Source organism: Aminobacterium mobile DSM 12262 (genome assembly GCF_000526395.1).
Taxonomy (GTDB): domain Bacteria; phylum Synergistota; class Synergistia; order Synergistales; family Aminobacteriaceae; genus Aminobacterium; species Aminobacterium mobile.
Genome location: NZ_JAFZ01000001.1, coordinates 1 through 57,671, shown reverse-complemented (window position 1 = coordinate 57,671; position 57,671 = coordinate 1). Strand labels below are relative to the sequence as shown.

55 protein-coding genes and 1 CRISPR repeat array (1 of these 56 running past the window's edge) are annotated in these 57,671 nt (G+C 44.3%); of the genes, 37 read left to right on the top strand and 18 right to left on the bottom strand.

Annotated features, from left to right (window positions below):
- Positions 1-692: the 5' portion of an ABC transporter substrate-binding protein/permease gene (locus K360_RS0100285; RefSeq protein ID WP_024821187.1), read on the bottom strand. 868 nt of this gene lie to the left of the window's left edge; 692 of the gene's 1,560 nt are visible here — the first part of the coding sequence; it begins with the start codon at positions 690-692; its stop codon lies beyond the left edge, outside the window.
- Complete coding sequence (locus tag K360_RS0100280) at positions 693-1,478, bottom strand: amino acid ABC transporter ATP-binding protein (protein ID WP_024821186.1); 786 nt, start codon at positions 1,476-1,478, stop codon at positions 693-695. It abuts the gene before it with no gap.
- Positions 1,479-1,671: 193 nt separating this feature from the next.
- On the opposite strand from K360_RS0100280, the gene thrC reads away from it, so the two are divergent.
- The 3 genes from thrC to K360_RS0100265 all read left to right on the top strand — a co-directional run bounded on the left by thrC (position 1,672) and on the right by K360_RS0100265 (position 5,313).
- Positions 1,672-2,877: a threonine synthase gene (thrC, locus tag K360_RS0100275; RefSeq protein ID WP_024821185.1), complete on the top strand. Its 1,206-nt coding sequence runs from the start codon at positions 1,672-1,674 to the stop codon at positions 2,875-2,877.
- A gap of 19 nt (positions 2,878-2,896) precedes the next feature.
- Positions 2,897-4,039 (top strand): threonine synthase, encoded by a 1,143-nt coding sequence (locus K360_RS0100270; RefSeq protein WP_024821184.1) that lies wholly within the window; start codon positions 2,897-2,899, stop codon positions 4,037-4,039.
- 86 nt (positions 4,040-4,125) lie between these two features.
- Positions 4,126-5,313 carry an aminotransferase-like domain-containing protein gene (locus K360_RS0100265; RefSeq protein WP_024821183.1) on the top strand — a complete coding sequence of 396 codons (1,188 nt, stop codon included), beginning with the start codon at positions 4,126-4,128 and terminating at the stop codon, positions 5,311-5,313.
- A gap of 129 nt (positions 5,314-5,442) precedes the next feature.
- On the opposite strand, the gene K360_RS0100260 is transcribed toward K360_RS0100265, so the two are convergent.
- The gene (locus K360_RS0100260) at positions 5,443-6,804 is read right to left on the bottom strand and encodes a 4Fe-4S binding protein (RefSeq protein WP_024821182.1); all 1,362 of its coding nucleotides are present in this window, start codon (positions 6,802-6,804) and stop codon (positions 5,443-5,445) included.
- A gap of 131 nt (positions 6,805-6,935) precedes the next feature.
- Entirely contained in the window at positions 6,936-7,037 is a 102-nt protein-coding gene (locus K360_RS11265) for an LPXTG cell wall anchor domain-containing protein (RefSeq protein WP_156923291.1), read from the bottom strand.
- A 251-nt stretch (positions 7,038-7,288) separates the two neighbouring features.
- Between K360_RS11265 and K360_RS0100250 the strand changes: the two genes are divergently transcribed.
- The 7 genes from K360_RS0100250 to K360_RS0100220 all read left to right on the top strand — a co-directional run bounded on the left by K360_RS0100250 (position 7,289) and on the right by K360_RS0100220 (position 12,758).
- Positions 7,289-7,879, top strand: coding sequence for a nucleoside deaminase (locus tag K360_RS0100250; RefSeq protein ID WP_024821181.1), 591 nt, complete (start codon positions 7,289-7,291; stop codon positions 7,877-7,879).
- Positions 7,870-8,556: an L-serine ammonia-lyase, iron-sulfur-dependent subunit beta gene (gene sdaAB, locus K360_RS0100245; protein ID WP_024821180.1), complete on the top strand. Its 687-nt coding sequence runs from the start codon at positions 7,870-7,872 to the stop codon at positions 8,554-8,556. Before K360_RS0100250 ends, sdaAB begins: the two co-directional genes overlap by 10 nt.
- Positions 8,553-9,428, top strand: a complete 876-nt coding sequence (sdaAA, locus tag K360_RS0100240; protein ID WP_024821179.1) for an L-serine ammonia-lyase, iron-sulfur-dependent, subunit alpha — start codon at positions 8,553-8,555, stop codon at positions 9,426-9,428. The genes sdaAB and sdaAA overlap by 4 nt, the downstream gene beginning before the upstream one ends.
- Before the next feature lie 6 nt (positions 9,429-9,434).
- On the top strand, positions 9,435-9,614 hold the full coding sequence (locus K360_RS0100235; protein WP_024821178.1) for a hypothetical protein: 180 nt from the start codon (positions 9,435-9,437) through the stop codon (positions 9,612-9,614).
- 85 nt (positions 9,615-9,699) lie between these two features.
- A complete protein-coding gene (locus K360_RS0100230; RefSeq protein WP_024821177.1) occupies positions 9,700-11,235 on the top strand; it encodes a YbaK/EbsC family protein in 1,536 nt (511 codons plus the stop codon).
- Between the two features lie 48 nt (positions 11,236-11,283).
- A complete protein-coding gene (locus tag K360_RS0100225; RefSeq protein WP_024821176.1) occupies positions 11,284-12,159 on the top strand; it encodes a peptidylprolyl isomerase in 876 nt (291 codons plus the stop codon).
- A gap of 80 nt (positions 12,160-12,239) precedes the next feature.
- Positions 12,240-12,758, top strand: coding sequence for a DUF2179 domain-containing protein (locus K360_RS0100220; RefSeq protein ID WP_024821175.1), 519 nt, complete (start codon positions 12,240-12,242; stop codon positions 12,756-12,758).
- Positions 12,759-12,810: 52 nt separating this feature from the next.
- On the opposite strand, the gene K360_RS0100215 is transcribed toward K360_RS0100220, so the two are convergent.
- From K360_RS0100215 to K360_RS0100205, 3 genes are all read right to left on the bottom strand, one after another.
- Complete coding sequence (locus K360_RS0100215) at positions 12,811-13,596, bottom strand: IclR family transcriptional regulator (RefSeq protein ID WP_024821174.1); 786 nt, start codon at positions 13,594-13,596, stop codon at positions 12,811-12,813.
- 71 nt (positions 13,597-13,667) lie between these two features.
- Positions 13,668-14,549 (bottom strand): DMT family transporter, encoded by an 882-nt coding sequence (locus K360_RS0100210; RefSeq protein ID WP_024821173.1) that lies wholly within the window; start codon positions 14,547-14,549, stop codon positions 13,668-13,670.
- Positions 14,550-14,625: 76 nt separating this feature from the next.
- The gene (locus K360_RS0100205; protein WP_024821172.1) at positions 14,626-16,068 is read right to left on the bottom strand and encodes a sodium:solute symporter family protein; all 1,443 of its coding nucleotides are present in this window, start codon (positions 16,066-16,068) and stop codon (positions 14,626-14,628) included.
- A 672-nt stretch (positions 16,069-16,740) separates the two neighbouring features.
- Here K360_RS0100205 and K360_RS0100195 point away from each other — a divergent pair.
- The 7 genes from K360_RS0100195 to K360_RS0100165 all read left to right on the top strand — a co-directional run bounded on the left by K360_RS0100195 (position 16,741) and on the right by K360_RS0100165 (position 24,232).
- Complete coding sequence (locus K360_RS0100195; RefSeq protein ID WP_024821170.1) at positions 16,741-17,979, top strand: M20 family metallopeptidase; 1,239 nt, start codon at positions 16,741-16,743, stop codon at positions 17,977-17,979.
- A gap of 76 nt (positions 17,980-18,055) precedes the next feature.
- Entirely contained in the window at positions 18,056-18,886 is an 831-nt protein-coding gene (gene panB / locus K360_RS0100190) for a 3-methyl-2-oxobutanoate hydroxymethyltransferase (protein ID WP_024821169.1), read from the top strand.
- Between the two features lie 18 nt (positions 18,887-18,904).
- Positions 18,905-19,831, top strand: coding sequence for a ketopantoate reductase family protein (locus K360_RS0100185; protein ID WP_024821168.1), 927 nt, complete (start codon positions 18,905-18,907; stop codon positions 19,829-19,831).
- Between the two features lie 13 nt (positions 19,832-19,844).
- Positions 19,845-20,849 (top strand): TRAP transporter substrate-binding protein, encoded by a 1,005-nt coding sequence (locus tag K360_RS0100180; RefSeq protein ID WP_024821167.1) that lies wholly within the window; start codon positions 19,845-19,847, stop codon positions 20,847-20,849.
- 84 nt (positions 20,850-20,933) lie between these two features.
- Entirely contained in the window at positions 20,934-21,413 is a 480-nt protein-coding gene (locus K360_RS0100175; protein WP_024821166.1) for a TRAP transporter small permease, read from the top strand.
- On the top strand, positions 21,410-22,690 hold the full coding sequence (locus tag K360_RS0100170; RefSeq protein WP_024821165.1) for a TRAP transporter large permease: 1,281 nt from the start codon (positions 21,410-21,412) through the stop codon (positions 22,688-22,690). The genes K360_RS0100175 and K360_RS0100170 overlap by 4 nt, the downstream gene beginning before the upstream one ends.
- 156 nt (positions 22,691-22,846) lie before the next feature.
- Complete coding sequence (locus K360_RS0100165; RefSeq protein ID WP_024821164.1) at positions 22,847-24,232, top strand: NAD(P)/FAD-dependent oxidoreductase; 1,386 nt, start codon at positions 22,847-22,849, stop codon at positions 24,230-24,232.
- A gap of 43 nt (positions 24,233-24,275) precedes the next feature.
- On the opposite strand, the gene K360_RS0100160 is transcribed toward K360_RS0100165, so the two are convergent.
- Positions 24,276-24,845 (bottom strand): nitroreductase family protein, encoded by a 570-nt coding sequence (locus K360_RS0100160; protein WP_024821163.1) that lies wholly within the window; start codon positions 24,843-24,845, stop codon positions 24,276-24,278.
- 145 nt (positions 24,846-24,990) lie between these two features.
- Here K360_RS0100160 and K360_RS11260 point away from each other — a divergent pair, with 145 nt between their 5' ends.
- Positions 24,991-25,128 (top strand): hypothetical protein, encoded by a 138-nt coding sequence (locus tag K360_RS11260; RefSeq protein ID WP_156923289.1) that lies wholly within the window; start codon positions 24,991-24,993, stop codon positions 25,126-25,128.
- Between the two features lie 125 nt (positions 25,129-25,253).
- On the opposite strand, the gene cysK is transcribed toward K360_RS11260, so the two are convergent.
- From cysK to K360_RS10895, 4 genes are all read right to left on the bottom strand, one after another.
- The gene (gene cysK / locus K360_RS0100150) at positions 25,254-26,192 is read right to left on the bottom strand and encodes a cysteine synthase A (RefSeq protein WP_024821162.1); all 939 of its coding nucleotides are present in this window, start codon (positions 26,190-26,192) and stop codon (positions 25,254-25,256) included.
- 2 nt (positions 26,193-26,194) lie between these two features.
- Entirely contained in the window at positions 26,195-26,854 is a 660-nt protein-coding gene (gene cysE, locus K360_RS0100145; RefSeq protein ID WP_024821161.1) for a serine O-acetyltransferase, read from the bottom strand.
- Positions 26,855-27,333: 479 nt separating this feature from the next.
- Positions 27,334-28,524 carry a class I SAM-dependent rRNA methyltransferase gene (locus K360_RS0100140; protein WP_024821160.1) on the bottom strand — a complete coding sequence of 397 codons (1,191 nt, stop codon included), beginning with the start codon at positions 28,522-28,524 and terminating at the stop codon, positions 27,334-27,336.
- Positions 28,525-28,616: 92 nt separating this feature from the next.
- Positions 28,617-29,339 carry a transglycosylase SLT domain-containing protein gene (locus tag K360_RS10895; RefSeq protein ID WP_024821159.1) on the bottom strand — a complete coding sequence of 241 codons (723 nt, stop codon included), beginning with the start codon at positions 29,337-29,339 and terminating at the stop codon, positions 28,617-28,619.
- A gap of 376 nt (positions 29,340-29,715) precedes the next feature.
- Between K360_RS10895 and rsxC the strand changes: the two genes are divergently transcribed.
- From rsxC to ftcD, 9 genes are all read left to right on the top strand, one after another.
- Positions 29,716-31,038, top strand: a complete 1,323-nt coding sequence (gene rsxC / locus K360_RS0100125) for an electron transport complex subunit RsxC (RefSeq protein ID WP_024821158.1) — start codon at positions 29,716-29,718, stop codon at positions 31,036-31,038.
- 8 nt (positions 31,039-31,046) lie between these two features.
- Complete coding sequence (locus tag K360_RS0100120; RefSeq protein ID WP_024821157.1) at positions 31,047-31,982, top strand: RnfABCDGE type electron transport complex subunit D; 936 nt, start codon at positions 31,047-31,049, stop codon at positions 31,980-31,982.
- Positions 31,983-32,552 (top strand): RnfABCDGE type electron transport complex subunit G, encoded by a 570-nt coding sequence (locus tag K360_RS0100115; protein WP_024821156.1) that lies wholly within the window; start codon positions 31,983-31,985, stop codon positions 32,550-32,552. It begins immediately after the preceding gene.
- Entirely contained in the window at positions 32,552-33,184 is a 633-nt protein-coding gene (gene rsxE, locus K360_RS0100110; RefSeq protein ID WP_034326136.1) for an electron transport complex subunit RsxE, read from the top strand. Before K360_RS0100115 ends, rsxE begins: the two co-directional genes overlap by 1 nt.
- Positions 33,185-33,207: 23 nt before the next feature.
- The gene (locus tag K360_RS0100105) at positions 33,208-33,783 is read left to right on the top strand and encodes an electron transport complex protein RnfA (RefSeq protein WP_024821154.1); all 576 of its coding nucleotides are present in this window, start codon (positions 33,208-33,210) and stop codon (positions 33,781-33,783) included.
- Between the two features lie 13 nt (positions 33,784-33,796).
- Positions 33,797-34,621, top strand: coding sequence for an RnfABCDGE type electron transport complex subunit B (locus K360_RS0100100; RefSeq protein WP_034326133.1), 825 nt, complete (start codon positions 33,797-33,799; stop codon positions 34,619-34,621).
- Between the two features lie 307 nt (positions 34,622-34,928).
- Entirely contained in the window at positions 34,929-36,230 is a 1,302-nt protein-coding gene (locus K360_RS0100095; RefSeq protein WP_024821152.1) for an amidohydrolase family protein, read from the top strand.
- Between the two features lie 99 nt (positions 36,231-36,329).
- Complete coding sequence (gltS, locus tag K360_RS0100090; RefSeq protein WP_034326130.1) at positions 36,330-37,568, top strand: sodium/glutamate symporter; 1,239 nt, start codon at positions 36,330-36,332, stop codon at positions 37,566-37,568.
- 88 nt (positions 37,569-37,656) lie between these two features.
- Positions 37,657-38,553: a glutamate formimidoyltransferase gene (gene ftcD, locus K360_RS0100085; protein ID WP_024821150.1), complete on the top strand. Its 897-nt coding sequence runs from the start codon at positions 37,657-37,659 to the stop codon at positions 38,551-38,553.
- A gap of 115 nt (positions 38,554-38,668) precedes the next feature.
- Here the strand turns inward: ftcD and K360_RS0100080 are convergent, their stop codons facing one another.
- Genes K360_RS0100080 through K360_RS0100070 form a run of 3 tightly spaced genes read right to left on the bottom strand, consistent with a single transcriptional unit; the run spans position 38,669 to position 40,621 of the window.
- The gene (locus K360_RS0100080; protein WP_024821149.1) at positions 38,669-39,184 is read right to left on the bottom strand and encodes a Gx transporter family protein; all 516 of its coding nucleotides are present in this window, start codon (positions 39,182-39,184) and stop codon (positions 38,669-38,671) included.
- A 20-nt stretch (positions 39,185-39,204) separates the two neighbouring features.
- The gene (locus tag K360_RS0100075; RefSeq protein ID WP_024821148.1) at positions 39,205-39,594 is read right to left on the bottom strand and encodes a NusG domain II-containing protein; all 390 of its coding nucleotides are present in this window, start codon (positions 39,592-39,594) and stop codon (positions 39,205-39,207) included.
- Positions 39,578-40,621: an FAD:protein FMN transferase gene (locus tag K360_RS0100070; protein ID WP_024821147.1), complete on the bottom strand. Its 1,044-nt coding sequence runs from the start codon at positions 40,619-40,621 to the stop codon at positions 39,578-39,580. The genes K360_RS0100075 and K360_RS0100070 overlap by 17 nt, the downstream gene beginning before the upstream one ends.
- Before the next feature lie 173 nt (positions 40,622-40,794).
- Between K360_RS0100070 and K360_RS0100065 the strand changes: the two genes are divergently transcribed.
- From K360_RS0100065 to K360_RS0100050, 4 genes are all read left to right on the top strand, one after another.
- Positions 40,795-42,105, top strand: a complete 1,311-nt coding sequence (locus tag K360_RS0100065; RefSeq protein WP_024821146.1) for an amidohydrolase — start codon at positions 40,795-40,797, stop codon at positions 42,103-42,105.
- Between the two features lie 15 nt (positions 42,106-42,120).
- Positions 42,121-42,936, top strand: coding sequence for a DUF3100 domain-containing protein (locus K360_RS0100060; RefSeq protein WP_034326127.1), 816 nt, complete (start codon positions 42,121-42,123; stop codon positions 42,934-42,936).
- 3 nt (positions 42,937-42,939) lie between these two features.
- A complete protein-coding gene (locus tag K360_RS0100055; protein WP_024821144.1) occupies positions 42,940-43,386 on the top strand; it encodes a hypothetical protein in 447 nt (148 codons plus the stop codon).
- A gap of 215 nt (positions 43,387-43,601) precedes the next feature.
- Positions 43,602-44,975 (top strand): alanine/glycine:cation symporter family protein, encoded by a 1,374-nt coding sequence (locus K360_RS0100050; protein WP_024821143.1) that lies wholly within the window; start codon positions 43,602-43,604, stop codon positions 44,973-44,975.
- Positions 44,976-45,185: 210 nt separating this feature from the next.
- Here the strand turns inward: K360_RS0100050 and K360_RS0100045 are convergent, their stop codons facing one another.
- Positions 45,186-47,906: a UPF0182 family membrane protein gene (locus K360_RS0100045; protein WP_245587063.1), complete on the bottom strand. Its 2,721-nt coding sequence runs from the start codon at positions 47,904-47,906 to the stop codon at positions 45,186-45,188.
- 208 nt (positions 47,907-48,114) lie between these two features.
- On the opposite strand from K360_RS0100045, the gene tsaA reads away from it, so the two are divergent.
- From tsaA to K360_RS0100020, 5 genes are all read left to right on the top strand, one after another.
- On the top strand, positions 48,115-48,606 hold the full coding sequence (gene tsaA, locus K360_RS0100040; protein ID WP_034326124.1) for a tRNA (N6-threonylcarbamoyladenosine(37)-N6)-methyltransferase TrmO: 492 nt from the start codon (positions 48,115-48,117) through the stop codon (positions 48,604-48,606).
- A 25-nt stretch (positions 48,607-48,631) separates the two neighbouring features.
- On the top strand, positions 48,632-49,012 hold the full coding sequence (locus K360_RS0100035; RefSeq protein WP_024821140.1) for a RidA family protein: 381 nt from the start codon (positions 48,632-48,634) through the stop codon (positions 49,010-49,012).
- A 73-nt stretch (positions 49,013-49,085) separates the two neighbouring features.
- Positions 49,086-50,477: a class II fumarate hydratase gene (fumC, locus tag K360_RS0100030; protein ID WP_024821139.1), complete on the top strand. Its 1,392-nt coding sequence runs from the start codon at positions 49,086-49,088 to the stop codon at positions 50,475-50,477.
- A 101-nt stretch (positions 50,478-50,578) separates the two neighbouring features.
- On the top strand, positions 50,579-51,910 hold the full coding sequence (locus K360_RS0100025) for an L-cysteine desulfidase family protein (protein WP_024821138.1): 1,332 nt from the start codon (positions 50,579-50,581) through the stop codon (positions 51,908-51,910).
- Positions 51,897-52,481, top strand: coding sequence for a DUF1847 domain-containing protein (locus tag K360_RS0100020; protein WP_024821137.1), 585 nt, complete (start codon positions 51,897-51,899; stop codon positions 52,479-52,481). Before K360_RS0100025 ends, K360_RS0100020 begins: the two co-directional genes overlap by 14 nt.
- A 68-nt stretch (positions 52,482-52,549) precedes the next feature.
- Here K360_RS0100020 and K360_RS0100015 read toward each other — a convergent pair whose 3' ends face one another.
- Complete coding sequence (locus K360_RS0100015; protein WP_024821136.1) at positions 52,550-53,731, bottom strand: MalY/PatB family protein; 1,182 nt, start codon at positions 53,729-53,731, stop codon at positions 52,550-52,552.
- A gap of 221 nt (positions 53,732-53,952) precedes the next feature.
- Here K360_RS0100015 and K360_RS0100010 point away from each other — a divergent pair, with 221 nt between their 5' ends.
- Positions 53,953-56,547: an adenosylcobalamin-dependent ribonucleoside-diphosphate reductase gene (locus K360_RS0100010; protein WP_024821135.1), complete on the top strand. Its 2,595-nt coding sequence runs from the start codon at positions 53,953-53,955 to the stop codon at positions 56,545-56,547.
- A gap of 184 nt (positions 56,548-56,731) precedes the next feature.
- On the opposite strand, the gene K360_RS0100005 is transcribed toward K360_RS0100010, so the two are convergent.
- Entirely contained in the window at positions 56,732-57,085 is a 354-nt protein-coding gene (locus tag K360_RS0100005) for a MuF-C-terminal domain-containing protein (protein ID WP_024821134.1), read from the bottom strand.
- 24 nt (positions 57,086-57,109) lie between these two features.
- A CRISPR array of direct repeats spans positions 57,110-57,669; the repeat unit is 30 nt; unit sequence GTTTCCATCCCTTATAGGAAGCATAAAAAG.
- Between the last annotated feature and the right edge of the window lie 2 nt (positions 57,670-57,671).

Sequence of the window (57,671 nt, the reverse complement as noted above, 5' to 3'; positions counted from 1 at the left end):
ATAGCTTCATTAATTTTTGAAAGTAGCTCCTTATCCTCTTTCCGAATAGCAATTCCGTATTCCATCCGCCCGATAGGAGGACCTACAAACATGATTTCAGGGTTGAATCCTGCATAGTAAACAGCAACAGGATCATCGAAGAGAGTTGCGTCTAAGCGTTCATTTTGTAAGTCGTTGAATGCGTTTATCTCGTCTTCGTACGTCCGAATGTCTTGAATGCCGGCTTCTACTAAGAGGAAGTACGCATAAGATTGCTTCAGGGTTCCCACTATTTTCCCTTTGCAGTCGTCAAGGGTTGTAATGCCTTTTGTCCCCTTACGTACCGCCAGCTGAAGGAAAGTGGAGTAGTAAGGAATAGAGAAATTAACTACATTCTTGTGTTCCGGCGTAATTTCCAGACCATCGATAGCTACATCATATAAGTGCCTCTCGAGCCCTGGAATGAGATTATCCCATCCATTTTGGACAAATTCTGTTTCCATTCCCAGATAGTCTGCAATGGCATCCATAATTTCTACTTCAAAACCGATAAGCTGATTCATATCGAAGGGGTCGTAAAACATGTAAGGAACTCCCCCCTCTGTGTCCCCACCCCATCGCAATATGGGCTTCTCTTTCGCCATAGCTGAGGACGAAGCAACAGCAAGGAAGAGAACAGAAAGCGCAAAGAATAAAGATATGAACCGTTTCATTTACGCTACATCCTCTGTAAGGTGTCGAAGGAACTCTTTTGTCCTTTTATTTTGAGGAAATTCGAAGAGTACATCGCCGTCAGCCACCTCGACGATCTCTCCTCCATCCATAAAGACAATGTAGTCTGAGGCATTTCGGGCAAAACGCATCTGATGGGTTACGATGATCTGAGTCATACCTTCCTCATCAAGATCTTTCATAACCTGCAACACTTCTCCAACCAGTTCCGGATCTAAGGCTGATGTGGGTTCGTCGTAAAGCATGACCTTGGGATTCATGGCCAAGGCGCGAGCAATGGCTGCACGCTGAGTCTGCCCGCCAGATAAGGTAGCGGGATACTTATGGATGTGTTCGGAAAGCCCTACTTTTGCAAGGAGTTGCATGGCTGTTTCACGAGCTTCGGCTTCCCCAATCTTTTTTACGACTATAGGGGCTAGCATAACATTTTCGAGAACGGTTTTATGAGGGAAAAGATTGAAGCTCTGGAAAACCATTCCTACCTCTTGTCTCATGAGATGACAGGATGTGAGAAAGCGTTTGCCCAGCTCCTTTTCATTGCCGGTGCGGCTTACCGTAACGCCAGCTATGGTAATAGTACCGGAGTCCATGTACTCGAGACAATTGAGACACCGCAAGAACGTTGATTTCCCACATCCTGACGGTCCGATAATAGAGACCAAATCCCCTTCGTAAATATCAATGGAGATGCCGTTCAAAACGTCTCCATCCTCAAAGCTCTTGTACAGATTTTCAACGTGAATCAAAGGTTTAGCCGCACGTGTCAATCTGCCTCAACCTCCTTACAATTGTTTTTTTGTGTGATTTCACTCTCCCCGATTTGGTTTTGAGTTTATTGTTATCATAAGCAGGGATAGTATGACAGAAAAAAATTTAGATGCAAGGATAAAAAGGGAAAAACAACTCTTTTTCTACGTTATAATTCCTCATAGGAAAAGAACCTGAAGGAGGGATTCTGTTTTGTCAGAAAAAGCCCTTATCTGTACTGTCTGCGAATCTCGTTACCCATTTCGTACCTCATTTTCTCGCTGTCCAAAATGTAATGAACCTCTCGAGTTGGAGGAGATAGGAACAGGTTCCATTAAAGCAGAAGCGTACTTTAATATTTTTAGAAGATACGGCGAATTTTTCCCCTTTAGGGAGCCCTATGACGAACTTGATCTTGGGGAGGGGATGACCCCTCTTGTATGGACACCTGCTCTGGCAAAGAAATATGGAATAGGCGCTGTGGCTTTTAAAAATGAAACGGCAAATCCCACATGGTCTTTTAAAGATAGGGGAACAGCTACAGCTCTTCGCCACGCTAAAATATTGGGGTTTTCTCGGATCGGCACAGTCTCAACAGGTAATATGGCTGCTTCAGTAGCTGCTTTTGGAGCGAAAACTGGGGTTGAAACTACAATATTAGTGAGTAGCGATATTCCCTCAGAAAAATTGAATCCTATCGCTATCTACCATCCTCGACTTATACGAGTTCATGGAGATTACTCCCGTCTTTATTCTGAAAGTTTGCGTCTAGGAGAGGAACTCGGGATTTATTTTATGAACTCTGATGTCCCTTTTCGCGTAGAAGGTTCTAAAACTATTGCATTTGAAATTTGTGAACAGACATCTTTTCGCGTCCCCGATTTTGTAATTGTCCCTACAAGTGCGGGAGGCAATATTCGTGGAATTGAGAAAGGGTTTCGTGAGTTTTATAAAGTAGGACTTATCGCTCGTATCCCTACCATTGTATGTGTTCAGGCGGAAGGATGTTCCCCTATAGTGAAAGCTTTTGAAAAAAAATCATTAGTAGTGGAACGATTCTCAAATCCTCACACTATCGCCCATGCCATAGAAAATCCTTTCCCCCCAAGTGGTAATCAGGTTTTGAGGGTGTTGAATAAAAATAGCGGTGTAGCTCTTGCCGTATCAGATGAAGAGATCCTTGCAGCGCAAAAAGAGCTTGCGGAAACAGGACTTTTTGTACAACCTGCCTCCGCATCATCTTTGGCTGCCTTGAAACGCCTCGTTCATGATGGTGCTCTTAAAAGTAATCATTGCGTAGTTTGTGTGCTTACTGGTAGTGGTTTGAAATATACCTCTGTTTTTCAGCACTATCATCTTGCGGTGGAAGAGTGTGATATTTCTCAATTGAAGCCCTGCCTTTCCCATTCTATTTCGTAACATATGGAGGTGGATTTTTATGTTGCGATGTTCCGTGTGTCATGAAACGTACGAAGAGATTTTGCGCCTTTGGAGATGCCCTTGCGGAGGGGCTCTCTCGTTGGAGATAGATGAAACATTTTTCCCGGGACCGGAAGAGCTAAAACGCCGTTCCCTGTCGATCTGGAGATACAAAGAAGCTCTACCTCTTAAGATAGGGACGGAACCTGTATCTTTAGGGGAAGGTCGAACCCCTCTTGTTCCTGCCCTATGGAAGGATCATAAGATTTTTTTCAAATTGGATTTTCTCTTGCCTACAGGATCTTACAAAGATCGCGGCATTGCCTACCAAATGACGAAACTCAAGGAACATGGGCTCCAGACGATCATAGAGGATTCTTCAGGGAATGCCGGGGCCTCAATGGCAGCGTACGCTGCCCGGGCGGGCATTCGTTGTCGAGTTTTTGTCCCTGCGTATACGTCGGCTGGAAAATGTGTGCAGATTGAGAGCTATGGGGCAGAACTCGTAAAAGTCCCTGGATCTCGTGAAGAAACCACACTGGTTACAGAGCAAGCATCTCAGGAATTTTACTATGCGAGCCATAATTGGAGCCCTTATTTTATCCATGGAGTTAAAACCTATGCTTTCGAGTTGTGGGAGCAGCTGGGATATGCAGTCCCCGACTATGTGATTGTCCCCGCGGGGCAGGGAAGCCTCGTATTAGGGTGTTATCTTGCTTTTCGCCATCTTCTCGCAGCGGGGAAAATATCTCGCCTTCCAAAGATCGTTGCAGTACAGGCCAGGGGGTGCGCTCCGCTCTATGAAGGATTTGTGAGAGGAGATATGGATCCTTTCCCGATTGAGAAGCGAGAAACAATAGCCGAGGGAATTAGTTCAGCTCATCCGGTACGAGGTCGTCAGGTTCTTGGAGCGGTGCGAGCTACGGAAGGAATGTGTATCGCTGTTGAGGATGGCGAGACGTGGGAAGCTTTTGATATGTTGGCGTGTAAAGGTTTTTATGTAGAGCCTACAAGTGCCGTAGTCGGAGCAGCCCTCTCCAAACTTATAGCTGATGATGTGATCTCTCGCGACCAGACTGTAGTGGCTTTTCTTTCTGGTTCGGGTCTGAAAGCCACAGATAAAATTCTTCATAGAAAAGAAGTAAAAGGAATAGAGCCTTAGTTGTATTAAATAGAGAAAGTTCTTTCCCAAAATGACGATTTCCTGTTATAATGCCCCTCAATTATTTTATGACAGGAGGGCTTTTTATGGACAAGAATGTTTTTGCTCGGCGAATGAAAAACTTTCAGGCATCGGATATAGCTGCTATTCTCAAAGTTACGGCGGACCCTGATATTATCTCTTTTGCTGGCGGCCTTCCGGCTCCGGAGCTTTTCCCTATTGAAGAAATGAAGGTCGTAACAGCTCATGTTTTAGAGAAATATGGGGCAAAAGCTCTCCAATACTCTACTACAGAGGGTTACGCTCCGTTACGTGGGAAAATAGCGAATCGCATGAACGAAAAGTACAAAACTCGTCTTACGACAGAGAATATTATGATAACCACAGGATCCCAGCAGTCCCTTGATCTTCTCGGCAAAATGCTTCTTGACGAAGGAGATGTGGTGCTCTGCGAAAGTCCTACCTATCTAGGGGCTCTCAGTGCTTTCAATGGATATAGCCCTAGATACGTAGAGATTGCTACTGATGACGAGGGTATGGTTCCTGACTCTCTCGAAGAAGCTTTAAAAAAGGAAAAACGGGTAAAGGCAATTTACGTTATTCCCGATTTTCAGAATCCTACTGGGAAAACCTGGTCTATCCAACGCCGGAAATCTTTTATAGAAATTATTTCGCGCTATTCCGTAGTGGTAATTGAAGATAATCCTTACGGTGAGCTCCGTTTTCAAGGGGAGATGCTTCCTTCTTTAAAGTCTCTTGATAAGACAGGAAATGTTGTTTTATTGGGTACATTCTCTAAAATATTTTGCCCTGGAATGCGCATCGCTTGGTTATGTGCTGAAGGGGAGCTGTATGAACGATTCGCTTATTTGAAACAGGCTGCAGATTTGCACTCTCCCACATTGAGCCAGTATGAAATTGATAGCTATATGGAAATGTACAATCTTGATGCCCATGTAGCGAAACTTATAGAGCTTTACAAGAAGCGACGAGATATTATGATGGAGGCTATTCAGGCTTCTTTCCCTTCCGATGTTTCCTATACCAAGCCTGAGGGGGGCCTATTTTCTTGGATCACCCTTCCAGAAGGTGTGAATGGGCGAGACCTTCTTATAACAGCAATTGCCAAGAAAGTTGCTTTTGTTCCCGGAGGAGCTTTCTTCCCTCGCGGCGGTCATGAAAATACCTTGCGACTTAACTATTCCAATATGCCACCAGAAAAAATTCGACGGGGGATTCATCTTTTGAGTGAAGCTATGGATCAGTATCTGTAGGGATGGAGCCGTGTCGTTGAAGTTCATAAGATGAAGAGGGGGACTTTGTTCAGCGCTCCAAAAGTTGGGCAGAAAATCCAACGTTTAGAGGCGTATTTTGCCTTCAAAAGCTCCCTCTTTTATATTAAACTAATTTCCTAGAAGTTTTTTTATGGCTTCTCGTATCACGCTTACCTCAGAATTATAGAGTACAGCTAGTTCCTTCAGCGCTTTGTCTCTTGGTGCATCAAGAGGCCAGCCTGCTTCTTCAAGAATCTTTTCAGCAGGGATATTGTAAGTCTGGGATATGGTTTGTAATGTTATAGACCCCTTGATCTCATCTGGGTTAGGAAGATTCTTTGACGGCGTTTCCCCCGTTGTTGCCGCCGGAATTCCCTTTTGTTTAAAGTAAAGCGACAGGGCTCCTCTCACTTCTTCATCGTCCACTCCTTCAATCTTTTTCAACGATACGTCTCGAGGAATGTCTGAAGGAAGGGAGGCAATGGCGATAATCTCCTCCTCAGATAAACCCACGGTTTCAGATATTTGGCTGACAGTCATCCATCCATAAACTTTATCTGCAGGGTTAGCTTGAGAAATCTCTTTAGGAGCTGGCGCAAAGGTAAGCCACGTTCCGCTGAGTCGCCCGAAAGCGTAAACTCCCCCAAATAGAGCTAACCCCATAAGGCCTATGGCAAGAGGAGAGAAAACTTTTTCTCGCCACCTAAAGAAGAGCGTTTTCTCCACAGGGCATCGGTCGGTACATCTTCCGCAAGCAAGACATTCGCCACTTTTCTCCACTTCTTTTGATTCAGGGTCGAGATTGACAGGGCATGCTATATGGCATTGATGGCAATGGACGCAGGAGGAGGGCTGGCGATTTACTTTTATAAAGCTCAGCTTTTGCCCCAAAGCAAGGACAGCCCCTAATGGGCACAAATAGCGGCACCAAAATCGTTCAATCCATAAACTTGCAACTATAACGATACCAAAAAGGATTACGAAAGCCCAAGGTTTACCTGCGATTTCCCCCCAACCAGCGCTTAAATGCATCCATGCGACCCAGGGATCATAATCTCTCCATACCAAAGTTCCGAGCTTCCATGTAAGAAATATAATCAGAAAGAGAATTCCATATTTTAAATATCGTGCAGGACGATCTATATAGTTGGGGAGTTCCCGAGGAGCTATGCCAAGTTTCCTTGCTCCTTTTGCTGAAAGTTCCCCTAAAGTACCTAGAGGGCAAATCCAGCTGCAAAAAACTCGGCCTACTACTACAGTCATAAGAAAAACACCAATGAAGAGAACAAAGGAACTTGGAGCGATGCGTCTCAGCCACGTCCCAGTAGCTATATAGCTGTAGAGGCTTTCAAATCCCCCAAAGGGACAAAGGGCATCTACTGGTGGAACCCCTTGGGGGCCACCTCCCACTCTTTGATGTTGAAAACCGACCCAAGAGAGAAATACGAGGAATAGTAACTGTATAGCGAGGCGTATCTTTTGTGACTTCATTTCATCTCCTCCCCCTTTTTATTTTTTATTATCTTCTCGGGGAAAGGATTTTGCTATCAGCAAAAATGCGTACTCTAGAGGGGTATTAGAGTGGGCGCAAAACTCTTTTACGCCCACTGCAGTGAGGAGTTTTAGTCATTTGTTCCTTCATTGCTTCGCTTCTTCTTCATAAAAAGGACGCCTCCGACAATAAGAAGCCCGAGAGCAAGCCACACAACTGTTAGGGCATTCATACAACTCACCTCCTCGTGTAGTGCCGGGGTTAGGTTTAGTTGAGACAGTTACGAAGGTCCTTTTAAAGCGACGCGCACGAGGCGTCATGATCAAGAAACAAAATCGGCTGAAAATGCCAACTATTCTTATCAATTTGAAAATAGCACAAATAACAACTATATTCAACTATTAATTTTTTTAATTTTCATTATTGAAGAGTATGCAGGAGAAGGAAACTTCAGGATATAATACTTTCAAAGGAGGGGTGTTTATGGACCAGGAAGTGATATTTTGGAGGATGTTGGATGTTATTGAAGATCATATTCTTCCCCAAACTCGAGTTGCCGTTCTTGGCGGCCATAACATTTTTGGGGCAGCAATATTGTTTCGGTCTGACCTTTCTCTAATAACGGCAGGAACTAATCATGAAGGGTGGAATCCTCTTTGGCACGGGGAGGTTTATACTATAAAGAAGTTCTTTGAACTTGATCCTCACCCAGATCCCAAAGAATGTCTATTGCTCTCTACTCATGAGCCATGTTCCATGTGTCTTTCTGCCGTAGCGTGGTCTGGGTTCCCAGAAATCTACTTCCTTTTCAACTACGAAGAGACGCGGGACGCTTTTCACACCCCGAATGATATACAAATCTTAAGGGATGTTTTTTACTGTTCCTCGCCGAGTCGCGATAATCAATTTTTTAAAAATATACCCCTTACAGATTTAATCTCTCATTTGGAAGAACCGGAGCTTGGGGAGGCCCGTATTGAAAAACTTAAGAGGACCTATGAGGAGCTGTCGGCAATTTACCAAAAGGGAGAGAAGGATAATTTTAACGTAGAGGAGGAGAAGCTATGTCCTTAACAGAGATTATTGGGCCGGTAATGATTGGACCGTCTTCAAGTCACACCGCTGGAGCCGCTCGCCTTGGTCGTTTGGCGTTAGCGTGCTGGGGAGAAGATCCACTGGAGAGCGTGGAGATATTTTTACGAGGTAGTTTCGCTTATACGAGTTACGGTCATGGAACAGATCGGGCTCTTGTGGCGGGTCTATTAGGTATGGCTCCCGATGATATTCGTCTTCGAAATGCTCTTTCTATTGCGAAAGAACTGCAATTTAATTATCGTTTCGATGTGGAAGAAGTAGACGGAGCTCATCCCAACTCTGCCCGTTTTGTTTTTACAGGAAAAGACAATCGGACTCTCGAAGTTATTGGCGCTTCTATTGGAGGAGGGGCTGTAGAACTGCAGGAGATTGATGGTTTTAAGGTGAGCGTTTCTGGGGAACTCCCTTCTCTTATCACTATCCATCGCGATACCCATGGGGTTGTAGCGGCTATAACGAAGCTTTTTGCTGAAATGGAGATTAACATTGCTACTTTAAGTCTGTATCGTAAGTCAAAGGGGGGCATGGCGTCTCTTGTTATTGAGCTTGATCTGCCTTCGCCTCCTGACGACAGTGTAAAGCAGGCCATGGAACGTGCCCATCCATCTATTATCCGAGTATTACCCCTTTATGCTCAAGGAGGAACTTCGAGATGAGATCGTTAGGAGATTTGGTAGCTTTAAGTAATAATTCAGGGTGTTCCTTTGTTGAAAGTGTGTATCAGACAGAGGAGCAAGAGACAGGGCGTTCTGTGGAGATGATTCGAAAAGATATGGAAAGCCGTTTTGATGACATGGCTCTTTCTGTTCAAGAAGCTCTTTCTGGAAACTGGAGTGGCAAGATTATCAAGCCAGAGGCGGAGAAAATAGGAACCTACATTGCATCTCAAAATTCGGAGGCTTTTACGAGTCCCTATGTTCTAAGAGCTTCTCAGATAGCTATAGCTGTGGCTACTTATAATGCAGCCATGGGACGTATTGTGGCAGCGCCTACAGCAGGAAGTTGCGGTATATTGCCTGGCCTTCTCTTTTCGTATCGAGATCATTTTGCTTCCGAAAAAAGTGAACTTGTAGATGCTTTGATTGTAGCCGGTGCTGTGGGTGCTGTTGTAGCTTCAAGAGCGACTCTCGCTGGAGCTGAAGGCGGTTGTCAGGCTGAATGTGGTGCTGCGGCAGCTATGGGCGCAGCCGCTCTTGTAGCCCTTCGTAAGGGAGCGCCTGATACTATTGCCCATAGTGTGTCTCTTACCTTTAAATCAGTGCTTGGCCTCGTATGTGACCCAATAGGCGGGCTAGTGGAATCTCCTTGCATCAAGAGGAATGGTTTACTTGTTTCTGTAGCCGCGTTGGCTGCTGACATGGCCCTTGCCGGCATCAAATCTATTCTTCCGGCAGATGAAGTAATTGATGCTATGGGGCAAGTAGGGAGGGCAATGCCCGAAACACTGCGAGAAACAGCTCGGGGGGGGCTGGCTGTTACCCCTACAGCCCGACGTTTGGCTTCAGAGGTTCTCCACGGAAGGTGGTAGAATATCATGACCTTTTTCGCTACGGTTCTTGCTCCTATTATTATTGTATTGTGTGGTCTTGTTCTTGCTTTTGCAGGAATTCGGCGGATGCAAAAAGGTCAAATGGGACGTGCTGTTCTTGATATTGTGTGGGCTTTTATGCTTTTCCTTATGGCGTATATACAGTATAGAGCTACTCGACCATAGCTAGAGGTTGACAGTATCAGTATTTGTGCTTGTTGACGCATGGTACTTGACTATAGCTTCGATAAAATAGGGGAGGACACCTTTAATGCGAATGACATCTCTACTTGCTCCAACTATGAAACACCCCCCAGAAGGGTGGAAAGATCCTGGCGCCGTGAGATTAATGCGAGGGGGATACGCTCTCAGCTGGGGGAATGGGGAGTGGAATCTGCTTCCTCTCGGCGCTATTATGCGAGACAATATATGTTGGTTTTTCCTGGAACGTTTCCTTGGGGATAACGTGCAGCAGCTTGATTCTCTTTTAGCAACCCCTCATGGCCTTGAAAACTTGCTTCGAAGGAGCGTACAAAGTTATCGGGATCTTCCGTTACGAACAGTGGAGAGTTGCGGAGGATCGCTTTTATTGGGGGGTATTGAAGAAGAAGGAATGTCTCTGAAAGATATTTCCCACTCTATTTTCAGTTCTATTAAGGAATGCTTGTCCTCCTTGAACCTCGACTGTGAAGAGGTGCAGGATCTGTGTGAGAGAGGAGCGAGATCCCGCCTCGTTTTTCTTGAAGAATCTCATCATGCTTTTGCTCAGGAAGGTGTAATATGCCCTCGTTGCGGGTGGCATGGTACGACAACTTCAGAGAGTGGACGGGATCAAGGTTTCCAGGGGGCTGATTCCCCTGTAATGAAGGAAGTTTATACCCCTGATACATGTTCCATTGAGGCTCTTTGTGCATTTCTTAATATCCCGTCGGCCCAAACGATCAAAACCATGTTCTATATGGTGGAGAAAGGGAATGAGTGGCAGATGGTCGCAGTTCTTCTTCGAGGAGACCTCTATATAAGTGACGTGAAACTAGCAGTCTCTTTAGGAGCCACTTCAGTAAGAATTGCTACAGAAGAAGAGTTGGTGAGGGCTATAGGACAGAAGCCTGGCTTCCTTGGTCCGGTTGGACTTCCTCCTTCTATATGCCTGGTGGCTGATAGAAGTGTAGTTGGGTGTCGTGATGTAGTAATTGGAGCTAATCGGCCTGATTATCACCTCACAGGAATAGTGTGGGGACGAGATTTTTCAAGTGAACGGGTGGCAGATATTGTAACGTTGGAAGCGGGCATGGATTGCCCTGCCTGTGGAGAAAAACTTCAAAAAAGCTGGTGGAGCGATGTCGCAGACCTTTGGCTAGATCAAGTACCTGACGAGCCATTTTTCTATCAAGATAAAGAGGGGACATCTCGAAAATGCCGTCTCTGGAGAGGTCGCCTCTCTCTTGACGTTATAATGACCACATTATCCAGAAAAAATACTTTCTCTGCAGGAATAGCGCCTTTCGATGTTGAAATTATTGTTCCTGCCATGAAAGATCTTGAGGCGGCACACCTTGCTACAGATCTTTATTGTGAGACAGTTCAGGCTGGTATGGCTGTTTTGTTTGATGACCGTGACGAACGTGCAGGAGCAAAATTTGCCGATGCCGATCTTTTCGGGATACCAGCGAGGGTGGTAGTAGGGCGTAAAGCGGCCGAGGGCATTGTAGAGGTTCATTTTGAGGAAGATACGAGAGAAATGCAGGCAGAGGACGTGCCCCTTTTTCTTGCATCTCTATTCGATGACGACGAAGCAGAGCTGTGATACACTGGTCTCGTTTGTTATCGTGCGATGGTATGGAGGGGATTTTAAATGTTTAGAGGTTCAAAGATATTGTGTGTATCGGGCCTGATTGCTGTTTTGGCCTGGGGCGGGGTGGCTTTTGCTACAGAGGCAGCTCCGAAAGCTGATAATGGACAGACAGTTCTTGCCCGTATCGGAACAGTAGAGATTAAGCAGCAGAATGTGGATGAAGTGATCAACGCTCTCGATCCACAACAGAAGGTGTACTATGATAACGAGCAGGGAAGAAAAGCAGTTCTCGATGAACTGATTAATCTTGAGGTTTTTGCTCGTTATGCAGAGGATAAGGACTTTGATGAAGACCCAGTGTTTGTAGAGAGATTAACTCGAGTAAAGAAAGAGCTTATGCGGCAGCTGGCAGTGGAGAAACTGCTGGAGAGAGTGACAATAGATGAAAAAGAAACTAAATTATATTACATGGATCATTTGAAAGAGTTTGAAGTTCCAGCTCAAATTCGGGCAAGTCACATTCTTTTGAAGGAAGAAGACGAGGCTAAAAAAGTTCTTCAAGAAATCAAGTCTGGTGCTATAACTTTTGAAGAGGCTGCCAAGAAGTACTCTACGTGCCCATCGAAAGAGCAGAATGGTGATCTTGGCTATTTCCAGACCAACCAGGTAGTACCTGAATTTGGGGAAGCTGCGTCTAAACTTAAAAAAAGCGAGATCAGTTCACCAGTTCAGAGCCAATTTGGTTGGCATATCATTAGACTTGAAGATACAAAACCAGGGAAAATTCGTTCTTTTGAAGAAGTGAAATCTCAGGTCGAGAGCAACCTCCTTCGTGATAAACGTGCTCAGGTTTATTCTGAAGAAACAGAGAAACTTCGCAAAGAGTATGGAGTGGTTTTGGTAGAAAAAGAGCCGGCTTCTGATAAAAAACAGTAAATATATTTCAGGGCGGACAGCTCTATTCTGTCCGCCTCTTTTTGCCATAACAATACGCATGAACAGGAGAATGATTTTATATGGACTGGCTGGGACTCCTCCTTATATTTAGTGCACGTATTGCAGATGTTAGTTTGGGGACCGTCAGGATTCTCTTTCTCGTCAGAGGAAGGCGCCGTCTGGCAGCATGTATAGGTTTCCTGGAAGTAATGATCTATATGTCAGTGTTAGGTTACATCCTCGGTGGAGGAGGAACATTAACCTTCCCTCAACTTATTGCATACGCAGCAGGATATGGCTCGGGAAATTTTATAGGATCTCTATTGGAGGAAAAACTCCTTAATGCTTTTGTGACTCTTGATATTATCTTGGAGAGAAATCAGGAGACCATGACACTTATAGATCGAATCAGAGCGGAAGGTTTTGGCGCTACAGTTCTGATTGGTCATGGAAAAGATGGGTTACGCCTGGTAGCGAAAGTAATTTGTCATCGTTCCGATATCGCACCTATTTCAAAAATTATCGGTGACCAGGGATTTGTCTGTATTTCAGATGTTAAAGGGTGCTGGGGTGGCTATTTCAAAGTTAAAGGGAAATAAAAAGCAAATATTAGACGAGGCGTTGTTTGCCCCGTCTCTTCAAAAGAACTCCCTAAAAGGCTTCATACCCAAGACTTATAGAAAATCGTTGGGCTACATCGATAAGCATATCTCGTATAGATGCTATCTCTTCGTCGCTTTTCGAATAAAGAAATTTAGGCAAGGCAACGCTTAATGCGGCGACTACTGTTTTTGCGTGCCCCCACACTGGGGCAGCTATGCAGAAAAGGCCATCTACATACTCCTCATCATCCACAGCGTAACCTTGCTCTCGAATCTGAGCAAGATGTTGACACAGCTTGTCTATGTTGGTAATTGTCCTGTTCGTGTATCGAATGAGTGATTCATCTTTGAAGAATTCCCTGACAGCAGCTTCAGGCATATAGGCTAATAGAACTTTCCCCAGTCCTGTACAATAGGCTGGCATCCTTTTCCCCACAGAGAGATCAACCTTAATAGTGGCAGGGCTTTCAATTTTATCGATATAGATAACATATTTCCCATCCATAACGGCTAAATTTACGGCCTCGTTAGATTTTGCAGAGAGCTCTCGCATGAAGGGCATAGCCTGTTTCCTAAAGCCTAAAGATTGTACAACGTTATTGCCAATCTCAAAAAATTTGAAGCTGTTGGAATACTTATGATTTGCAGGATTTTGGTTAATATATCCTAATCCTCGCAGTGTAGAAAGAATGCGATGTACCGTACTTCGCTCCAGGTCGAGTTTTTCTCCAATTTCAGAAACTCCGAGCTCCCCATGTTTATCGAGAGTTTCAATAATGGCCATAGCCCTCTGAATTGACTGTACATATCCAGAACCTTTTTTGCTATTTTTCAAGCGACGCTCTCCCCTTTTGTATAATGCATCAACGTACATGTGAAAGATTGTATCATGATCTTATTTACGAGTTACTTTTGTTCTCTTGATAAAAGTAAAAGACCTAACAATATGAGAATTATGCCAAATCCTGAGTGCAAAGAAAGCCGCTCTCCTAATAATAAAATTCCAAGGAGACATGCTGTAAGAGGTTCGCTCAAGGAAAGAGTATATACTTTTGCTACGGGCACCAGAGTTAACCCAAGAGCAAAAAGTATATAGGGCAAAGCTGTGGCTATGGAGCCGAGATGAATAGCAACGAGAAGTCCTTGTATCTCCATGAGCCATGAAATATTATGAAACATCAATATGGGTGAAAGAATCAGTGCTCCGCAACAAAGAGTCATGGCTACTGTTTCCATAGCTCCGTGATAGCGTTGAATCTCCTTAATACCTATGCCGCAGAGGGCAAAGGCAAAGGAAGCGACGAGAGCCAATAAAACTCCAAAAGAGTTTGCTTTAACCCCTCCGTTTTTCCAAGATAGAAGTATACATCCGATGATAGCGAGAAAAGTTGAAAGGTACCAATATGGGCTGGGTCTTTCTTTGAAAAAAATCATGCCAAGAAGGCCGGCAAAAGCTGGAGAACCACCAACCGCCACCATTGTGCCCACAGCGACTCCAGTTATTCTGATAGCGGCAAAAAAGAAAGCCTGAAACCCCGCCATTCCAAGGGCTGCATAAAAGAGGCTGTGTAATGGCCATTTCCCTCTGAACCCCTGAAAACCTCGTGTGGCAAGAATATAAAGTAATAAAAAAATACCACCAAAAGAGATGCGAATCGCTCCAATAGAGAGAGGGGAAGCTTGTGAGGGCGCAAAAGTCTGAACTGTTCCCGATGTCCCCCAGAAAAGCCCGGCGAGAAGAACCAGCAGACTCCCTTGCTTTTCTGTAGATAGTAAATTATACCTCATAGATTAAATCCCCTCCGAAAAAACAATAAGAGGGTCTCATGGCTAGAGTGGTTCGACACGAGATCCTCTCCTTCTTTTAAATTTCAATAGGACTATCGTCCAATGGGGGTTCCGTAGATGGGAAGACAAAGAGGCTCATAAACATGAGTACGAAAGAGAAAAGAATCCCCGTGGACGTGGCATTTAGAATCCAGATGCCTTTGCCGCTATTTCCGAACTGCAAAAAGAGGGTAAGAAGAACCCCGCCAGCGGCGGAGAGGACGGCTCCTTTTTGAGATGCCTTATCGCAAAAAAGCCCTAAGAGTAACGGTGCCGCAAGAGAAACACTCATAAGTGAGTAAAAAATTTGTAAAGCTGTGAGTATATTGGGAATCACAATTGCAAGAGCGACACCTACGACTCCACATATTAGTGTAACTCTTCTGCTGAATTTTAAAAGGTCTTGCTCCGAGAGATCGGGGTGGAAAAAAGTCTGGTAAATATCTTTGGAAATAGACGTGGTTAGCATATAAAGTACTGCGTCAGCAGTACTTACTTCTGCGGCAAAGATAGCGGCTAATGCCAGAGTCGATATAGCAAATGGCATCATTTCTTTCATAGCAGTAGGCAAAGCTAATTCTCTGTTGGTAAGATCGGGAAATGCGGCGAAAGCACACATGCCGATCAACACTGGTAAGAAAGCAAAAATGAGCTGTACTACGCCGTTTAATGCTGTTCCTATCCGAATTGCCTGTTCGTTTTTAGCCCCGTATACCTTTCCGATAAGACCTGGAGAAATACAGAAAGAAGGAATAAGCATAAAAAGATATCCAATGATTGTCGTTGCACCAATTCCTTTCCAGGAAAAGAACTGTGCCGCAGCTTCCGACCCTAGTTTGGATGTAATAGCTGTCGTCAGGCCATTACATCCTCCGACATACGAAAGGGCGTAGGGAGCAGCTAATGAGAAACCGAGAAGAATAACTATAAGCTCTACAATATTGACGATAGCGGCAGAAAGAAGCCCCCCGGCGGCAAAATAGAGAGTTGTAACGCATGCACCAATAAGGATACCCCATATTTTGTCAATAGCAGCTACCACATTGAGGATCCACGCTATTCCAATGAGCTGCCCTGAAAACAAGGCGAGAGTTCCGATAGCCATCATTCCTGATATAAGTCCGCGAAAAAATTTGCTGTAGCGGAGATCGAGATAGTCTCCCAATGTATAAAGATTGTAGCGACAGGAAATACGCCAGATCTTAGGCCCTACTATATAGGCAAGAATCATAGACCCTATACCGGCGCTGCCAATCCACCACCAGCTGGAAACGCCAAATTTGTATCCTATACCAGCTACTCCCACTGTTGATCCAGCTCCCAAGTTTGCTGCAATGAGGGTCGTGAAGAGCAATCCCATAGATAATTGTCTCCCTGCAACAAAAAAACCGCCAGCGCCTTTAACTCGTTTGCCGATACACCATCCGATTGCAATGAGCAATAAAGCATAAAGGACAATTGCTACTAAGTATCCATTCATGCCGTACCCTCCTCTTTTTTGTATGTGGTCTACGTGCATCTCAAGAGGTATCACGCAAAAGACCGTATTGTTTCAGAGAAGCCTTCAAAGGCGATGAAAGATGCCTTATCAATAGCAGTAGAAGTTATTAAGGTTACTTGTTTCTTGCAAACTTGTCTAGAAGTATGAAGTCCCTTTTTGAGAGTGGATATTATTTCATAATATGGAATAGAATATTTTTATATGGAACATGTGTCTATGATTATATGTATGTATATATGCCTGTCAATAACGATTTATTTCCCATTCAGACTCAAAAAAATGTAAAATCTTGTAACTACACGTGAAAAATGATTCTAGCAATTACCACGATAATATAGATTGACAGAAATATATGTGCAAATATAATAGAGAGGTATTCCACCTAGAAGTAAGCGGTTTTGCATTATGGAATTCAAGAGAATCTTCGGCCCTAATCGTACCATGATTGCCATGAACGACTGAGGAGAAGAAATGTGAGAATAAATAATGTAAGCCACACTCTTTTATTATGTTCATATTTTACGTTTGCTCCTTTAAAAGTTCAGGGGGCAGCGTGCCCTTTCCGGTATTTGTTGATGAGTCTGCTTTATCTTGAGTCTCTTTTTGCCTTCGAACATATTTCCTCAAATGCTGTTAAGAGGAGGGGAGAAGATGTATAAAGATGTACTACGTTTCTTTGACGAAGAAGGCCTTATCAAGTGTACCCAGGATTTAGTTCGTATTAATAGCGTTTTTGACCCAGATGTAGAAGGTGCAAATGAGTCTCGAGTAACGGAGTATCTGGAAAAGCTGCTTCATAAGGAAGGGTTTGAAGTCCATGTAGATGAAGTGGTTCCAGGTCGCTCTAATGTCATAGCTTTTCTTCGAGGCAAAGAACCTGGCAAGACGCTTCTCTTCGAAGGACACCAGGATGTAGTTTCTATTGGAGACCCTCAGAAGTGGAAATATGATCCCTTTGGCGGAGAGATTGTCGAGGTAGATGGTAAAAAAAGAATGTATGGCCGCGGTACGAATGATACGAAAGGGAATACAGCTGCTGCCTTTTTTGCAGCGAAAACCATTAAAGACTCTGGAATTCCCTTTAAAGGCAATATACTTCTCTGCTTCCCCGTAGATGAAGAAGGCTCCATGATTGGCATCAAGGATTTTATAGAAAAGGGTTGGGCTGATGATGTGGATGGAGCTATTATTTGCGAACCTGAAGAGAAAAATCTATGTATTTTTCAAAAAGGGGCAATGCGAATCAAAGTTACCTTTCAAGGAGCGCAAGCCCATGGATGTATGCCTCTTTCTGGTGTAAATCCTAACTGGGCTCTCATGCGCTTTATCAATGAAATTAAACATCTCGAAAATTTTGAAAAGGACAGAATGATGCGACACGACTATCTTGGATGGCCGAGCATTACTCCTACCCTGATTAAAGCTCCCCTCGAAGGGGTAGCACAGATCAATGTCATTCCCGATGATTGTTATGTAACCCTTGATATTCGTACCGTTCCCAACCAGGATCACGAAGCTTTGGTACGACAAATTCAGGGCATTATTGATCGCCTTAGCCATCAATATCCCGATGATTATGATCGCTTTGCAGCTTCCATAGAGATTATTGATGATAGGCCGTGGACAGAAGTTCCCAGAGAAGAACCAGTTGTAAAGGCCGTAGATCTTGCTTTTCGCGAAGTGATGGGCTCTGAACCTAAATATAACGGGGTTCCAGGCGCTACAGATGGCACGTTCCTGCAGATTCGGAAGGGCATCCCTGTAATTGTTACAGGGGCTGGCGATAGGGAAGTGCCCCATCATGTAGATGAATGGGTTGAGCTTAACGATCTGATTGAAGCAGGGAAGATCTATACGCTGGCAGCCCTCTACTATTTAAACGAACAATAAATATATATACATTATTAATACTAAGAATGAACTTTATTTTTGTGTAGAATACGAATATGAATAGGGGGAATTCACGATGGCAAAAGTAACAATTCAGAAATTGAAAGAAATGAAGGATAAGGGCGAAAAAATATCTATGGTTACAGCTTATGACTATGCTCAGGCTGTTTTGGTAGAGAAGGCGGGGATCGAAATTATTCTCGTAGGCGATTCCCTGTCCATGACTATATTGGGCAATGAAGGAACAGTCCCTCTTACTACAGATGAAATGGTGTCTCACATCAAACCGGTAGTAAAGGGAGCTCCCACTCCTATGATCGTAGGCGATATGGTTTTTGGCTCTTACAACGAAAGCATCTCTCAGGCTATTCATAGCGCCAATCGCCTTATGAAAGAAGGCGGGTGCGACGTAATCAAGCTTGAAGGCGGTCGCCCGGAAGTAGTTTCTGCCATTGTGGAAGCCGGTATTCCTGTTCAGGGTCATATTGGTCTTACCCCCCAGACTGCTTCTATGCTTGGCGGATTTAAGGTGCAGGGAAAGAGCCTTGAAGCGGCTCAAAAGATTGTTGATGATGCTAAGGCTCTCGAGGATGCCGGTGCTTTTTCCATTGTTGTAGAGTGTGTTCCCGAAGAACTTGGTCGAGCTATTACTGAAGCCGTTTCAGTGCCAGTTATCGGCATTGGCGCTGGTCGTTACACAGATGGCCAGGTCCTTGTTTTCCACGATATGCTGGGACTTTTCGACAAATTTTTGCCTAAATTTGTAAAACAGTACGCTCAAATTGGTGATGAGATTGTTAAAGCTCTTGGGGAGTATAAAAATGACGTTCGCAGTGGTGGCTTCCCCAGCGACGAGTTTGTTTTTGGCGGTTTAACTCGGGAAGATTTGAAGGATCTGCGTAAATAACTGAAGAGGTGAAAAGTAATGAAAATAGCAGTACTTGGCTCAGGAGCCATGGGGTGTCTCTATGGCGGGAAGTTGGCCGAAGCAGGTCTTAATGTCACCCTCATTGATGTTTGGAAAGAACATGTTGATGCTATTAATGCCCATGGCCTTTCTGTGGAAGGTATTGGTGGCGATAGAGTAATAAAAAATATTAAAGCAGTAACAACACCTGAAGAGGTTAAAGAGTGCGATCTGCTTATTGTTTTTGTGAAAGCTACCCTTACCTCTCAAGCTATGGAAAGTGCTCGATGTATTATAGGGCCTCATACGAGTGTTTTAACCCTCCAGAATGGCTTGGGAAATGTTGAAAAAATTAGCGCTGTAGTGGGCAAAGAAAAAGTTATTGCTGGCGTAACAGGTCATGGATCTACACTTCTTGGACCGGGTAAAATTCGCCATGCGGGGCAGGGGAATACTGTCATTGGCGAGTTGGATGGTAAGATTGACGAAAGGTTAGAGGCGGTGGGTTCCGTTTTAGAAAAGGGAGGTTTTTCCGTAACCCTTTCCAATAATGTTATGGGGCTTATTTGGGGAAAACTCATTGTTAATATTGGCATTAATGCCCTCACAGCTGTTACTGGCCTGAAGAATGGGCGTCTTGTAGACTTTTCTGAAACGGAAGAGCTCCTTTGTGGCGCTGTAGAGGAAGCCATGGCTGTTGCTAAAGCAAAAGGAATCTCATTAGAAATAGGCGATCCGGTGGAACATACCAAAAAGGTAGCGCGTCTTACAGCAGAAAACCGGTCTTCCATGCTTCAGGATGTTTCCAATAAACGAAAAACAGAGATAAGTGTTATTAATGGGGCAGTGGTGGAAGAAGGGGTTCAATACGGAGTTCCAACGCCGATAAACAAGGTGTTGTATAACCTTGTTTCGGTGAAGGAAAAAACATATAACGAAGTCTAAAGGGGGATCTACTTTGAAACAGTGGCGTTTTGAAAGCAGATTTTTTGTTGTTGGGCTTTTATTGTGCACTCTGGCGATGTTTATGAGTGAACCGGCGATGGCGGCCAAGTATTCCTTCAAATTAGGACATTCCGTAAGCGATCAGCATCCATATCACCTCGGCGCTGTTCGTTTTAAAGAAATAGTGGAGAAAGAAACGAATGGAGATATAGAGATCAATCTCTTCCCTAACAACCAGCTTGGAACTGGAGAGAGAGATCTTGTAGAGGGGATGCAGATTGGCACTGTCGATATGGTAGTGTCTTCCACAGGCCCTATGAGCGGTTTTGAGAAAAAATTCATGATCTTCGATTTCCCATTCCTCTTCAAAGACAAAAACCATGCTTACGCCACTCTTGATGGAGAGATTGGGCAGTATATTATGGGGCTTCTTGAGAAGCAGGGTCTTAAAGGTTTAGCATGGTATGAAAATGGGTTCCGCCACCTTACTAACTCGAAGCGACCTGTAAATACTCCAGAAGATGCCAAAGGGCTTAAGCTGAGAACTATGGAAAATAAGGTTCAGATGGCGATCTGGAAGGCTCTTGGCGCTGATCCTACTCCTATGGCGTGGGGAGAAGTCTTTACAGCCCTGCAACAAGGGACAGTAGATGGACAGGAAAATCCCATTCCTATCCTCTTCACCCAGAAGATCTATGAAGTGCAGAAATATGCTTCTCTGACAGGCCATGTTTTCTCTCCGTCTATGCTTCTTATGAGCAAATCTCGCTTTGACAAGCTGTCGAAAGAATATCAGGACGTTATATTGAAGGCAGCTCAGGAATCTGCCGTATACGAACGAGAACAAATCACGAAGATGGAAGACGAACAGATCACAAAGCTAAAGGAGCTCGGAATGGAAATTAATGAGCCGGATAAAGCTGCTTTCCGCGAAGCGACAAAATCTGTTTACGATGAGTTCCGCGGAGAACTTGGTGACGACGCGAAACTTCTTGATCAGATTCTAGCTGCTAATTAAAGCTATTCACTACTGCCCTGGGGAGGGGCAATTGTGCCCCTCCCCTTTTTCCTTTTGGCCTTGTAGAAAGGGTGTTGTGGTGCTATGAAAAAGTTATTAGACGGAGTGAACCGAGCCGTTGAATATGTAGTAAGTATCATGCTTCTCGTAATGGTTATCGTTGTATTTCTTCAAGTCATCTTCCGGTTTGTTCTTCACTCATCTCTGCCATGGTCTGAAGAGCTGTCCCGATATATTCTCGTATGGATCTCTTTTTTGGGAGCCAGTATTGGAGTCAGGCGTGGAGCTCATATTGGAGTGGAAGCCGTTACAAACTTGCTTCCTTATGGCTTGAAAAAAGGAGTCTCCTTTCTCGCCACTCTTTGTGCGACAGTATTTTTTGTCCTTATGGTTGTTTATGGATATAAGATTCTTCCTATAGTAAGGGGGCAATTGTCCCCTGCTATGGAGATATCCATGGCTATTCCCTACTCTTCCGTACTTGTCGGTGGAGCCCTTATGTTCCTCTATTCCATTGATGAGGCTATTACTATTGTGATAGGAAGAAAGGATGTATCCCAATGACTACTATCCTTTTTGCCAGTATGCTTCTCTTTTTTATGATGAACGTTCCCATTGCTATTGCTATAGGCCTGTCATCTGTTGCGGCTATCTTTTTTTCAGGATCAGTGCCTCTCATAGTGCTTGTGCAGAAAATGTTTACTGCTACAGATTCTTTCCCTCTCATGGCCGTTCCATTTTTTATTCTTGCCGGTTCTCTTATGGAGTTTGGCGGCATATCCAGGAGGCTTGTAGATTTTGCTAACTCTATAGTAGGACGTTTTTCAGGAGGGCTTGCCTTTGTGGCTATTATTGCCAGTATGTTTTTCGGAGCTATCTCCGGTGCTGCGGTGGCTACAGTGGCAGCTATTGGAACCATCCTTATCCCGGCTATGGTAAGACGAGGGTACGATAAACCTTTTGCTACAGCTGTACAGGCTACGGCTGGGACTTTGGGGGTCATGATTCCTCCCAGTATCCCCATGATTATTTACGGTGTCCTTACAGGAGTCTCTATAGGAGCACTCTTTATGGGCGGAATTCTTCCTGGCATTCTTGTGGGTTTTTCTCTTATGTTTGTGGCATGGCTTATCTCCAGGAAGAAGGGGTATAGGGGAGACGAAAAAGCTTCCTTAGGTAAAATTTTCGGGACGTTTAAAGAAGCTATTTTGGCTCTTTTAATGCCTGTCATTATTTTAGGGGGTATCTACGGTGGCGTCTTTACCCCTACAGAAGCGGCAGTGGTAGCTGTAGTCTACGGTTTTATTGTGGGCTTCTTCGTTTATAAAGAATTGAATATAAAACAGTTGAAGGATATTTTTGTTACCACTGTTATTGGTACGGCTATGATTATGTTCATTATCGCTACTTCCTCTGTCTTTAGCTGGATTCTTACCGCCCAGCAAGTGCCTCAGGCGGTGGCATCGGCAATTCTTTCCATATCAAAGAGCCCTGTTATCATTCTGTTGCTTATCAACTTGTTGCTTCTTTTCATAGGGACATTTATGGAAACAGTAGCAGCTATTATTATCCTAGTGCCTGTTTTGCTTCCTGTGGTCACTCAGATTGGCATGGATCCTCTCCATTTTGGAATCGTACTGGTTGTTAACCTTGCTATAGGTATGGTAACGCCACCTTTGGGTGTATGTCTTTTCATAGGATGCAGCATTGCTGATATTAAGCTTGAAGATATTACAAAAGCTGTCTGGCCATTTATTCTTATTATGGTAGTAGACGTGCTTCTCCTTACGTACCTGCCTTGTATTTCTACAATCGTTCCTAAACTTGCAGGACTCTATTAACAGAAAGGTGCATATGATTCCTTCAGGCTCTCTCTTTTATGAGAGAGCCTTTTTTTGTGGTATTATTTCATGGGTTGTCTTCAGATCCCCTTTCTAAACATTTTCAACAAAGGCCCCTATAAGCGACAGAAAAGAAATGAGAAGGAGAGAATAAAATTGAGATATGACGTGGTCATAGTGGGTTCTGGCCCTGCCGGGATCTTTGCGGCCATTGAATTGGTAAAAGATCAAAAGAAAGTTCTTATTGTGGATAAAGGGAAGGTCATTAAAGATAGACGATGTCCTATTCTTGAGGGGCGTTCTTCAGTTTGCGTAAACTGTGATTCCTGCAACATTGTTTCTGGATGGGGTGGGGCAGGCTCTGCTTCTGATGGGAAGCTGACATTGACCACAGGTTTTGGTGGGAACCTAGAAGAATGTATAGGTGAAGATGCCCTTGAAGAACTGATCCGTTATGTGGACGATACCTTCGTCCATTTCGGTGCTGATAAAAAATATTATGAGCCTTCAGGAGAAATAGTAAAAGAGACTATCAGGAAGGCAGCAAGCAAGGGAATTAAAATTATCCCTGCCCGTATTCGACATATAGGAACAGACGCTTCCCGTATGGTCCTCAATAATATGTATGAAGAACTAAAGGACAAGTGCGATATTCTTATGAATACGGAAGTAAAAGAGATAGTGGTACGAAACGGCGTTGCTGAAGGTATTCTTCTTGAAGATGGAAGACAAATTGAGGCAGATTCTGTGATTCTTGCTCCAGGAAGAGAGGGGAGTTCGTGGCTTGAGGGTATTGTCAATCGCTATAATCTCTCCATTGCTTCTATGCCTGTGGATATTGGGGTTCGAGTGGAAGTGCCTGACAGTATTTGCGAAGATCTTACCCGACATTTTTATGAGGTCAAATGCTTATACAATACCCCTACTTTTGATGATCGTTGCCGCACTTTTTGTATGAACCCATCGGGTTTTGTGGTCCATGAATATAATAAAGCGCATGATCTTGTAACGGTAAACGGCCATAGCTTAAAGAACGTAAAGTCTAAAAATACGAATTTTGCTGTATTGGTGACGAAGAACTTTACCCAACCCTTTAATAATCCCATCGGTTACGCTACCCATATTGCAAAACTTGCTAATATGTTGGCGGGAGGAGGCATCCTTGTACAGCGTCTTGGTGATTTACGGGATGGTCGACGCTCTACGGAAGCTAGGATTGCCAGAGGAATGGTTCATCCTACAGCGAAAGCTCAGCCCGGAGACCTCAGTCTCGTGCTCCCTCATCGTTTCCTTACTGATATTGTGGAATTTATAGAGGCACTGAATATTATTATGCCGGGGATCAATATGAACGATACCCTTCTCTATGGTGTAGAAATAAAATTATATTCCTTGCGGTTAGAACTGAAGAGTTCTTTGGAAACGCCAGCAATTCGCCACCTCTATATGGCTGGTGATGGCGCAGGGGTCAGTCGAGGTATTATCCAGGCGGCAGCGAGTGGAGTTGTGGCCGCTCGTTCTATAATTTTCGAAAATAAATAAGCAAATAAAAGGCTCCGACTAGATAATATGGTCGGAGCCTTTTCTATCGTATATATGTAATGGCGTTTTGTTTCCTTCTCGGAGCACTATAGAGATGATCAGGGCTTTTGTATCCTACGGCTATAGAATAGAAAGGTTCATAGCCCTCTGGTATACCTAAATTTTGAAGTTCTTCCTTCGTAGCTGTAACGAAGAAGAGCCCTGTAAAACCGATCCAGCATGTTCCAATACCAAGAGATTCCGCCGCTAATAGTATATTTTGAATGGCCGCCGAACAATCCGCTATTGGCTTAAGTAATGCCTCTCCTCCTGTCTTTCCAGAAACGACTATGACAGTTGGAGCGTTATAAAACACATGGAACCCTTCACGTTCTCCCATTTTACGAACCCATTCAAGACGTGACTTCTTCATCATGGCAATAGTTTTTTCGCTCATCATATCGATAAGCTCTTCCTTTTGTATAACACTAAAATGCCATGGCTGTTCATTATGAGCACTTGGAGCCCAAACTCCCGCTTCAAGAATAAGGGAGAGCTCTTCGTCTCGAATTTGCTGCGGTAAATATCGCCGAATACTTCTTCGATTTTTGATAGTTTCTAGTACAAGATTCATCTCTATCTCTCCTTTCTATTTCCTGTTGTAAGAACATTATTATAGACCACAACTCTATAAACATTGTGTATGGGTAGACATTAACATAGAACCCTTACTACAACTTGTGTAAATATTCTAAATAGCTCAAGAAGTGGGTGATCCCATGACTGTTGATCTTTCTACTTCATTTTATATGGAGATAGAGTTAAAGAACCCAGTGATAGTAGGGGCGAGCGGAATGACGTCGAACATTCAAAACATTCGAGAAATAGAGGCTGTAGGAGTGGGCTCAATATGTTGATATTCTTATGAAGCATGAGTCTCTCTTCTTGCCACATCCGGAAATTTAAAGGATAAAGAGGCGAAGCAGGGACTCCCTTGCAGAGGAGTCCCTGCTTTTATATTTTGAGCGTAATGTGCAGAGTTCTAATCTCGAGCGGTGGAAGAAAAGGCTTCAGTACTTAAATATTTGTCTCCTCTGTCACAGGCAATAGTGACTATAATTTCCTCAGGGGAGACTTTTTTTGCCACTTCCATAGCAGCCCAGATATTAGCTCCTGTGGATATGCCGCAAAAAAGCCCATGTCTTCGAGCAAGCCATTGAGTTGTATCGAGAGCGGCTTCATCTTCCACAGGAAGAACTTTAGTGAGAAGTTCTCGCCGAAGAGTGCCGGGTATAAACCCTGCTCCAATTCCCTGTATTTTATGAGAACCAGCTGGTTTACCGCTTAATACAGCACTATTAGCAGGTTCCACCCCTACAATCTCCATTTCGGGATAACATGTTTTCAACAAAGCGGCTGTCCCAGACAGAGTCCCCCCTGTCCCTATCCCTGCAACAAAAGCAGCTATAGAGTGTCCATTTAAATCAGAAAGAATTTCTGGCCCGGTAGTGATACGATGAGCCCAAGGGTTTCCCGGGTTATTGAATTGATCTGGCATATACGCTCCCGGTATTTCTTTTAGAATCTGTTGGGCCAAAGAAATAGCTCCTCTCATTCCCTCTTGAGCAGGAGAGAGCTGGAGATCAGCCCCATAGGCACGGAGCACCGATCGACGTTCTATGGACATGGATTCAGGCATTGTAAGAATAACGCGGAGGCCTAATGCCTGACCGAGCAAAGCTAATGCTATACCCGTGTTTCCCGAAGTGGGTTCTACGAGGGTTGTGTTTGAGTGCAGCATTCCCTTTCCCTCTGCATATCGGAGCATTCCCCAGGCAGCCCTGTCTTTTACAGATCCTCCGATATTTGTCCCCTCCAGTTTTATCGCTATGGTGGCACCTTTTTCTATAGGTCTGAACATATAAAGAGGAGTCTGTCCTATAAGGTTGCGCAACGCTATCTTATCTGTGCGAAAGATCATTATTATGCTGCCTCCTTTGCATTATTTTTTAGTATGGCTAATTCTTTCTCTAAAATCTCTATTCTTTTCAGAAGATCTTCTTGAACCATTGTGTGCCGTATCTTTCGGTGATATTGAAGTGCCATGCCTGGAATACCTACGATAGTTGTTCCTGGAGGAACATCTGTTACCACCACGCTGCCAGCGCCGATTTTAGCTCCTTCCCCCACTGTAATATTCCCTAAAAGGCAGGCTCCTGCCCCAATCATGACGTTATTGCAGACGGTAGGATGACGTTTCCCGCGCTCTTTTCCTGTTCCACCAAGAGTTACACTGTGATACAGAGTCACATTGTTGCCTATAACCGCTGTCTCTCCTATAACGATCCCCATGCCATGATCGATAAAAAATCCCTTCCCGATAATGGCGCCTGGGTGAATTTCAATGCCGGTAAGCCATCTCATAATTTGGCTCAAGAGCCTTGGTAGAAGAGGTATGTGCAGCTGAGCGTGAAGAAAATGTATAAGTCGATGAGCCATAATGGCGTGAAGACCTGGATAGCATAAAAATACTTCCATCCATCCTCCCACTCCTCCTTTAAAGGCGGGATCATTTTGGGGTATTGCCTGAACATCAGCCTTGAGTGTTTCCCAAGCTGATTGTAAAAAACTATTTTTTCTCATTTTCTGACACCTCCTGGAAATGGTCTGTTTACATTTGCAGGTACACGGACAATCTATTTCCATAGGCATCACTTCCTCTCTCAATAAAAAAACGGGCTCGCCCTTTCAGGCAAACCCGTTGTGTAATTTTCCCCATCATATAAAGCGAATGAAATTATAGAGTCGTAGCGAGTTTTTAAGGCCACAACGGGACATATGTCCACCGCAGCCTTCTCTACACGCTACGGGGGATGGTTAAATCATCCTCCCACAACAACAGAACAACGTTACTCCATGTTGACTCATAATAGCAATCGCTCCTCTCGTAAAGTTCACTATACGAAAGCCTATTTTTTTTGTCAAGTTTATTTTCCATGCCTCTTGTACTTGGGCCAGAGTTTCGTTCTGTTTACGTAGGTCCAGTGAAAGAGAATTTTCTCTGACTATTTCGGCACACAAAGGTGACGCAGAAACAATATTTCCCCAGCCCCGTTGATAGTTTACTTTTCTACTTCAAGAAGAAAACCTTTTAAATAGTGAGTCTCTGGAATTTCAAGAGAGACAGGGTGATCTTCTGGCTGTTGCCCTTCGCGTATTAACCGAACGCGTTGCTGTAAATCATGGGCCGCATCTTGGAGAACCTCAGCAAGCATGTCTCTGGAGAATGCGTGACTACAGCAAAGGTAGAGCAGTATGCCAGAAGGGCGCAAAAGCCGATAAGCTCGAAGAGCTAATTCCTTGTATCCTCGACGAGCTGATTCTATTTGTGCTTTTCCTGGGGAAAAAGGCGGTGGATCCATAATAATGATATCGAAGAGGCCATGTTCCTGTTCTATCTTTCGTAACTCGTCGAAAGCATTGTTATGTCGAAAATCTACTGCATCTGGAGAAAACTTATTAAGTGTCAAGTTTTCCTTGTAAACTTGAAGGGCCTCCTCCGATTGTTCAACAGCCACTACTGAATGCGCTCCCCAGTGGAGTGCATGAAGGCCGAAATGGCCTTGGAAAGAAAAACAATCTAATACGTGAGCTCCACATGCAACTTCTCTAAAAAGAGAAGGAAAGGAACGCACATCAAGATAGAGCCCTGTCTTCTGACCAGCCAGAGGATAGACTCGCTCTGTAACATTTCCCAACATTATATCTACATTCCCACTCGAGGGCAGTTCTCCCCATAAAAGACGATTCTCTCTGGGAATTCCTTCCTGCTCTATATATCGCACGTCATTTTTAAGAACAACAGCCTGAAGGGGGAGAAGGTCTAAAAGAGAGTCAAGAACAACCTCCTTATGACGATACCACCCTGCTGAAAGAAGTTGTATTGATGCCACGGGACCATAAATGTCCACAATAAGGCCTGGTAGCTCATCGGACTCGCTGTGTATAAGACGAAAAGCTTGTCCCTCAGCTATCCATCGCTTACGAAGGGCCAGGCTTTTTTCAAATCGTGAAGTGAGAAGCGCTTTAAGGTCTGGTCGTTGAGGAGCAAAAGACAGCACTCTCATACAAAGGGCGCCAGGGCTCCAGAATCCCCAGGCTACAGTTTGAGATCGATTATTGAAAAGGGGTATCAAATCTCCTGGCTTCGATAGAGGAAGAGTGGAAAGATGACCTCTGAAAATCCAGGGGTGTCTACGGGTAATGCGGTCTGATCCTTTCCTATTTAAAACAGCCCCGCTTTCTTTAGTCATGGTGCGTTCACCTCTTTAAGTAAGTATAGCTATTTTATCACCAGGAGAGCGGGGAAAAAGCATCCCCGCCCTTCACCCGTTTGATGCTCGAACTAAAGGCGGGATTCTGGATTGTAACTTTGAAGTTTCGAGAGATTCCTTGAAACCCGCGCCCAGTAAACAGACGATGGGCCGCCATAATATCGGCCCAAGGCTTTTTCAGGAGAGCCATAAGCTCGAAGATATCTGGAAATAAGAAGACATCCTGCAGCGATCCCCTGCTCTGGAAGAAGAAGCTCGTCTTCTCCTCGTATCCCATTAGCGCGTAACAGGTTAGAGTGAATTTTCCACATAACCTGCATAACACCAGCGGCACCGTAAGCGCTTCGCGCTAAGGGATTAAAGTGGCTTTCGGTGTTGGCTACAGCTACCACCAAATCCAATGGAGCCCCATATTTGGTGGAGTATCTCAAAAATGCAGCGGCTTCCCGTGCTGCTATTTCTCTCGAAATGGCCGGATTTTGTTTCTGAATGAAACGTGTGAGCATACCCATTGTTTCTAAATAATCTTGGGTGGTCTCGGAAAGAACCAGAAATGGTTTTACATGATTGGGCAAAGATTGGGAGAAATGGCTGGTCATAAATCGACCTATCTGGTAAAAAGAAGCAGTTGCAGGTTCATGAGTCCAATCTTTAAGTTGTATCTTCTCAGGTTGCATCGTTCCTTTCCTGCGTAAATGGAGGTGCAAATGGCGGAAACCAGTGGTAAATGCAACGAGCCCGGCCACGGAGAGCAGCAGAACAGCGAGGATTGTATGTGTAATTCCTTTCCTCATGCTGTGTCCCCTCCTTTCAAAGTACAGAAAAATTAAACGCCTTTCATAGAAGCTCTACGAAAGGCAATAAGAAATTATAACGATGAAGGGGATCTGCGCAACTTTTGTAGCTCTTAATTAATTTGAAGTTTTGTTTTGTAGGGTTTTTTTCTCTTTGCGTGAATACTATAATTAAGTCAGAAAATATGGTAGAAAGAAAGAAAACGAATAAAGAAAAATGAATAAAGAAAAATGAATAAAGAAAAATAGTACAAAGAGTAAAGGTATAACGTATGTAGTATAATTTATACATATTGGGGCGAAGCTATCCTAGACATACATATGAATAGAATAGTTTATCATGAGAACATGACAATAGGAGGCTAGAAAGTTCAATATGAGACTTTTAACGTTTAGAGGAGGCGTTCATCCTCCCGATAACAAACATTGGACGGCAGATAAGCATATAGAAGATCTATTGCCTAAAGGTGATCTGGTGTTTCCTATGTCTCAACATATTGGGGCGCCATGTATGCCAGCAGTGAAGAAAGGCGATTATGTGCATGTAGGGCAAAAAATAGGAGAGCCTCAGGGGGATTTTTCTGTTCCAGTGATTTCAAGCGTATCTGGAACAGTGAAAGACGTGACATTTATGCCCACACCGTCGGGCACAGACATAATGTCTGTAGTGGTAGAGAACGACTATAAATATGAAGAGGAATCCCCTCTTTCTCCTCGAGAGTATAAGGGACTTTCTCCTGATGAATTAAGAGCGATGATCCGAGACGCTGGAATTGTCGGAATGGGAGGTGCATGTTTCCCTGTTCATATAAAACTTTCCCCCCCTCCTCACTGTACTATTGATCGCATTATTATTAACGGGTCGGAGTGCGAGCCATATCTTACCTCCGATTATCGGTTAATGCTCGAACATAGTGGCGAAATAGCGGAAGGAGCGAAAATTCTTCTCCAGATTTTTCCTGCCGCAGAGTTGATTTTAGCCATAGAAGATAATAAACCCACAGCTATTCAGAAAATGTCCGAGGCTTTAAAGGGAATCCCAAAGGTGTCGGTTGTAGCTTTGGAGACGAAATACCCTCAAGGCGGGGAAAAACAGCTTATTTGCGCCACAACCGGTCGTGAAGTCCCCTCTGGTAAACTTCCTGCCGATGTAGGGTGTGTTGTGAGCAATATCTGTTCTGTGTACGAGATTCGCCATGCAGTAGTTATGGGGCGATCTACCTTAACGAGGATTGTAACTGTATCAGGAGATGCTGTTGCTACACCTAAAAACATACGGGTTCGGTTAGGCACATCTTTTAGAGAGCTTGTAGATGCAGCAGGTGGTTTTGTCAAAGATCCTGTAAAAGTACTGGCGGGGGGTCCTATGATGGGCCTTTCGGTGAACAGTCTTGACATTCCTGTTATTAAGGGAACATCGGGGATTGTGGCCCTTACTGAGAAAGCGATACAACTCTACGAAGAGTATCCCTGTATTCGTTGTGGCCGGTGTGTAGAGGCATGCCCTATGGGACTTCTTCCTTTTAAGCTCAACGCCTTATCGTTGAGAAATGAGTATGACGCTTTTAAAGAAAATGGTGGAATGAACTGTATCGAATGCGGTTCCTGTTCTTTTATGTGCCCCTCTAAGCGCCATTTGGTGCAATCCTGTCGAGAGGCGAAAAGATCTGTCATCGCAGCGATGAGAAGAAAGGGGTAGCTTGTGTCATGGCAGAAAAAAAACTAATGGTCTCATCTTCGCCTCACTTGCGATCTTCTGACACTGTTCAGACCATTATGAGAGATGTTCTTATTGCTTTAACGCCTGCGGCTGTGGCGGCATTTTATTTTTTTGGAGCAGATGCTTTATGGGTTATTGCCGTATCAGTAGCTTCCTGCGTTTTTTCAGAAGCCTTGTGGCAAAAACTTTTGGGGAGACCTCAGACTATTGGAGATCTGAGCGCCGTAGTTACCGGCGTTTTGTTGGCCTTTAACCTGCCTTCCTCTGTCCCCCTTTGGTTGCCCGCAATAGGTGGTGTCTTTGCCATGATTGTGGTAAAGCATTTTTTCGGGGGCATTGGTCAGAATATAGTGAACCCTGCCCTAGCTGCAAGGGCTGTTCTCTTGGCGTCATGGCCTGTTGCTATGACCACATGGACAATCGATGGGGTTACCACTGCTACTCCCTTGGCGCTTCTCAAAGAAGGGAGCGTAAGTGTGTTGCCCCCTCTCTTTGATGTGTTTGTAGGGCACGTGGGAGGCTGTCTTGGTGAGACTTCAGTGGCGGCACTTCTCCTTGGAGGAGCATATCTTCTCTATCGTCACGTTATTAATTGGCATGTTCCTATTGTGTATATAGGTACCGTTTCGATTCTTACCTTGATACTTGGACGGCAGGGGTTTATGTCCGGAAATCCTTTGTATGAAATGTGTTTAGGCGGACTTATGCTTGGAGCTATTTTTATGGCTACGGACTATACCACTTCTCCCATGACGAAAAAAGGTCAAGTTATTTTTGCCTTGGGATGTGGCCTTCTTACTACTCTTATCCGTCTTTATGGCGGGTATGCCGAGGGAGTATCGTATTCTATCCTCATTATGAACCTCTTTGTTCCTCTTATAGATAGAATTACAATTCCCCGGATTTTTGGAGAGGTGAGATAGGTGAAAAAAATACTGAAACTTGGAACGATCCTTTTCGTTATTACAGCCATTGCTGGTATACTCCTTGGTTGGGTTCATGAAGTTACAAGGGAACCTATTGCCCGTCAACTGCAAAAAGAGAAAGTAGAAGCGATGAGAGCCACTCTTCCCATGGCGGAAGATTTCCGTCCTGTAGACATATCTTTCCCATCAGATAGTTTTATTCGCGAAGTCAACGGTGGCTACAAAGGGGAAGAATTAGTTGGATACGACATTAAAGTAACACCAAAGGGATATGGCGGCATTATAGAACTTATGGTAGGAATCAGTATGGATGGTCGCATTCAGGGAATTCGCATCCTATCCCATGGAGAAACTCCAGGGTTGGGGGCTGAATCTGTGAAGCCTGCTTTTTCCGGCCAGTTTGCGGGGAAACCGGCAGTTGAACTTTCTGTGGTGAAAGATACACCGGCGAGAGAAGAAGAAATTCAAGCCTTGACTGGTGCCACCATTACGTCCAAAGCAATAACTTCAGCAGTAAATCAGGCTGTAGCTCTCTTCCATGCGAGCCTGAAAGGAGGCGGGAAATAATGGGAGCTCTTTTCGAAAGACTTAAAAGTGGCATTGTTTCCAACAACCCTATTTTTGTTCAGGTTATTGGAATTTGTCCAACTCTCGCAGTCACATCCAGTGCTGAAAATGGCTTAGGAATGGGACTGGCTGCTACTGTGGTCCTCATGGGATCAAATTTGGTTATTTCTGCTTTGAAACGAATTATCCCAGATGAAATCCGAATCCCTGCGTTTATTATCATTATTGCCGCATTTGTGACGTTGATCCAGTTTTTCATGCAGGGCTTCCTTCCCTCCCTTAATAAAGCGTTGGGTATTTTTATTCCCTTGATTGTGGTCAACTGCATTATTCTTGGCCGTGCTGAAGCCTATGCCTCTAAAAATGGAGTCCTGTCTTCTCTTTTCGACGCTATTGGAATGGGGTTAGGTTTTACAGCAGCTCTTGTTATTCTGGGGTCTATTAGAGAGCTATTAGGGGTAGGAACTATTTTTGGCCTTCATGTTATGCCAGCAAGCTTCAATCCAGCACTCGTTGTTATTCTGGCTCCTGGCGGCTTCTTGGTGTTGGGTATTCTCATGGCGCTTATTAACCATGTCAATATAAAGAAGAAAAAGGCCAACGAACGAATCAGCCACTTTGCTGATGCCTAAGGCTGGAAGGATAGGAGAATAAAATGAGTTTTTTTGCTATTTTTATAGACGCTCTTCTTGTTCATAACATTCTATTGTCTCGATTCCTTGGAATTTGCTCGTTTCTTGGAGTCTCCAATAGCGTAAGTACTGCTGTGGGCATGGGATTGGCTGTCGTTTTTGTCATCACACTTTCTTCCATTATGACATGGATTGTGTATAATTTAATCCTTGTGCCTCTGAATATTACGTATCTTTCCACGTTAGCCTTTATTCTCGTGATTGCAGCATTGGTTCAGTTTGTAGAAATGGTCATTCGGAAAAAGTGGAGGGCGCTCTACTGGGCTTTGGGCATCTACCTTCCCTTGATTACGACAAACTGTGCTGTTCTTGGTGTGGCCGTAATTAATATGAACGAAGGCTATAGTTTAATGCAGTCGATAGTTCATGCTCTAGGCGCTTCTCTCGGCTACTTGCTTGCTATTGTTTTAATGGCAGGATTACGAGAGAGAATGGAGAATAATACGAACATGCCCGAAGCTTTGCGAGGGCTGCCCATTAGTCTTATTACGGCGGCTCTTATGTCCATCGCTTTTTTAGGGTTCAGCGGTTTGATTTAGGAGGGAACGTGGAATGTTGGATGCGATAGTTTATCCCGCCATAAGTCTTGGAGGATTAGGTCTCTTTTTTGGATTGTTGCTTGGTTTTGCAGCGAGAAAATTTGCAGTTCAAATTGACCCTAAAGTGGCTCAAATTCGAGATATTTTGCCAGGAGCCAATTGTGGTGGTTGTGGCTATGCTGGATGCGACGCATATGCGAGCGCTGTGGCTTCTGGCCAGGCTTCTCCTGATCGTTGTAATGCTGGAGGTGCCGAAGTAGCTCGTAAAATTGCCGCTATTCTAGGGGTTGAAGTAGGCCCTTTCGTGCGACGCGTGGCTTTTGTGCGATGTGCTGGATCAAGGGAGAAAGCAAGGGAAATCTCTCTTTATGAGGGAGTGCTTGATTGCCGAAAGGCGACGATTGTTCCAGGTGGTGGTACGAAAGCCTGTAAAAATGGCTGCCTTGGTTTTGGAAGCTGCGTAAAGGCGTGCCCCTTTGATGCTATGTATATGGAGGATGGGGTCGCTAAGGTGGACGAAGACCGATGTACAGGATGTGGAGCCTGCGTGGCTGTTTGTCCAAGAAACGTGATTTCTCTCATCCCGGCGGCTTTGGCAGTGCGAGTTACTTGCAACTCTACCCAAAAAGGGGTAGGGGTGAAAAAAATATGTGATGCAGGGTGTATTGGCTGTGGTCTCTGCTCTAAGGTCTGTCCCGCCCAGGCTATTACAATGAAAGATAATCTTCCTGTCATCGATCCCGATCTCTGTACAGGATGTACCTCATGCGCTATGAAGTGTCCGGTTGGGGCTATTTCTGTGCAGAACCTTGTAAAAGGTGAGGAGATGGCGGGATAGTTATTTAAGGGCAAAAATAAAAGATAAATATATAAAGAGGGCTGTCTTTTCAGACAGCCCTCTTTATATATAGTAAAATCTAATAACTGTTTATAAAAATTTGTTTTTCTACATTATTAACGGTAACTTCAGCTTCGATTGTAATTTCTACTTCTACTTCTACTTCTACTTCTACTTCTACTTCTACTTACCAACTTTTCTTGACCCGTTCCTTGCGCGTAAATATAGTTCATTGTCTATCTTATTTTGAAAATCGCCTGTAGATAGATTTATTAGAGAAAGCGGACACCTCGGAGGTGAAAATATATTGGTTGGGAAAGAACTTGCTATAAAGGGAACTTTTGTCGTTGAAAATGAGGAAGAACTGAAGATCGCCATTATCGATAGAGACAAGGGCCTTTTTAAGGAATTCCTTGCGGCAGGAGAGTGGAATAATCTTGATTTTCCTTCTGAAGCCAAGGTTGATTATGGCTCTTTCAGAATAGCTCCGGGAGATTTTAATGCCCATTCTCACCCAGAGCAATCTGTTTATGTGGAGATGGTAGATCCAACGTGGGATTTAGCTACATGGTGTCGACATACTATCTATCGATACAGCGTCTCTCTGACCCCAAGACTCGTCTATCTAGCCTGCGCCAGAGCCTTTTCTCGCATGGTTTCTTATGGAATTACATCTGTGATGGTTTCTTTCTATTGCCACAATCGGCGAGGAAATGAACTGGACAGAGAGGTGCTTCGAGCGGCGCGAGATGTAGGAATACGCCTTTACTTTGGGAGGATGCACTATGATGTAATTTCTCAGACAGCCTACCCGGAAAAGAGGGAATCTCAGCACTCTTATTTTGAAACTATAGATGGGGCAGAACGAAATTATAAAGCCCTTCAAAAAGAAGTTGAGGCATGGAACGATCCTCGTGTTATAGTGGCTCCTTCTCTCCATAGTTTCCATGCGAATACTTTGGACGCTATGATCCACTGCATTAATCTTGGGTATCAGGAGGGAAGGAAAGTGCAGCTTCACCTTTCTGAAGATGAGGGGGACGTGCGTTTAAGCGAAGAACAGTTTGGAGGCAGGCCTGTAGATGTGCTTTATCGCCTCTATCAGGAGGGGAAAGTGGCTTCTTTAAGTCATCTTATCCTTTCTGATTGTATCTGGACAAGCGAAGAAGAAAAAGATCTCATAGCTCAAAGTGGTATGAACGTTGTTTTAAATCCGAGAATGAACGATAGGGTCAAAGCGGGCCGAGCAGATCTGAAAGCCTTTCTCCGCCGGGGGATTCCGGTCTATGTCGGTACTGACGGAGAGGCGAGCAACGATGACCTTTCAATAGAAAGAGAAATTGCCTATCTGAAAAAAATAAATCCGGCGGTTTCTTACGAAGAATCGAAAAAGCTTGGATATCTTCCTTTTGATTTTCATGATTTTAAAATTGGCGTTTTAGAACCTCAAGCCGCTGCGGATTTTAAGGTTCTTGATGGAGAAAAACTTGTGGACCTCTATATAGGGGGGGAAAAAATTGTCGAGGGAGGTGAACTGAAGACTATAGACGTGGAGAAAGACATTGAGAATCCGCTTAAATTGGAACGAGCCAATATTTTCAAATTGTAACTTTTGAAGCCTCATGTCAAAGGGACTTTGCAATCTTGCAAAGTCTGAAGACAGTTGAGGAGAGCAATGCGTAGTTCCATCAGATAAGGAGGGAATTTTATGTCTTTTGAAGTGGCTAACAATATTTTTACTATCAGCCTTGATGGGGTCTGGACTACAGCTCTTGCCGCTATTTTACTTATGATTGGGTACGGACTGCGACGACGAATCCGCTTCTTCGAGGTTTTTTGTATCCCTGCTCCCGTCATAGGAGGCGTCCTCATGTCTCTTATCGCATTAGTACTTCACCACCAGGGAGGCGGCGCTCTTAAGTTCAACACGGCCCTTCAATCACCTATGATGATCGCCTTTTTTACCACTGTCGGTATTGGAGGTAGTTTCGGCCTCCTTAAAAAGGGAGGGAAAGCTCTTATCGTCTATCTGGTTTTTTGTTGGGGACTGGCTGTTTTTCAGAATGCTTTCGGTGCGGGTCTTGCTAAAATGTTGGGAATCCATCCGGCTTTGGGCATTATGGCTGGGGCTGTTTCTCTGGAAGGAGGGCATGGTGCAGCAGCTGCTTTTGGTCCCATGGCTGAAGAATTAGGTGTGGCTGGTGCAAAAGTTGTGGCTATTGCTGCGGCAACCTACGGACTCATTGCGGGTGGCCTTTTGGGTGGCCCTCTTGCCAAATGGCTTATAGATCGTCATAACGTAGATATAAAAGCCAGTAAGGAAGAGATTTATATTCAGCCTACAGCTCAAGATACTGAAGAGGAAGAAAAGCTTTTTTCAAGTTTCGACTTCTTGAAAATGCTAGCACTTGTCCTCGTAATGATGGCTTTAGGCAGCTTCCTATCAGGTAAAATTAAAGAATGGTATAATTTCAGCCTCCCCGGTTATGTAGGTGCCATGTTCGTTGCAGTGGTATTCCGTAACATAAATGATCATTTCCCTTTAGTAAAGATTCGAAGCAAAGCGATAGATCTTATATCTGACGTCTCTCTGGGACTCTTTTTGACCATGGCCATGATGAGCCTTCGCATTTGGGAACTTTACGATCTTGCCGTTCCTTTAATTATTATTCTCGCCTTACAGACTGTTGCCATTTTCCTCTTGGGGGCCTTCCTCCTTTTCCCCCTATTGGGCAAGGATTATGATGCTGCCGTTATGTGTGCAGGCTTTATGGGGCATGGCCTGGGCGCCACTCCTAATGCTGTTGCTAACATGGGCGCTGTTTGTGAGCGCTATAAAGTTATGTCTCACAAAGCGTTCCTCATTGTGCCTCTTTGCGGGGCAGTGCTCATTGACCTTGTAGGGTTGCCTAACATTGTCTGGTTTATCAACTATCTGACCAAATAGACTTCTCATAGAGGATGTCGAAGGCCGGTACGGCAATTGAGGCGATGCCGGCCTTTCATTTATTCATCAAAAGAAGGGACGTGTGAATATGAGCAAAAAACTTGTAGAGTGTGTTCCTAACTTCAGCGAAGGCAGACGAGGAGATGTAGTGGAAGCCATTGTTGATGCCGCTCGTGGCGTTCCTGGAGTTAAGGTTCTTGATTACTCTTCAGATCCAGACCATAACAGAACAGTTCTTACGTTCGTAGGTGATCCTGAATCTGTTAAAAAAGCAGCTTTTGCTTGTTGTTCCAAGGCAGCTGAGCTCATCGATATGGAGAAACATCATGGTGAACATCCCCGCATTGGCGCTACAGATGTTATCCCCTTCATTCCAGTGGCTAACGTAACTATGGAAGAATGTGTGGAGCTCGCTCATTCCCTGGGGAAAGATATAGGAGAAAAGTTGAATATTCCTGTCTATTTTTATGAGGAAGCCGCAAAACGTCCTCAAATGAGATCCCTTCCTAAAGTGCGAGAAGGACAATATGAAGGACTTAAAGAGCTTATAAAGACACCAGAACGAGCTCCTGACGAAGGGCCTCAGGTCATGCATCCTACGGCAGGTGCCACAGTTGTAGGGGCTCGCCCCTTCCTTATTGCTTTCAACATTAACCTTTCAACAGGTGATTTGGCCATAGCCAAGAGAATCGCCCAGACTATCAGGGAAGCAAAGGGAGGCTATAAATATTGCCGTGCTATGGGCGTTATGTTGGAAGAGCGTGGAATTGCCCAAGTTTCTATTAACATGACTAACTACGAGGGGACGCCTCTCCATAGAGTTTTTGAGACGGTGAAATCTGAGGCTGCTCGCTACGGGGTGAATATAGTAGGCAGCGAGATTATTGGCCTTACACCTATGCAGGCACTCCTCGATGTGGCCGATTTTTATCTTCGCCTTGAAGGTTTTAGTCGTAAACAGGTTCTTGAAGCCATATTGGAATAATAAAATAAAGGGATTGCCCTTTCGGGTAGGGGTATGCTTTGCGGCAGTACCTATATGTATTGCCACATAATGTCAACTATAAGAAGGGCTGTCCAGTGTTAAGGATGGCCCTTCTTTAAAGGCGCATTTGAGGTACCCTCTTAAGCCGTTCGCTCAAAAGAGAGGCAAGAAAGCCTGTAGAATAGCCTGTAATTGCCCCTGATAAAATTAACACAGGCAAATAGAAGATGACATAAAAGTTTTGTATTAATGCAATAATAACAAGTAGCTGTCCTATATTATGGGTTACTGCTCCCGCGATACTAAGGTAGGGGAGCGTTATTGAATCTTTGAAGTGTCTATCAAGCTCAATCATAAGGAGGCAGCTCAATACCCCTCCTGTAAAACTGCACAGAAAGGCGATCATATTTCCACTGAAGAAAGCGGAAAGACCAATACGGAGGAGGGTGACGGTGAGAGCTTCTTTCCATCCGTAGAGTCGAAGAGCTACAAGAGTGATAATATTTGCCAGTCCCAGCTTAACGCCTGGGAAAATGAGAGGTATCTGGGCTTCTGCCACATGAATGGAAAGGGCGAGACCTACAAGCAAAGCCATTATAATCATAGCTTTCAGATGTTTCTTGCTGTACATGTATCGCAAAGCCCCCTTCCTTAATGAGAAATGGCATCAGGCCCTTTGTAGCGGCCCCTGCGTCCGATAATCTTGATACTTGTCTTATGAGGCAGACAAACAGCCGTCTCTCCAGGCTGGGATAACCACCCAGATCGAATACACTGTTTATGAGGGCAGTTGGCGTCAAGAAAGCGAATTCGACCACGCTCTATCCTAATTACATTATATGTGTTTTCTCCATAGAGAGGCCACTCTTCCGGGGCAGTAACATCATCAAGAGCTACTTCCCTTACGATGTGCCCGTCTACCTCTATGACAGCCACTGTTTTTCCCGTCCCTTCACATGTTTTATATGCGAAACTCACGAGGAGACTTCCTGCGATGAGTATCACCAAGAGTATCGTTATAAATTTATTCCCCTTCTTCATATATGTAACCCTTTCCCTTGATAAGACGAAACATCTTAGACATCCCTGATGTGGCATAAATTTTCTTCTCTTCCGTAACGACAAGGGCTTCAACGCCAGGGATGTGTTCTATAAAAGCGAGCCCTTCCTCTTTACCTAAAATGTAGAGAGTTGTAGAGAGAGCATCTCCGTCAATTGATCTCTGAGATACAATAGTGGCACTTAGTAACCCAGATACGGCAGGATAGCCGCTATGAGGATCAAATATATGATGATACCGTTTCCCCTCTACTTCAAAAAAACGTTCGTAATTGCCTGATGTTACTACGGAACAATTAGAAACTTTTACGATCCCTAAGGGTGTTCCTCGAGGTTCTAAGGGGTCTTGAATGCCAATGTTCCACAAGGTTCCGTCAGCTTTGGTCCCGTACGCATATATATTCCCGCCCAGATCGATGAGAGCGCTTTTAATTCCCTTTCCCCTAAAAATTTGAGCCACTTCATCTGCAGCATATCCCTTTGCGATGCCGCCAAGATCCAGCATTTGTCCTTTCTGTAGAAGCATAATAGATTTCGTTTCTTTATTAATGACAGAACGAGCATAATTTACCAATGGAAGCCTTTGGGCGATCTCTTTCTCTGTTGGTAGTTTTTCCTTGTTGGTTCCGATACCCCAAAGATCCACAATGGGGCCAATAGTAGGATCAAAATATCCCGAACTTTTCTGTGCATATTTTAAAGCTTGTTCCATTACGAAAAAAGTGTCATTATGAACAACTACAGGTTCTATTCCTGCCTTCTGATTCACGCAAGCAATATCGGAGGAAGAAGAATGGAGAGACATATGGTCTTCGATTTCAGCAATTCGTTGAAGAGCCGCATCGAGAGCTTGAGGGGCGTTCTCTCCCTGCGCTTGAATTCGTATAAGGGTCCCTAATGCGTAACTTTCTCTGGAACTATAGGGGTTTTTCCTAAAAGATCCTTTCCAGAAGAGGAGAAGCAGCAGTAAAAATACTATGCTACTTATGCAAAAGAAAAACTTTTTCAAAAGGACATCCACCAACTTCCATAAAATGAACAGGATTATTGTACGAGGATACTCAGAATAATGCTAGGAAAAGTTATTGAGCATATTTGAGAATAAAACAAGATATAATAACAAAACAAGATATAATAACAAAACAATACGAACTATCAACTTCAGTAGGGGGTGTTAAGAATATGAGTATACAAGACCTTAAAAATCAAGTATGTCAGAGTATCGACGATAGGAAAGAAGATCTTCTCTCTCTTGTTCAAGAGATAGGTGCCCATGCAGAGCTGGGTTTTAAGGAAATCCGTACCTCTTCCAGGGTAGCCGCGTTTCTGAAAGAGCTTGGACTTCCTGTGGAGACGGGGTTGGCAATAACCGGAGTCAAAGCGCGTCTGGAAGGGAAGAGCTCAGGTCCTACAGTGGCGGTCCTTGGAGAGCTCGATGGGGTTATTAGTCCAGATCATCCTCAAGTGGTAAAAGAGACGAGAGCAGCTCACGCCTGTGGCCATAATCTGCAAATAGGAACCATGCTTGGCGCCGCTATAGGACTAACATGTGCTGGCGCGGGGAAAGAGCTGGATGGTTCAGTCTGCTTTATGGGAGTTCCTGCAGAAGAGTTCATTGAAATTGAAGAACGGATGGAACGTCGCAAAAAAGGCGAAATCCATTTCCTTGGAGGTAAGCAGGAATTAGTGTATCAAGGAGCTTTTGACGATATAGATATGGCTATGATGGCTCATGCCGGAACGAATATGCCTCATCCAACTTTTCTTATTGGTGAGACTGGGAACGGATTTATTGCCAAAACCATTCACTACATTGGCAAGGCTACTCATGCTGCCGCTGCTCCTCATGAGGGAATTAACGCACTTAATGCAGCGGTGCTTGGTATTAATGCCATGCACGCTATGAGAGAAACTTTTCGAGATGATGATCATGTCCGAGTCCATTTTATTATCACTAAAGGGGGCGATACTGTAAATTCAGTGCCTGCTGATGTTCGTCTTGAAGCTTACGTACGAGGAAGGTCCATGGATGCGATCAATGGCACCCATACGAAGTTTGATCGGGCTTTTCGCTCTGGAGGCGATGCAGTAGGAGCCAAGACCGAAATTGTTACGATCCCAGGATACCTCCCTCTCGCGTGCTCAAAAAACATGAACGACATATTTGCCACAAATGCAGCGAAATTCGTGCCTCAGGAGAACATTGTGGTAGCTCCTCATTTTGACGGATCCACGGATATGGGAGATCTCTGCCATATTATGCCTGCTATTCATCCTTATTTCGGAGGAGTTACTGGAGCCCTTCATTCAGGAGATTTTAGAGTTGTGGATTATGAAGCGGCAGTGCTTCTTCCAGCGAAAGTTATGGCGACAACTGTTATTGACCTACTATACAACGGAGCAGAAAAGGGACGGGAATTGCTTAAGGCTCACCGTCCTCTCATGACACGGGAAGAATATCTTCAAACTCTGGAGCGTTACTTCAATATGTGAAAGGAGTGGTGAAACGTGTGGGATGCGATCCGCAACTGGAAAATTCACGCATTAGTACTCGTCCTAGTGGTAATGGCAGAATGGATCGGAATTCACTCTTTTAAGGTAGGGATTGGCACCATCGTCCTTCTTCCGATGCTTTATGCTCTTATGGCGGGGGCCCTATTAGGGCCGAAGTTTTTGAAATTGGCTAATCAGAAAGACATGGTAGATGCAGGGAGTCTCATTGGGGTTACCCTTATGCTTCTTATGGCACGATATGGCACCCTTGTCGGACCGAACCTACCCATGATTCTCAAGACAAGCCCTGCCCTTATTTTGCAGGAGTTTGGAAACTTGGGAACAGTTTTAGTAGGAGTTCCTGTGGCTGTTTTCCTCGGCCTGAAGCGAGAGACGATTGGGGCAGCTCACTCTGTATCTCGAGAGCCTAACGTAGCTTTGATTGGCGATATTTACGGGCTTGACACCCCTGAGGGACAGGGTGTGATGGGAGTTTATATTTGCGGAACAGTCTTTGGAACTATTTTTTACGGTCTCATGGCTACTGTTACTGCGGCTCTTAATATATTCCATCCCTTGGCTTTAGGTATGGCTTCTGGTGTTGGGAGCGCTAGCATGATGACAGCATCTGTAGGTTCTCTCAGCGCTATGTACCCCGAGATTGCCGATAAAATCCAGGCTCTTGGTGCGGCGAGCAATATGCTTTCTGGCCTTGATGGTATTTACATGTCTCTATGGATGGCTCTGCCCCTCTCCGAATGGCTCTACAAGAAAACGTACAAAATAAAATACGGAGAGTTTCCGGAAGAACCTAAGTATAAGGGGGTGTAATTCATGAAATCTATTGAAGTCTTTATGGTGCTTCTTATTGTTGCAGTTATGACCCTTATAGGGAATTTTGTAGGGGCAAACACACCTCTTTTAAGTGCTGTCCCAGGAATGTTGGCTTTAGTGGCCATTTGTATGGCTGGAGTACTATGCGCAAAATTTATTCCAGTCCGCATCCCTTCAGTGGCTTATATTGTTACCATCGGTTGTATCTTGACATACCCGGGGTTTCCAGGATCCGCTCTTCTTTCTGCTTGGGTTCAGAAAGTTAATTTCTTGGCCCTTACAACACCTATTCTGGCATATGCGGGTATTTCGCTTGGCAAAGACCTGGGAATGTTGAAAAAAACGGGCTGGAGAATCATTGTGGTTTCATTTGTTGTTTTTATTGGAACATACGTAGGTTCTGCCGTTATAGCTCAAGCCGTCCTGAAACTGATAGGGGAAATCTAACCGTCACGTTAAGAAAACAGTACCGCTCCAGATGTAATGTGAAGGGGACACCTTAAGGTGTCCCCTTTTTGTTGTGTATATAATTGTCTATAAATAAACATATTTTTATATTTAAACTTCTTTTTATATCGTTGACTTTGTTCATCTCATAACATAATCTAACAAAGAAAGGGGGCTTTTTTGTTTTTATATTACAAGACCAAGGGGGTTTTTTTATGGAGCTCATTGATATTGTTCAAGGTATTAATGGTATTCTGTGGAGTTACGTCCTTATTTTCCTCCTTTGCGGTACTGGAATTTATTTTACGTTTCGACTGAAGTTTGTGCAGTTACGGAAGTTTGGAGATGCTTGTCGCCATGCCTTTGGTGGAATAACTCTCTTTGGAGAGAAAGCCGGGAAGGAAGGAATGTCTTCTTTCCAGTCTCTGGCCACGGCAATTGCAGCTCAAGTTGGAACAGGTAACCTCGCAGGAGCTGCTACGGCTATAGCATCTGGTGGACCTGGCGCTATTTTCTGGATGTGGATCAGCGCTTTCTTTGGCATGAGCACGATTTTTGCAGAGGCTGTCCTTGCCCAGATATATAAAGAACGAGATGTGGATGGGCAGGTTGTAGGTGGCCCAGCTTATTACATTCATAAGGGTTTTGGAAGCAGAGGACTTGCCGTATTTTTCTCTGTTGCCATAATTATTGCCCTCGGTTTTATTGGCAATATGGTACAGTCCAACTCCATTAGTGATGCGTTCCAGACGGCATTCAATATGCCCAGTCTTTATGTAGGCATTGGTTTGGCTCTTCTTGCAGGCCTTATTTTCTTCGGCGGCATTAGCCGAATCGCATCTTTTACAGAAAAAGTAGTGCCCCTCATGGCTCTCCTTTATATTATTGGTGGAGTCGTCGTTCTTGTTATGAACATCGATATGATTATTCCTGCCTTCAAGATGATATTTGTCGGAGCCTTTAATCCAAGAGCTGCTACAGGTGGACTTATTGGAGCTACAGTTAAGGAAGCCATGCGTTATGGCGTAGCTCGAGGCCTCTTCTCTAACGAGGCTGGTATGGGATCTACTCCCCACGCTCACGCTGTAGCTAAAGTTGATCATCCTGCAGAGCAGGGGCTTATGGCTATTATTGGTGTTTTTATTGATACATTCATCGTTTTGAACATTACCGCTTTCGTTATTTTTGTAACAGGTTCTCTTGATGGGCAGACAACTGGTATTGCTCTTACTCAGGGTGCTTTTACAAAGGCTTTTGGGGGTTTTGGCAACACTTTTGTGGCTATTTGCCTTTTCTTCTTTGCTTTCTCCACTGTTATCGGGTGGTACTTCTTTGGTGAGGCTAATATCCGCTACCTCTTTGGGTTAAAGGGCCTTACCCCCTATCGAATTCTGGTCATGATTTTTATCGTACTTGGCTCTACCTTGAAAGTGGATCTTGTATGGGAATTGGCAGATACCTTCAATGGTTTGATGGTTATCCCCAACCTTATCGCCGTTCTCGGTTTGGCGAAGGTTGTTTCGAAGGCCCTCGATGAGTATGATTACGATAAACAGGGATATTTGAAACCGAAAGAATCTGAAGCATAACGCTAATATCATTCGTATAACACCAAACACCACAGGCGCACCAAAACGGGCCGCTTTTTTAAGGCGGCCCGTTCCCCTTTTTTTATCCGTAGGAGCTAAAATAAAAGATATTATTTGTCTTTTACGTTTACTTGTGTATGGAGCCACAGATAAGACAAAACTCCTGGAAGGTAACTCTTCTCGTTTTAAGCTACGTGAAAAATCTGATTCTTACTCTTGTGTAGAACGATACAACGACTGAAGTAACGTTTCAAGATGCTTCATAGCTTCTCCATATTGGGCCCAGTCTCCGAGACGAAGGGCTTCCTGTGCTGTTTCCCAAGTCTTTTGTGCTTCTTCTATCATTATTCGTATCCGTTGTTTTTGTGTAGTATCTATTTCTTCAGCAGGTTTCGTTACATCCGCAGGTCTTTCTGGCGAGACAACCTTTGATGGAACTGCTACCCCTTCTCGTTTCCCTAAAAGCTTTTCCAGGGCTTCGTCAAGACGTTCTGCCCATACAACTCGCCCTCCGGTGGAAACAATAACTCGTTTCAGTTCCGGCAAATCACTATTTTCGGCTTTGAGATAGAGAGGCTGAACGTAAAGAACGGCTTTCTCTATTGGAATAACAATAATATTACCTTTTATAACATCAGAGCCTCTTTGGCTCCACAAAGAAAGCTGGGCAGAGATATCTGGGTGCTGGTTTGTAAGGGCTTCCACTTGAGCGGGCCCATAGATCAGTTTTTGCTTTGGGAACGTGTAAACAAAAAGTTCTCCATAACGGTCACCATCACATCTTCCCGCCATCCATGCGATCATGTTGTCGCGACCGACGGGGGTAAAAGGTGTGATGAGGGCGAATTCTGCAGATTGATCTTCCTCTATCTTCATAATGACATAAAAAGCCCCAAGTTCTTCTTTATTCCCACTGCCTTTATATGTTTGCCATACATCTTCTTTGTTATAGAAAGTATTAGGGTCTTGCATGTGGTAGATTTTTAATATCTCACTTTGCACAGAAAAAAGGTCTTTAGGGTATCGAATATGTTTTTTCAGGCCTTCAGGCATGTAGCTCATAGGCTGGAAAAGGCCTGGGAAAATTTGAGCCCATGTTTTAATTAAAGGATCCTTCTCGTCTGAAATATAAAAATGGACGGTCCCGTCATATGCATCGACTGTGGCTTTTACACTATTGCGAATGTAGTTGATTTTAACGTTACGTTGCCTTTCTCCGGAGCCAATAAGGACAGGCTCTGCGTAGGGATACCGATCAGTTACTGTATAGGCGTCTTGCATCCATACAAGATGCCCCTCATGAATAACGAGATAGGGGTCCTCATCATAGAAAAGGAAAGGAGCTAACCGTTGCAGTCGTTCCTGTATGTTTCGGTAGTAAAGCACGCGGCTTTCAGAAGTAAAAAAGTTTGTAAAAAGAATTTTAGAGTCTCCAAAACGCAGAGCAAAGAGGAGCCGTCTGGCAAAGTTGCCAATAGAAACGCCCCCACTTCCTTCGTAGGTCGTTCTCGCATTAGAATCCCCAATAGGGTAGTCGAATTCTTTTTCCGTAGTTTTAACAAAAACATAGGAGCTAGGTTTCTCTCCGTAATAAATTTGAGGACGATTTAGTTCTATGGGAACTGCTATATGAGGTGGAATGTTTTCAATCCAGAGCGCAGGAAGTCCACTGCGCCCCACTTCGTTAACCGGATTCATTACAATTCCGTAGCCATGTGTAAACTCTACACGCTGGTTCACCCATGTGGGGTTCTGAAGGTTTTTAAAATCTAGTTCTCTCGCAGCAACCATAACCTGACGATAATCGCCATCAAAAGTATATCGGTCGATATCCACGTCAATAAAATCATAGTAAGATCGAATTTCCTGAAGCTGTTTAAAACTCCTGAGAAGAGGGTCGTAGTCCCATAAACGCACGTTCTGAATTGTCTCTTTGTTTTTATCTATCATAGGCCATGTAACTTCTGATTCTGGAACCACAGAGACTGTTTCCAGCGAATCTAGTTTATAAGCTTTTAATGTTGCGTCTATGTTGTACTCTATATATGGTCGTTCTTTGTCAAATTCATTGGGCTCTACAACGTACTTTTGGATAATGCCAGGGTACACGCCTCGCAGAAGGAGAGAGGAGGCAAACAAAAGGCCAATAATCCCTAAGGAGAATTTCCACGTTTTCTTGTAGTGCCCTACCGCTAAAAGCAGAGCCACGATAATGGCCAGAACCCACATAACGTTCAAAGCCAACAGCTCGGCATGTATATCGGTATAGCTGGCTCCGAAAGCCACGCCCCGGGGAGAATAGAGAAGATTGAACCGTTCGAGCCAAAAACCGGCACCCCAAAGGAGGGCTATAGTTGCTACCAAAAGGGATAGATGTTTAAAAATTGTACGTGGAACTGGGTTATGTTGCCCCATAACAATTGGAGCGATGACAAAAGAATACATAAAGCCCGCACCAACAAGAGCCAGAATAAGAAGTCCCATAAACCAGTTTTGTAGGAAGCTTAAGAAAGGAAGTTTATAAATGTAAAAAGCCATTTCCTTCCCGAAGATAGGATCTACAGAACCAAAAGAGCTGCTATGGAGATAACGGAGGATCATGTCCCAGTACCTCTGAGTGGAAAGACCGTTGAGTATAGCTAAAAAACCGGATGCAGAGAGAACCACAACAGAAGTAAACTTTTTGGGAACATTCCCGAAAGGGGAATCTGCAGTTATAAGCTGTAACGTATTGTGACGAGCTATTCGAAAATTCAGGAAAAGAAACGAGAAAGAGACGAGAGCTGATAGTATAAAAAGAGCCCATTTGGGAAGGAGCATCGTCCAGAATATGGAACCATGTCCCAGAGATTTAAACCAAAGATAATCTGTATAAAAACGAGCGAAAGAGGGGAGAGCAAGAGAAGCGAGAAGAGCAACAAACAACAACAACCATAATCCCCATGCTTTCGGCAGAATATCTCGAAAATATTTCGGGAACCTGGATGACTTCTTTTTTTCATTATCGAACCATTCTTCATCAGGAAACGGATAATTTTTCCACATAGTTCTATTCTAGCGAAGAAATTTATTCCGTCAAAAAAGTTTTTTTATCGACTGTGAGATATAATGAAATTAAAAAGATATTGGAGGGGAAGCTATGGGTTTGGAATATAAGCTGCAAAGTATTGGGATTATCCGATCCCCTTTTAGACAGAGGAAAGGAATGCCTATCCAGCCAGCCGGTGCCCGAGGTATTCGTGGAAGTGTGGAAGTGCTTCCAGAATTTGAAAAAGGTCTTCAGGGCCTCGAAGGCTTTTCCCACATTTACCTTTTATACTGGTTTCATCTTTCAGAAGGCTTTGATCTGACAGTCAAGCCGTTTATGGACGTCGAGCATCACGGTGTTTTTGCCACCAGAGCCCCTCGTCGCCCTAACCAGATCGGGCTTTCTGTTGTTCGCCTTGTGGCTATTCAACAGGGTAAGCTTATTATAGAAGATGTGGATATTCTTGATGGGACCCCTCTTCTTGATATTAAACCTTTTGTGCCAGAGTTTGATATTTTTGGCAGAGAATTTCGGTCAGGATGGCTGGAAAAGCAAGACATTTCTCCAGAAAACGTGAAGGCCGACGACCGCTTTAGCGGTTAATTTTATTCGGAAAGGACGATATGAAATGAAAAAAATAATTGCATCGCCGACAGCTCCTAAAGCTGTAGGACCTTATTCTCAGGCTGTTTTGGTGAATGGTTTCTTGTTTGCGTCAGGGCAGTTACCAGTGAATCCGGCAGTAGGAAAGCTTGTGGAAGGTGACATTAAAAATCAGTTCCATCAGGTGATGAAGAATCTCTCTGCTGTGTTGAAGGAAGCGGGTCTTTCTTTTGATGACGTGGTGAAGACAACCATTTTCCTTACTGATATGGCTAACTTCTCTGCGGTGAATGAAGTCTATGCCGAATATTTCCCTGGCGATAAACCAGCTCGTTCCTGCGTTCAGGTGGCAGCGCTGCCCCTTGGCGGTCAGGTAGAAATGGAGCTTATCGCCTGCCAGAAATAAAGGCAGGAGACATATATTTATGTGGGGACATCTTTATAAGATGCCCCCATTTTTTTTGGGGGAGGAATATGGAATGGAATATCGGGTGGAGCGAGACTCTCTAGGAGAAGTACAAGTCCCAGCAGATAAAAAGTGGGGAGCCCAGACGCAAAGGAGCCTTGAAAATTTTAAAATTGGCACTGAAACAATGCCTTACGACATTCTGAAAGCATTTTTTATTCTTAAAAAAGCTGCGGCTGTTGTGAACTGCAACCTAGAGCTCCTTGATAAGGAAAGAAGTAACGCCATCGTGCAAGCGGCTGACGAAGCCTTAGAAGGTAAACTTCAGGAACATTTCCCTCTTGTAGTATGGCAAACGGGCAGCGGCACCCAAACAAATATGAACGTGAACGAAGTTCTTGCTCATCGAGCGAATGAAATTACCGGCAATTCCCCAGTTGTTCATCCTAACGATCACGTTAATTGTTCTCAAAGTTCTAACGATACGTTCCCCACGGCTATGCATATAGCGGCTGTTCTTGCCATAGAAGACAACGTTTTGCCGGCTCTTCGCCGCCTCCATGAAACACTTTCGAAAAAATCGGCAGAGTTCCAGCATATTGTGAAAGTGGGGAGAACTCATTTACAAGATGCTACACCTCTTACTCTGGGGCAGGAAGTAAGTGGATGGGTGAGGATGCTTGAACGTTGCGGAGCCATGATTCTTAATGGATCCAACATGTTGAAAGATTTGGCCCTTGGAGGAACAGCCGTTGGTACTGGCCTGAATAGCCATCCAGATTTCGCTTCTTGCGTGGCTGAACATATAAGTTTTCTCACAGGGAAATCCTTTTGTACGGCAGAAAATAAATTTCATTCTCTTACAAGTAAAGACGAACTCGTGTTTGCACATGGCGCACTCAAATCCTTAGCGGCTGATCTCATGAAGATAGCCAACGATATTCGCTGGTTGGCCTCTGGTCCTCGCTGCGGTCTGGGGGAGATAACCATCCCCGCTAATGAGCCGGGTAGCTCTATTATGCCCGGAAAAGTGAATCCCACCCAATGCGAAGCTGTAACCATGGTAGCTGTACAGATAATGGGCAACGACAGTGCTATTGGTTTTGCCGCCAGTCAGGGAAATTTTGAGCTGAATGTATTTATGCCTGTCATTATCTATAATTTCTTACAGTCATGTCGCCTCCTTGCCGATGCAATGAACTCCTTTGAGGAGCATTGCGCCTGTGGCTTAAAACCATGCCAGAAACGCATTGATATGTACCTTCAGAACTCTCTGATGCTTGTTACAGCTCTTACACCCCATATTGGTTATGATAAGGCGGCAGAAATTGCCAAGAAAGCTCATAAAGAGGGGACGTCATTAAAAGAAGCGGCGTTGCAACTTGGATATGTAACGACAGAGGAGTTTGAGAGGTGGGTATGCCCTCAGAAAATGGTTGCTCCATCGTTACTTCACAGAGAGTAGATTTTTAACATTTTGTGTCTGCGAGAAAGTGCTTCTTGATTTAAAATTAAGAAGATAAAGATAAATATAAATATAAATATGAAGTAAAGGGGGCATAAAACATGTTTTCAGTGAAAGAGTTTTTGCGCTCTGAAGTTACACCAGCTCTTGGGTGTACCGAGCCCGGTGCTGTGGCTTTGGCTGTGGCCCGGGCGCGTCAGGAAATAGGGAATGAGAGTGTGAGGTTTGTTGAGGTTACAGTAAGTGGCAGTATCTACAAAAATGGCATAGCTGTAAGCATTCCTGGCACACAAGGGTTAAAAGGGAATGTAATTGCGGCTGCTTTATCTTCTGTTTGCGGCAATGCCGAGTATGGCCTTGAAGTATTAAAAGATTGTTCGAGAGAGGCTGTGCAACAGGCACAAAAATGTATAGATCAAGGTAGAATTAAAGTTCTACCTGATATGAACAAGAATGGCGTTTATGTTAAGGCTGTAGTAACCACGGACCAACATATATCAGAGTGCGTAATTGAAGGAAGTCATACAAATATTGTTCAAGTTACCCTCGATGGCAAATCTCGGTATGAACTGCAGGGAATTTCCGAAAAGAACAAGAGTGATGTAAAAAATATTTCCGACCAAATTAAGATAATGGCCTACCGTGATCTCGCACGTCTTATTAACGACATAGACGAAGAAGACATAGAGTATGTTATGGAAGGCGTACGCATGAACATGGAAATTGCCATGCTGGGGCTTGATCCAACGCGAAAAACAGGGCTCGGAGTAGGAAAAACTGTAATGAAACTTGTTGGCGACAGCAATGATTCCCGAACCCTTGGCGATAGAATAAAAGCTATTTCTGCAGCTGCATCGGATGCCAGAATGTCTGGAGCAGCTCTTCCCGTTATGAGCAGCGCTGGAAGTGGCAATCATGGTATTACCGCTATTTTGCCAGTAGCCATAGTGGGGAAATATTATCAAAAAAACAGGGAAGAAATAGCTCGTGCTATAGTTTTAAGCCATCTTTCCACAAGCTTTATAAAAAGCCGCATGGGGCGCTTGAGTCCCATATGTGGGTGTAGTGTAGCAGCCGGTGCTGGAGCAGCGGCCGGCATAGCCTACCTTTTGTCTCAAGATATATGCAAGGCAGAAAAAGCCATGGCGATTCTCGTAAGCAACCTTGTTGGCATGATTTGCGATGGAGCCAAAGACACGTGTGCTCTCAAAGTTGGGACAGGGGCGTATGAAGCCTATTGTGCTGCAATGATGGTATTAGAGGGGCATGAACTAGATGGCCCTCAAGGAGTTGTAGATGAAACCATTGAAAAAACCGTGGAAAATGCTGCCGCTATTAATGTGGAGGGCATGAAAAACGTGGATCGTATCATTATTAATTTCATTTCAAACCGCTACAAAGAGGAGGTTTCAGCTAAAAATGCAGTGTCATAAGTGCCTTGCCCACCCTTGTCAGAAAGGGGACCCTTGCGAAACCAAGGAGAGTCTGCCCCTGTATGAAAACGATCTTGATCGTCGTCTCGTTGCGGTGTCTTCTGAAATAGAAGCCCTCTTTTATGGAGAAGCCTGTCGAGTTGATGAAACATTGGAGTTTGCCAGACGCATGAGATTTAAAAAACTTGGCCTCGCCTTTTGCGTTGGATTTTCTGAAGAAGCAACTCTCCTTGCCTCAATTATTGAAAAGGAGTTTGAGCTTTGTTCCGTTTGCTGTAAAGTTGGCTCTCTTCCTAAAGAGAGTGTAGGTGCGAAGCTGAAGCCGTGGGTGGGCACGATCTCCTGCAATCCTGCAGAGCAAGCCAGGGTTTTAAACGAATCGGGAAGCGAACTTAATATTGTTTTAGGCCTTTGCGTAGGCCACGACTCTGTTTTTTATCGCCATTCTGTAGCCCCTGCGACGACCTTAGTGGTAAAAGACCGAAAGCTTGGGCATAATCCTGTAGCAGCTCTTTACTGCCCTTATATTCGAAAAAACTTAGGGAAACCACTGAAGGAAAGAACGAAATAAAAACGTAGTTAGAAACAAAGAACGGGGCTGTTCTGGAAAGAATGGCCCCGTTCTTTTACGCGCATAAACTATTTTTCAATACAGGCAACAGCTCGGGATATTCTGTCAAGGCCTTCTTTGATCAAGGCCCGGGGTGTGGCGATATTCATTCTCATAAAGCCTTCCCCTCCCGTGCCAAACCAAGCTCCATTGTTCATGGCCACTCGCGCTTTGTTAATCATAAGATTGAAAAGATCTTCACCAGAAAGGCCAAGTCCTCTGCAATCAAGGAATGGGACATATGTTCCTTCAGGCCGTACAAGTTTAATGTCGGGAAGATTTTCAGTTAGATATTTTTCAATAAAATTCACGTTTCCTTCCAAATACTCTAGCAAAGCAAGAAGCCACGGCTCCCCTTTCCTATAAGCAGCTTCTAGGGCAAAGGTGCCAAAAAGGTTCCCTCCATCAATGTGAAGGAAGTTTAAAACAGAAGTATAGGCATCCCGAATTTGAGGATCTGGAATAATTACTGCCGATGTAGAAAGCCCCGCAATATTGAAAGTCTTGCTCGGGGCTATGCAAGTAATAGTTCTGGAAGCGATCTCCGGGGAAAGAGATGCCATGGGAATATGGTGAAAGCCCTTGTAAATAATATCTGAGTGAATCTCGTCAGAAACCACAATCAAATTGTGGCGAAGACAAATTTCTCCAAGCTTCGTGAGCTCCTCTTTGGTCCAAACCCTTCCTACAGGGTTGTGAGGGCTGCAAAGGAAAATCATTTTCACGGAAGAATCTATTTTTTTCTCAAGATCTTCAAAATCCATTTCGAAACGGCCATGTCGCTCTACTAATGGATTCTCTATAATATGGCGTCCACGCCCGCTAGCAGCGCTAAAGAAAGGGGGGTACACAGGAGGTTGCACGATAATTCCATCTCCTGGCTTCGTAAAGGCAAGAACAGCCATGGAAAGGGCAGGAACAACTCCCGGAGAATGGCGAATCCATTCCGCTTCTATTTCCCACTTGTGTCGTTTCTCAACCCACTCTACAATGGATCGAAAATAATTGTCACTTTTCCCTGTATAGCCGAAAATTCCATGATCAACTCGATTTTTTAATACCTCCGTAACCTCAGGAGGAGCTGTAAAATCCATATCTGCAACCCACATGGCCAGAAGATCGTCACGGCCAAATTTCTTCGTCATAAAATCCCATTTTTCACAGGACGTATGGTGTCGATCAATAATTGCATCGAAGTTGTATGTGCCCACTACTTAACACCTCCGTGGAATATATAGCAGTATTATCTTCAGCAATTTCATCTATAATATCATTTTACCCTAAAGAGCATATTCTTTTTTACATAGGTTTTACCGCCCATAAAAAAGAGATAGAAAGGCCCAATAAAACATAGTGGTATCTTTCAAGTTAGCGTCATATTATAGTAATGGCCCTATATATAGGGTATTTCAACGAAAAGAGGTCGAGAGAGATGATCAAACTGTTCCGCGAACGCTTCAACCACCATATCGACCTGGATGTTTTGGAACATCCCGCCGAACTTCGACTGTCTGAAAATGCCATGTGGCTTCTTTCCCAAAGGTATTTTATTCAGCGATACGATGAAGAAGAGGGGGGAACCCGTCAAGAACGATCTTTCGAGGAATTTGCTCGGCGCATATCACGTATCATAGCTAGTGCCGAAACCCTTTACCTTGAGAAAAACGATCCTCAGAGTCTTCCGTGGCTCCAAATTCTTGAAATGAACATCTTCAACGATATTCTCAACAGGTGTTTTCTTTTTAACTCGCCGTGTCTTTTCAGTGCTGGTGCGGGAATGACTATTGTGCCGGAATTGGCAGAACGGATTTACAAATCTCCAACGGAAATGACATTCGAAGACTATGCGACTCTCTTAGAGGCGAAAACGAAAAATCAACAGCTTTTCGCCTGCTTTGTCATCAACATCCCAGACAGCATAGAGGGGATCTTTGACTCTGTGAAAGACGCCAGCATCATAAGCAAATTCGGAGGTGGAGTAGGGGGAAACTTCGGCAACCTCAGAGAAAGAGGCGCCGATATAAATGGCGGAACGGGAGGGCAAGCCAGTGGCCCCATCTCCTTTATGGAGACATGGAACACCATGGGGTCGGTGGTTGTGCAGGGAGGACGGCGAAGAGCTGCCCTTATGGGGATGCTCTACGATAATCACCCTGATATTATGGATTTTATTGATGCCAAGGTTGAGGAAGGGAAGCTCTCTTACTTCAATATTTCTGTTTGTGTCTCTGATCGCCTTATTGAAGCTGTACATGACGATGGAGATTTTCCCCTCCTTTCTCGTATTAATGGGAGCGTAGTCCGTACGCTCCCAGCCAGAGAATTGTGGGATAAGCTCTGTGAAAGCGCTTGGAGAAGGGGAGATCCTGGCGTTTTCTTTATTGATCGTGCCAATGCTGATAACCTTCTAAAACTTGATAAAGAATGGCGTATCGAATCGACAAACCCTTGCGGTGAACAGCCTTTGCCTAACTACACAAGCTGCAACTTGGGTTCCATCAACGTGGAATCTTTTGTAACAGCAAAGGGAGGCTTGCCTTTCTTTGATATGGAAGCATTTGTGGATCAGGTATATCGGTCTATGTATTATCTTGATCTTGTGATCGACGCCTGTTCCTACCCATTGAAACGAATAGAGGAGCGGACAAAAAAAATCCGCCCAGTGGGCCTTGGTATTATGGGGCTTGCCGATGCTGCTATTATGCTGGGTATGCGTTATGGAAGCGAGAGTTTTAACTTGTACTGCACATCTCTGGGAGAAAGTTTAGCTGCCGCTGCATTGTGCGCTACTGAAGAACTCGTATCGTCAGCCAATAAAACTCCCTTTGACGAAAGTCATTTAGTAGAAAAACTTTTTAAACTTTTTAAGGGAGAAACGGAAGGAGAAGACCTTTTCTCAGAAGAATGGTTCGCCCGTGTTGACGAGGAGGATCTTTACGCTCTGATAGCCACCATGCGAGCAACGGAAATCATCCCTTATACACTGGTCAATGCTCTGGAAAGCGTGTTGACCTATGATGCTATGGGGAGTGAAGAAGAGCGGATCCAGAAGGTGAAAAACCTTTTAAAAGCTCTGGCTTCAGGCAACATTCGAAATAGTCGTCGTCTAAGCATTGCTCCTACCGGTTCTATTTCTATGCTTGTAGATACAAGTTCGGGAATCGAACCTAACTTTGCATGGTCATGGACACGGCGCATAATGAAGACTGATGGATCTGGCCATGAGCTTCGGCAATTCTGCCATAAACTGCTAGATGAAGAACAACAGGAAGAACTTCAACAAACAGGAGCTCTTTCTAACCCTATTTACGTTACAGCCTACGATATTTCTACTGATGAGCATGTGGCGGTAACAGGTATTTTTGCTCGGTACATCGATAGTGGAATTAGTAAAACTGTGAACCTTCCCAACTCTGCTACCGTGGATGACGTAAAACGTGTGTACGCCATGTGCTATCAAATGGGTGCCAAGGGAATTACTATTTATAGAGATGGATCCCGTTCTGCCCAACCTATCGAAGTGAAGAAAAAAGAAGAGATAGAGAGAAAGGCAGAGGAAAAAACTCATACCAGTAAAGTAAAGAAGCGGCCGGGTCTTATTGTTTTTGGCAAAACTATAAAGCAGAAAACGCCATGGGGAAGCATGTACGTTACCCTCAACTTTGATGGTTGCGAGCCTTTTGAGGTTTTTGCCACTATAGGTAAAAGCGGATCGGAGCTCAATGCTATGACAGAAGCTCTCTCTCGCGCCATATCCATTGGTTTGCGCAGCGGGGGCAAACTGGAAGACTTTATTGCTACATTGAAAGGGCTATCGGGAAAGGAATACTGGGTATTCGATTACGATGATACCCACATTGCCAGGTCTATTCCCGACGCTATAGCCATGTTGCTTGAGAAGCTTATTGAAAAAGAGGGACACCTGGAGGAAAAACATGATTTACGCTGCCCTGAGTGTGGTAGCCCCATGGAAATGATTTCCGGATGCGCCTACTGTTTTAGCTGTGGCTACTCGCCATGTAAGTAGGGGAGAGGGCCTCTTCGCTGTCTGGAACAGTCTGATTACAGTATCTCTGGAGCTAAAAGACGTAGAGCCATGAGCTTTACCTTGATAAAAGAATGGGAATTGTTATTTTAGTTTGACAAGGTCAGCTTCTGTCTTTACAATTCTATTAGAGGGCTGACAGCCCTCTAAGCCCCGCGGGGCTCCTTCACCGGGCAAGTATAGCCCGGCTGCATCGAGCCTGGCGGAGCTTTTTTGTGTCTATGTAACGTAACCGACCTTCTTCTGCTTGATTAATAAACCACTGATTGTTCGGCTTCTGAGTGCCATGCTGCTTTCTTCCGTAAACACTAGAAATCTCGTTAACTACATACCCTTCCGGCCTCTTATTAAGTCGCAAGGGCACCACAAGAATTGCCCCATCAGGGTCTTTTAACGCCACCATAGCAACTAGGCTACCGGAGACCGTCGCCGAATCGAAAATCAAGAGAGGGGCAGCCAGCACCCTAGGGGTCTGTTTTAATGTTTCAACAGGGAAAGCAAGAAAAGCAAGCCATTGCAACTACCATCCATAGCTATACAACAGGTTTCCATCCCTTATAGGAAGCATAAAAAGAACAGAACGGCAGGAAGAGGAAGTACTCTCTGGGATGTTTCCATCCCTTATAGGAAGCATAAAAAGTCCGGCCCGTCCATGGTTCAAGCTTATGCTGCCTGGTTTCCATCCCTTATAGGAAGCATAAAAAGAGAAATCCTCCTACTCCGCCTTGAGAGACGGTAAACGTTTCCATCCCTTATAGGAAGCATAAAAAGAACGAAGCGGCTACGAAACACCGAAGTAGTACACGAGTTTCCATCCCTTATAGGAAGTATCGAAATCAAAAGATGGCACTGGTAAATTTATTGCACTACGCCTGTTTCCATCCCTTATAGGAAGCATAAAAAGCATTGCAATCTTGTTGCCATCAGCATCGTGGATTTCGGTTTCCATCCCTTATAGGAAGTATCGAAATTCAAGTGATATAGGATATATGGCAGGCGGGGAGTCAAGTTTCCATCCCTTATAGGAAGTATCGAAATAATGTACGGCACATACGGTGGAAATGCGATAGCTGAGTTTCCATCCCTTATAGGAAGTATCGAAATAG

Coding starts and splice junctions, on each gene's coding strand:
- K360_RS0100205 (WP_024821172.1), bottom strand. CDS start 16,068: ATGAATGGATACTTAGTAGCAATTGTCCTTTATGCTTTATTGCTCATT.
- cysK (WP_024821162.1), bottom strand. CDS start 26,192: ATGATCTTTCGCACAGATAAGATAGCGTTGCGCAACCTTATAGGACAG.
- sdaAB (WP_024821180.1), top strand. CDS start 7,870: ATGTCCTTAACAGAGATTATTGGGCCGGTAATGATTGGACCGTCTTCA.
- K360_RS10895 (WP_024821159.1), bottom strand. CDS start 29,339: ATGAGGAAAGGAATTACACATACAATCCTCGCTGTTCTGCTGCTCTCC.
- K360_RS0100105 (WP_024821154.1), top strand. CDS start 33,208: ATGAGTTTTTTTGCTATTTTTATAGACGCTCTTCTTGTTCATAACATT.
- rsxE (WP_034326136.1), top strand. CDS start 32,552: ATGGGAGCTCTTTTCGAAAGACTTAAAAGTGGCATTGTTTCCAACAAC.
- K360_RS0100100 (WP_034326133.1), top strand. CDS start 33,797: ATGTTGGATGCGATAGTTTATCCCGCCATAAGTCTTGGAGGATTAGGT.
- K360_RS0100270 (WP_024821184.1), top strand. CDS start 2,897: ATGTTGCGATGTTCCGTGTGTCATGAAACGTACGAAGAGATTTTGCGC.
- K360_RS0100235 (WP_024821178.1), top strand. CDS start 9,435: ATGACCTTTTTCGCTACGGTTCTTGCTCCTATTATTATTGTATTGTGT.
- rsxC (WP_024821158.1), top strand. CDS start 29,716: ATGAGACTTTTAACGTTTAGAGGAGGCGTTCATCCTCCCGATAACAAA.
- K360_RS0100170 (WP_024821165.1), top strand. CDS start 21,410: ATGACTACTATCCTTTTTGCCAGTATGCTTCTCTTTTTTATGATGAAC.
- K360_RS0100025 (WP_024821138.1), top strand. CDS start 50,579: ATGTTTTCAGTGAAAGAGTTTTTGCGCTCTGAAGTTACACCAGCTCTT.
- tsaA (WP_034326124.1), top strand. CDS start 48,115: ATGGGTTTGGAATATAAGCTGCAAAGTATTGGGATTATCCGATCCCCT.
- ftcD (WP_024821150.1), top strand. CDS start 37,657: ATGAGCAAAAAACTTGTAGAGTGTGTTCCTAACTTCAGCGAAGGCAGA.
- K360_RS0100020 (WP_024821137.1), top strand. CDS start 51,897: ATGCAGTGTCATAAGTGCCTTGCCCACCCTTGTCAGAAAGGGGACCCT.
- K360_RS0100120 (WP_024821157.1), top strand. CDS start 31,047: ATGGCAGAAAAAAAACTAATGGTCTCATCTTCGCCTCACTTGCGATCT.
- K360_RS0100065 (WP_024821146.1), top strand. CDS start 40,795: ATGAGTATACAAGACCTTAAAAATCAAGTATGTCAGAGTATCGACGAT.
- K360_RS0100230 (WP_024821177.1), top strand. CDS start 9,700: ATGCGAATGACATCTCTACTTGCTCCAACTATGAAACACCCCCCAGAA.
- K360_RS0100185 (WP_024821168.1), top strand. CDS start 18,905: ATGAAAATAGCAGTACTTGGCTCAGGAGCCATGGGGTGTCTCTATGGC.
- K360_RS0100075 (WP_024821148.1), bottom strand. CDS start 39,594: ATGAAGAAGGGGAATAAATTTATAACGATACTCTTGGTGATACTCATC.
- K360_RS0100035 (WP_024821140.1), top strand. CDS start 48,632: ATGAAAAAAATAATTGCATCGCCGACAGCTCCTAAAGCTGTAGGACCT.
- K360_RS0100055 (WP_024821144.1), top strand. CDS start 42,940: ATGAAATCTATTGAAGTCTTTATGGTGCTTCTTATTGTTGCAGTTATG.
- K360_RS0100195 (WP_024821170.1), top strand. CDS start 16,741: ATGTATAAAGATGTACTACGTTTCTTTGACGAAGAAGGCCTTATCAAG.
- gltS (WP_034326130.1), top strand. CDS start 36,330: ATGTCTTTTGAAGTGGCTAACAATATTTTTACTATCAGCCTTGATGGG.
- K360_RS0100175 (WP_024821166.1), top strand. CDS start 20,934: ATGAAAAAGTTATTAGACGGAGTGAACCGAGCCGTTGAATATGTAGTA.
- K360_RS0100220 (WP_024821175.1), top strand. CDS start 12,240: ATGGACTGGCTGGGACTCCTCCTTATATTTAGTGCACGTATTGCAGAT.
- fumC (WP_024821139.1), top strand. CDS start 49,086: ATGGAATATCGGGTGGAGCGAGACTCTCTAGGAGAAGTACAAGTCCCA.
- K360_RS11260 (WP_156923289.1), top strand. CDS start 24,991: ATGACTGTTGATCTTTCTACTTCATTTTATATGGAGATAGAGTTAAAG.
- K360_RS0100050 (WP_024821143.1), top strand. CDS start 43,602: ATGGAGCTCATTGATATTGTTCAAGGTATTAATGGTATTCTGTGGAGT.
- K360_RS0100210 (WP_024821173.1), bottom strand. CDS start 14,549: ATGAGGTATAATTTACTATCTACAGAAAAGCAAGGGAGTCTGCTGGTT.
- K360_RS0100080 (WP_024821149.1), bottom strand. CDS start 39,184: ATGTACAGCAAGAAACATCTGAAAGCTATGATTATAATGGCTTTGCTT.
- cysE (WP_024821161.1), bottom strand. CDS start 26,854: ATGAGAAAAAATAGTTTTTTACAATCAGCTTGGGAAACACTCAAGGCT.
- K360_RS11265 (WP_156923291.1), bottom strand. CDS start 7,037: ATGAATGCCCTAACAGTTGTGTGGCTTGCTCTCGGGCTTCTTATTGTC.
- K360_RS0100250 (WP_024821181.1), top strand. CDS start 7,289: ATGGACCAGGAAGTGATATTTTGGAGGATGTTGGATGTTATTGAAGAT.
- K360_RS0100010 (WP_024821135.1), top strand. CDS start 53,953: ATGATCAAACTGTTCCGCGAACGCTTCAACCACCATATCGACCTGGAT.
- K360_RS0100265 (WP_024821183.1), top strand. CDS start 4,126: ATGGACAAGAATGTTTTTGCTCGGCGAATGAAAAACTTTCAGGCATCG.
- panB (WP_024821169.1), top strand. CDS start 18,056: ATGGCAAAAGTAACAATTCAGAAATTGAAAGAAATGAAGGATAAGGGC.
- K360_RS0100260 (WP_024821182.1), bottom strand. CDS start 6,804: ATGAAGTCACAAAAGATACGCCTCGCTATACAGTTACTATTCCTCGTA.
- K360_RS0100160 (WP_024821163.1), bottom strand. CDS start 24,845: ATGAATCTTGTACTAGAAACTATCAAAAATCGAAGAAGTATTCGGCGA.
- K360_RS0100140 (WP_024821160.1), bottom strand. CDS start 28,524: ATGACTAAAGAAAGCGGGGCTGTTTTAAATAGGAAAGGATCAGACCGC.
- K360_RS0100225 (WP_024821176.1), top strand. CDS start 11,284: ATGTTTAGAGGTTCAAAGATATTGTGTGTATCGGGCCTGATTGCTGTT.
- sdaAA (WP_024821179.1), top strand. CDS start 8,553: ATGAGATCGTTAGGAGATTTGGTAGCTTTAAGTAATAATTCAGGGTGT.